The following is a 57,326-nucleotide window of genomic DNA, read 5'->3' as shown; positions in this document are numbered from 1 at the left end:
CGTTGGCCAGATCGACCTCGCCCTGCGTCGCCGGTCGCTCCAGCACGCGTTCGTACAGGACGTTGATCCGCTGCGGGCGGTCGCCGATCGAAGCGGTCGACTGCGCCACCGCCTGCGCCTGCTCGGCGAGGAAGGGGCTGTTCATCATGAACAGCGACTGCTGGGGGACGGTCGTTTCGAGTCGCTGGGGCGTCGTGGCGTCGGGGCTGGCGAAGTCGAAGGCGCGGAGCGTCATCGGCAGGTCCTGCCGGTCGATGAATCCGTAAATCGCGCGGCGGGTCGAGGCGTGATCGGCGAACAGATCGACGGGCCGGCCGAACATCGACCCGTCGAGCCGATGGGCGGTCGCCAGCAGGGCGTCGCGCAGCGGCTCGAACTCGAGGCGCTTGCGGTTCATGTGCGAAATGAGCCGGTTTTCAGGATCGCGCTGGAGGCGATCGGGGTTGACTTCGCTGGCCTGCCGGTAGGTCGCCGAGAGCGCGATGGAGCGGATGATGCGCTTCGTGGACCAGCCGTGATCCATCAGATCGCGGGCCAGATAGTCGAGCAGGGCGGGGTGCGTCGGCTGCTCGCCGCGGACGCCGAAGTCGGCGGGCGTCCGCACGATCGCTTCGCCGATCAGATGCATCCAGATGCGATTGACCCACACGCGCGCCGTCAACGGATTGTCCGCACTCGCGATGGCCTTGGCCAATTCGAGGCGCCCGCTGCCGTCGTTGAATTTCTGTCCGCCCAGCACGCTTAAAAACCGCCGATCGACATTCTCGCCGCGGTTGCCCCCGCTGCCGCGCACGAACACGTAGGGGTTGTACGGCGAGCCATCGGTGACCGCCATCGCCCGCGGCGGAGCGCCCGGCGAGTTGAGCTGAAGATCGATGATCGCGCCTTTGAGCCGCTGAAACTTCTCACTCTCGCCTTGATCGAGGAATAGTTCCGGGCTTTCCTCGCAGATCGACTGTACCTTGGCGACAATCTCCGCCTTCTTCTCCGGCGTGATCGGATTGGGCTTGCCCGCCTCGCGCCACGCCCGCTTGAAATGACTTTCGAGCCGGCGACGCACGCGCGGAATCTGCTCCACCTGATCCGTCGCCAGCGACAGATATTCATCCGCCCGGTCCGCCGCTTCCTTCATCACCCGATCGTGCACTTCCTTGAGGTGATCGTCGACCGCCTTCTGCCGCTTGGCCAGTTCCGCCTGATATTCCGCCTTCTGCTGATCCGTGCCGCTCGCCTCGCCGACGATCGGCATGTCCATCGGCTCGGGCACATCCAGCGATCGGAACACGCCGTACATCGCGTAATAGTCCGTCGTCGGAATCGGATCGTACTTGTGGTCATGACAGCGGGCGCACCCGATGGTCAGACCCATCAGTCCGCGGCCGACGACGTCGATCCGGTCGTCGGTGATGTTGTCGATGTTGCCCAGGAACTGTCGCCCGACGGTCAGAAAGCCCAGCGCCGCCAGCGCCGGATCATTCGGCGCGAGCCCGAGCCGGTCCGCGGCGATCTGTTCGATGACGAAGCGGTCGTAAGGTTTGTCATCGTTGAGGGCGCGGATGACGTAATCGCGATAGGTCCATGCGAAGGGAAACTTCCGCTGGCGGCCCCCGCCGTCGTACCCGATCGTGTCGGCGTAGCGGGCGATGTCCAGCCAGTGCCGCGCCCATCGCTCGCCGAACTGCGGGCGGGCCAGCAGCTCGTCCACGATCTTGTCGTACGCGTTGGGCGATGCGTCATGAACGAACGCCTCGACCTGTTCGTACGTCGGCGGCAGACCGACAAGATCGAAGTACACGCGGCGGATCAGCGACCGCTTGTCCGCTTCGGGCGATGGGGGAACATTCTCCGCTTCGAGGCGACCGAGGACGAACCGGTCGATGGGCGATTTGACCCACGTTTCGTTCTTGACCGCCGGGGGGGCCGGATGCCCGACCGGCTGAACCGACCAGAGCGTCTTCTTGCCCTCTTCGACGGGCATCATGTGCGGACCGGCAATCGCCGAACGCACGATCAGCGTCGTCAAAACGGCAAAAATGCCAATCGCAATGGGGCGGGTCACGCGTCTCATGAAGTCCGTGGCGGGTTGGTCGGCTTCTGGGAGGGCTCGATCAAATACGTTCACACATTATATCGGCCCCATCGGCAGGGTCGATCCAAAAGACACAAAAGTCAGAGATCAGAAATCAGTGGTCAGAAGACGATCCGACCACTGATTTCTGATCTCTGACCTCTGCCTTCTGCGCTCTGCTCAATAGCTGGACGCGCTGCGGGGGTCCATGCTGACTTCGACGTGCCAGTCGAAGAACATGTAATTGCGGATGGCGCGGTAGTTGTCGGGCGAGCCGTGCGCGGGTTCATAAAGCACCTGCGCGGGCAGGCCGGGCGAAGGGGCCCATCCGCCGGGGTTGGACCAGTGATCGATGCACTTGAGCGCGAGCGTCGTCGACGGCTCGCGAATGGCGGTGACCGGCTGCGACGGATATTCGGGATACCCGTTGAAATCCGGATAGCCCAGCACGCGCGCCTTGGCGGACGAGTCGCCCGGGCCAAGCTGGTTGAGCGTCATCTTGTTTTCGCCGTACGACCCGTACATCTTGGTGTTTTCGGGTTTGACGGTGCTGGGCTGCGCGTGCGCGGAGCCGGGGTCGATGAACATCTTGTTGATGTAATGCTTGGAGCTGGAGGCGGACACGGGCGTGTTGAGATAGCGCGCCAGGTGCTCGGCGAGCTGGCCCGAGCCCTTGTAATACTCGGCCTGCTGCCCGTTCCAGCACGGGCCGGGGAAGTACCACTTGTTGTCATTGACGTAAAGCGCGATGCCCGCGCCGATCTGCTTCATGTTCGACCCGCAGGCGATGCGGTTGGCCTCCCGTCGGGCATTGGTGAGCGAAGGCAGCAGAATCGCGATGAGCAGCGCAATGATCGCCACGACGACGAGCAGCTCGATCAAGGTGAACGCGCGTTTTTGCATGACGATGCTCCCGATGAAAGCTCAGGGATGGCCATCCCTGAGCTTTCGACTTTCGATCCATCACCGACGACGACGCAGGATCAGGCCTGCGAACAGCGCCAGACCCGCGGGCAGGGCGGCGGGGGCGGGCACCATGTAGTCGACGGAGACGTTGTCGATGATGAAATCGTTGCTGGTGCCGCCGCTGGAAATGCCGAAGGCGCCGAAGTGCGTCGTGGTCACGCTCGTATCGAGGGCGGAGCCGATGAACACGCCGTCGATGTACAGGGACAGACGCATCGTGGTGGCGCTGAGGTGCTCTAGCAGGAGCTGGGCGAAATGGGCGACGGATTCGTCGAGGTCATAGTTGGCGACGGTGCCGAGCGTGATCTGTCCGCCGCCGCCGAGGAAGTCGCCCTGGGTCGTGCTGCCATCTTCGATGAACGTGACGCCGGTGGCGGTGCCGGTGGCGATGCTCACGAAGTACCCGGTGTCGGCGGCGGTGTTGGAGCCGTCGTCGTAGAGACCGAATCGGAGCCCGGCTGCCACGTTTTCCGCATTGACGACGCGGAAGTCGAAACTGGCGCTGACCTTCGTGCCGACGATGTCGGGCGTGTCGGTGAACTGCGTGCGGATTTTCTGAAACGTACCGCTGGTGGTGAAGCTCATGGCCTTGTTGGACCCGATCTGACCGGCGGCGAGGTTGTCATCGGTGACCAGCGCGATGCTGCCGCCGATGGCCGTCCACGCGGCATCGTTGGGGTCATCGCCGTCGTTGCCGGTGGTGGGGCTGGCGCCGGTGTCGAAATTGTCGTCAAAGACGTTGTTCCAGATTTCGACGCGGTAGTTGTCGCCGCGGAACTGCGGGGTGATGCCGCCGATGTTGGCGCCGTTGTTGTTATTGCCGGTTTCGAAAGCGATGGAGTCGAAAGTTGTCTGGAGGGGTCCCGCGTCCTTGCCGGTGGTGTCGGCGCCGGAGATGACGCCGGTGCCGATGCGGGCGGAGAGGTCGATGCGATCCGCGGTGGTGCGCTGGACGATGAACTCGACGTGATGCGGGTTGTTGTCACTGGTCAGGACATTGTTGTCGGTGCCTTGGCTGTACTGCACGCTGCCGCCGAGGTAGCCCGTGGCGGTGCCGGAGTAGGTCTGGTTCAGCGTGGCGGTGTTGATGGTGCCGGTGCTGGTGGCGACGAAATAGGCGGAGTCGGCGGTGCCTACGGCGGAGGCTGAATCGAGGAGTCCGAATCGCAGGGCGGCGTCCTGATTGCCGAAGTCAGTCAGCCGGTAGTCGAAGATGAGTTTGATGCGTTGGCGATCTTCGGTGAGCGTGATAGGGGAGAAGAGGCCGGTGAATCCTTGGAAGGTTCCGGTCGTCGTGAGTTGGATTGCGTTTCCGCCATTGAGGCCGGGGGAGCCGTTGTCGTTGACGATGCTGAGGGGGCCGCCGCCGGTGGCCATGGTCCACGCGGCGTCGTTGGGGTCCGCGCCGTTGGTCAGTCCGCCGTCGTTGAATGCGTCATCGACGATGAGGCCGCCGCGGGCCTGCACGCCGGCGAGCGAAAGGGCGGCCAGCGCGGCCAGGACAAGCGGACGACGGGTTTGACGGTCATTGCGGCTGCGGATCATGGGACGTTCTCCTCAATAGAGTGGTTTGCGAATCAGACGCCTCGGCGGGGGCGGCGGCGCTGACGATCAGATCATCGATGAACAGCGAGCCGGTCAGATTCCCCAGGCCCAGGTACACGCGGTCAAAGTGAGCAAATACTTCGTCACTTGCATCAACGTGATCGAGAATGATGCGGTTGTCGAGCAGGCCGATCGTGCGTACGCCCGCCGGCACGCGCTCCAGCACGAGCGCCATCTGATGCGGCAGGCCGTCGACGATCGGCGTCGGGGCGTGACGATCGAGGACCACGCCGGAGATGCTGCCGCCGAGGGGCATGTCGCCGGCAGGTTCGTGATAGAGAACCGCAGTCGGGCCGCGCGAGCCGCCGTCAAACTGGAACGCGATGTGATAGCCGACATCGTCAGTGGGCACATCGGTGCCGGCGCTGTCGAAGAGGCCCATGCGAAGGCCGTTGGTGAACTCCTCGCGCAGTTCGTACGACCCGGGCTCGATGCGGAATCTCAGCGACGCCCGCAGGGTCGCGCCCACGGCGTTCAGGTCCACCGCATCGAACGCATCGCTCATGCGCGCGAAGGTCGAATGGGCGGTCCAGTTCACCGCCAGTCCCCGGGCATCGAGCTTCGGGTCCGCGACCTGCACGAGCGTGACGCCCTGCGAAATCGATCGCAGGCGATCGAGCATCTTCATGACTGTCGGGCCCGATGGGTCATCGAAGTGAGCGGCGAGGCGATCTTCGTAACGGATCGGAATCGGCGACGCCAGATCGAAAGCGATCGGTCCCAGCCGCGACGCACCCGGCTCGTAAGCGCCCGAGTACGCCGCGGCGAGATTCAGCGGCGGCTGATCCGCGCGCTCCATCCGCACATGCCCCTCGCGGGTATGCACGATGGTCCGACCGGCGGCGTCGATGAGCATGTTGAACTGCGTGCCGAGGTCGATGACGCGCACGCCATCGGGCCCGGTGACGGTAAAGCCCCGCGCCCGGGCGGGCACGAGGGCCGAGAGCGATCCGCTGAGCAGTCGCGCTTCGCCGGCGTTGATCATCTCCAGACTGCACGGCCCGGTCAGATCGACGACCGCGCCGCTGGTGAACATCAACTGCGCCTTGCCCTGCGACAGATTGAACACGCCCGTATAGAGCGAAGCGCCGAGATTCACCGCGTCGTCGGCGATGTGGGCGTCGGCGGAAAGATCCGTCAAAAGCGCGACGGAGGGCTTGGCGCCGGGCACGGATTTCTTCGGCTCGGTGTTCGAGTTGGCGACGAATATGACAAACAGACCCACGCCCAGAAGCATCAAGGCGGCGACGTACCAGACACGTCGGCCGGACCTGGGCATCGGCGCGGCTTGGGCCGGACGAGGCAGCAGTCGAGCCATCGGCGGCGTGATCTGCGGCGCGGCGAGGGGCTGACCGAATTGATGTTGAAGCAGGGCGTGCGTGCTCAGATATTCGAGGTAGAAGCGACGCGCCGCAGCGTCATCACGGACGACGTCGCGCAGGCGAACGGACTGCGACTCGGTCAGCGAGCCGGCCAGCAGGGCGGGCATCAATTCCGCGAGTTCGGCGGCGAGGGGTTCGGGGAGCGTCATGGGTGCGCTCCCCCGGCGAGCCGGCTGTTGATGCAGTTCATGAGCCGCACGCGGATGCGGTGCATCGCCTGCGTGACGGCGTTTGGCTTGAGCTGGACACGATCGGCGATCGCGCTGATGGTCAGGTTCGATTCGTAATGCAGCGAGAGCAGGTCACGCTGCCGCTCGGATAGCGATTCGAGACACGTGTGCAGCGCCTTCTGCCGATCGTCGAGGTCGATATAGACCGCCGCGGCGTCGTCGGCGAGGCCCTTGAGCATGGCGTCATCGAAAACGAGCCGCTCGCGCGAACGCTTCTGCCGGGCGGCGAGCGTCTGCAGGTACGCCACATGCAGCGCCCACGACGCGAAGCTCGTCCCTTCCGTAAACTCCTCAGACTTGTGCCAGAGCACCACGTTCGTCTCCTGCAGGACGTCGGCGGCGACATTCGGGTCGGCGGTCAGCGAAAGGATGTACGCGTAGAGCCGGCTTTGAAAGCCCGTCAGGTGGCGGATGAAGCTGTCGGTCCGCGGGTCACGTTGCATCCGGCTGGGCCTCTCGAAATGTCCCTCTCCATCCACGCTATAACACACCCGCCCAATCGCTTACGGGACGCGCTAAAAATATTTTCGCGTGAAAACCTCGTCAGGACCTAACCACCCGCTCTAGCGGCTCTTGCGCTTGCGGTCCTTTTTCTTACGCTTGGACCGCAGACGCGTCTTGAGCTTGGGGCCGCCGCTGGTCCCCATCGCCGCCAGATCCGTCCGCCCCAGTCCCCCCAGCGCCCGCATCTTCCCGATCGCGCTCATGCCCGCCATCTGCTTGGTCATGTTCTGCACCATCGAAAAACCCTTGACGAGCTGGCCCACATCCTCCGGCCGCGTCCCCGAACCCTTGCTCACGCGCCGCCGGCGGGAGTTGTCGAGCAGGTCCACATCCTTCCGCTCGTCCTTCGTCATCGAGTTGATCATCGCCTCCGTGCGATCAAGCTGACGATCGTCCATGTCCAGATTCTTAAGCTGCGACCCGATGCCCGGCAGCATGCCCAGCAGCGCCTTCATCGACCCCATCCGCCGGATCGTCTTGAGCTGGCCGAGGAAGTCGTCCATCGTCATCTTCCCCTGCTCCATCTTCTTCTGGAGCTTCAGTGCCTCTTCCTCGCTGACCTGCTCCTGCGCGCGTTCGACGAGACTGACGACGTCACCCATGCCCAGAATGCGGCTGGCCATGCGGTCGGGATGGAACTCGTCCAGCGCGTCGATCTTCTCGCCGGTGCCGATGAATTTGATGGGTTTGCCCGTGACGTGTTTGACGGAAAGAGCCGCCCCGCCGCGCGTGTCCGAGTCAGTCTTGGAGAGGATCACGCCGTCGAGCTCGAGCTGTTCGTTGAACGCCTTGGCGGAGTTGACGGCGTCCTGGCCGGTCATGGCGTCGATGACGAGATAAATCTGATGCGGGTTGAGCGCCTTGTTGACCTGGCGCAGTTCGTCCATCAGTTCGTCGTTGACGTGAAGCCGGCCCGCCGTGTCGAGCACGAGGACATCGACGCCCGCCTTCTGCGCTTCCTTGAACGCATTGCGGCAGACCTTGACGGCAACGCCGATCGCCTTGCCGTATTCGGCGCACTTGTCGGGTTCGCCGTAAAAGAGCACGCGGCCCCCGCCGGGCGAATCGGCCTGCACCTGCGTCGCCAGCGTGCGAAGCTGCTCCACCGCCGCCGGACGCTGAAGGTCCGCCGCGGCGAGCATGACGCTCTTGCCCTTCTTTTTCAGATAAGCCGCCAGCTTTCCGCACGTCGTCGTCTTGCCCGAGCCCTGAAGCCCGCACATCATCACGATCGTCGGCGCCGGCTGCACGTACATGATGTGCGTATCGACCGGCCCCATCAGCGAGACCAGTTCGTCGTATACGATCTTGATCATCTGTTCGCCGGGCTTGAGACTCTTGATGACCTCCGCGCCCAGCGCCTTCTCGACAATGTCATCGCAGAACTTTTTGACGACTTCGTAATGCACGTCCGCTTCGAGCAGCGCCGTCCGCACTTCCGCCATCGCTTCTTCGACGTTCGATTCGCTGATGCGCCCGCGCCCCGAAAGCTTGCGGAACACGTTCGAAAACTTGTCTGTGAGATTGTCGAGCATAGGTCAGGTCCATTCGCCTTTGAGTAAGTCGCACATCATAGCCGATGCCGCGTCCCCCGTGTACGTCAGCCGAATCGCCCCCGCCCCGTTTTCCGCCGGTACGCCGCATTGACGCGCTCGGTCAACTCCCGCAGCGACGCCCCCAGCGTTCGATCCGCCCGCATCGCCGCACGCAGGCATCGACATGCCTCCCGACGCGTCACATTGTCCGGCACCGTCTCCAACAGCAGCGCCAGCATCCGGTCGATCTGCGGCCCGTTGCGCCGCTTCCGCAACCCCGCCGGGTCGATCAGCACCGGCGTCGCCGACCCGCCCGCACACGCCGCATCAATCATGATGTTCCGCGCCTTGTGGTCCCGGTTGACCAGGCCTTCCTTGGTCATCTTGCCGATCTGTCGGCCGACCGCGTCCGCCACCCATCGCCGCGGCGCACGGCGGATTTCCTGCGTCAGATAGGTATGCAGATCGACGCCGTGGATGCGCGGCAGGAGCAGCGCATCGCTCGCCCCCGCATGCACCAATGCCAGCGGCTCGCACACCCGGATGCCGCGCTTGGCCAGTCGATGCGCCCCGTGCCATTCGCGCCACGCCGGCGAGCAGCGCAGATGATGATACAACCGGTGCAGCGCTTCCGAACCCGGCGGGGGCGTGTGCCACTTGATCACGAACGCCTGCCCGACCAGGTCGATTTCGACGACCCGCGTCCGCAGACTCGTCTTGAGCACGCGCTTCTCGCTGGCCCGGTTGAGCAGAATCGCCATCAGACTCGCCGTCCTTGCCGGTTTGACATTGAGGCGCTGCGTCAGGGCGTGCGAAACCCAGGCCGTCGCGCCGTTGATCGTGCAGCGGATCGGGCTTGCGTGATGGAGCGGCGCGGTGTCGGGCGCGGGTGCGTTCACCGTCATCCTCTTGTGAAGAGTCTGCTAGTATATGGCCGGTCGTCGGGGCCGCCAACGCCGCCGAACGATGCCCGATGCGATGCGCCCCATGAACGATGCACCTTTTTTCACCATCGGTTTGCCGACCTACAACCGCGCCGATTTCCTGCGCGAATGTCTTGCCCATCTGCTCCAGCAATCCTTCCCCGACTTCGAACTGGTCATCGCCGACAACTGCTCCACCGATCACACACCCGACGTCGTCGCCTCCTTCTCCGACCCGCGCATCCGGTACGTCCGCCACGATCAAAACGTCGGCGGATTCGAGAACTTCCGCTTCCTGACCCGCCGGATTCGCGGGCAGTACTTCGTCGTCAATCAGGACGATGACCTGCTTCATCATGACTTTCTGCGCCGTTGTCACGCCGCCGTTGCGCCGCATGATGACATCGTTCTCTACGCGACGCCCCTCTGGCGCGGCGACCTCGTCAACAACATGACCTCCGTCCTGCTCATGGACCCCGTCGCCTCGTCAACCGATCGCATCCTCAGCGACGAACCGTTCATCCTCGACGGCCGGCGCGTCGCCGTCGGCATGCTCCATTCTTTCATCTTCATGCACCCCGCGCTGGCGTTTAAGTCCTCCGACTTCCTCGCCATCGGCGGCTACTCCGACGCCGCGCCGGCCGTGTCCGACCTGATCACCACCGCCCGGCTTCTTCTGCGCGGGCGCATGGCCTATGACCCCCGCGTCGGCGCGATCTTCCGTCATCACGGCGGCAACTTCTCGCACAACATGAGCGTCGAAGATCGTCGCCTGCGCTATGCCGACCGTTACAACCCCGTCATTGCCGAACTCGAATCCGCCGGCGTCGACTGGCGCACCGACCTCGCCGCCGACCTCGCCCGCATGGCGCAGGCCGATCGCATGGAACTGATGCGCACCTGGCTCCGAACCGGCGCGCCCAAGTCGATGATCGATCTGCTCTGGTCCGCCCTGCGCACCGAGTGCGACTCATCCTTCAAACTCTACCGCATGCTCTCCCGCCGCCTCGGCCTCCGCCGCACGATTCGACTCGCCATCGGCGGATGAACCAATGGGTCATCTCGAAAGCCGACCAATTCGCGCTTCCGATATAACCAATAGCAAATGCCTAATGCCTAATGACCAATGCATTTGTCATTAGGCATTAGGCATTTGTCAATTCTCAACGGAAGACAGAATCCCCTTCAACACCTGACAAACCCGCTCCACCTGCTCGCGGGTCAGGCACATCGCCGACGGCAGATTCAGCCCGCGCGGGCACAGGTCGTACGACACGACATTCCGCTTTGCCGCCGAATCAACCTGCGGGTGATTCGCATACGCCGGCAGCGAAGTCAGCGGCGCGAAGAACGGCCGCGTATCGATCTGATGCTCATCAAACCGCGCCATCAGATCCCGGCTCGTCAATCCGTACTTCGCATCGACGATCGCGGTGACCATCCAGTAACTGTTCCGCACGCCGATCGGCTCGGCGTTGAGCGTCACGCCCGGCACATCCTTCAAATACTCCGCATACCACGCGAAAATTTCCCGTTTCCGCGCGACCAATTCTTCGATGCGCTCGATCTGCGCCAAGCCCACCGCCGCCTGAAGCGGGCTCATCTTGTATTTGAACGCCACTTCCGTATTGCGAAAGTACCGATCGCCCGGCGGGCGCCCGTGATCGCGCAGAAACAGGATGCGGTCGAACAGGGCCTTGTCGTTCGTCGTGAGCATGCCGCCTTCGCCGGTCGTCAGCGTTTTCGATCCATGAAAGCTGTACACGCCGACGTCGCCGAAGCTCCCGGCCTTGCGCCCGCCGAGCGTCGAACCGATCGCCTCCGCGGCGTCTTCGATGATCCGGACCTTGTGTCGATCCGCCACGCGACGAATCGCCGGCCAGTCGGGCATCGAACCGTACAGGTTGACGGGAATGACCGCCTTCGTCCGCGGCGTGATCGCATTCTCGAACGCCGCCGCATCCATGCACCACGTCCGCCGATCCACATCGACGAATACCGGCGTCGCGCCGACGTAGTTGATCGGCGCCGCCGACGCGATCCATGTCGCATCCGGCACGATCACCTCGTCGCCCGGCCCGACTTTCATGGCGACGAGCGCCAGATGAATCCCCGCCGTGCAGTGCGGCAGACTCACCGCATGCTCCACGCCGATGTACTGCGCCAGCGCCTGCTCGAATCGTTTGGGATAGTCCCCCGCACGGTGGTACCACCCGTGCTCCGCGGCGTCGGCGGCGTAGCGCACCTCGCGCTCGGTGATCCACGGCCCGGCGACGGGAATCCGCTCCATGGCCCTCAGTCCTTGATGCATTTGAGATACCCGTCCGGCGCGACCGTGATGAGCAGGCGATCCTGAATCGACTGATCGATCTCGAACCGGTCGCATTCCTTGAGATATTCCCACACCGCCGTCTTCGGGTTCGCCGTCTTGTTCCACGGCCGATTCGGATAAAACCCTTCGGGCATGTCCTCGATCCCGGTGTCCATCACGATGCAGTAACTGCCCGCGCGGACCAGCGGGGCGTACGCCCGCAGCTCCGCCATGACATGCTCATGCGTGTGATTGGAATCGAGGATGACCAAGGGGTTCTTCGCCCCCGCCGCCATCGCTTTGACCTTCGCCACGATGTCCGGGTCGATCGCCGACCCCTGCACCAGGTCGATGCGCTTGGCCAGCGGATGCGCTTCGATGACCGCGCGGTTGTGCGGGCGGATGTCGATGTCGACGCCGATCACCCGGCCTTCGCCGCCGAGCAGGGCGAGGATCGAAGCCGAGAGAATCAGCGAGCCCCCGTGCGCGACGCCGGTCTCGATGACGACATCGGGCTTGACGCTCCAGAGGATCTCCTGCACGCTGACGATGTCCTGCGGGCACTGGATGATCGGCACGCCGAGCCATTTGAAGTTGTACGTGTAGCGGATGCCCGCCGTGTCGCGCAGGAAGTTCATGCCCATCCGGCGCATCTGCGTCATGTCGGCGGCGGGGGGATTGTCGGAAGCGGGTGAGGTCATGTGGATTGAACCGTAGAGTCGATTTACTTGGCGGGGCGCTTGGCGACGATGTTGATCATGTTGCATTCTTCAGGGCGTTCCTTGCCGTACGCGTAGCACGCATCGCAGAACGCCTTGCGCCAGTCCTTGGCTTTCTCCGCCCCGACGCGGCCCCAGCCGAACACGCCTTCGTCCCACTGCTTCTGTTCCAGCAGCCAGTTCATCTGCGCCTGCGAGAGAATCTTGTAAAACACGCCGCCGGTCGTCACGATGTCGAGCCCGGCTTCGGTCACGTGCTGCTTGAGCAGGTCCATGTCGTAATACCGCCGATGACCGGCGACATCGAGATCGAAGGGCGAAAGCTCGTGCTCGTCCGTCAGCGATCCCATCATCTTCGAGATCCGCCGATTCGCCGCCATCGCGTTGGGCACATTGACGATCAAGACGCCCTCGTCCGCGAGGTTCCGGCTCACCGAGCGCAGCAGATCGACGGGGTTCATCACATGTTCGAGCAGATTGAGCATCGTGATCGTGGTGAACGCGCCGGGTTCGTCGATGTCCTCGGCCATGCCGTGCACGAACTCGAAATTCGGATACGCCGCCCGCGCCTCGGCGATGATCGGCTCCGACGCATCGACGGCGACGATCCGCTCGAAGGGGAACCGCTCGGCCATCATGCCCGTCAGCATCCCGTTGCCGCAGGCCAGATCCAGCAGCGTCGGCGGCTTGGCGTGCTCGAGCGCGCTGCGGACGATGTACTCGGCGACGAGCGTTTCGTAAGCCGCGTAAAACTTGCCGCGCTGCCACGGGATGGCCTTTTGCCTCGAGAGTTCAGCCGAGCGTTCATCCGACATGGGGGCGTCCGTTCCTTTCGTTCCACAGGGCGATGTACCGCCGCAGGCCCTCCCTGGGGTCGATTTGGGCCGTCCAGCCCAACTCGTGCTCCGCGCGGTCAAAGCCAAGGCGTATGTTACTGGCCCGGTCATCGAGATTCAATGTACGCCGCTCGCTCGCCGAACCGGTCGCGCCGATGATGAACTCGGCGATCTGTCGCGTGGTCATCGCCTCCGCCGTCCCCAGATGAATCACCCCGTCGGGCTGCCGCAGCAGCGTATGAATCATCGCGGCACGCAGGTCATCGATGTGCAGCAGCTCCAGCGCCGGCTCGCCGTTGAGATATTCATGCGTCACGATCGCTTCGTTCTCCGCCGCCCGCTGCACGAAGGTTCGCAAGAACATCGGCGGGCTTCCGGGGGCCGGGTCGCCGTACACCACGCCCGGCCGCAGCACCGCCGCGCGAAGCTGATGCACCGCGCGATGCATGTCGATGAGCTGCTCGGCCAGCGCATGCGTTTGTCCGATCGTCGAACGCGGACGCACCGGTGCGCGTTCATCAACGCGCTCGTGGTCCAGCCCGCTGAACACTTCCGCGCTGCTCAGGTAAACCAGATACAGATCATTGAGCACGCACACGTCCAGCACGTTTTTGAGCATCGAAAGCGTCTGACCCACCGCCTCATTGACATGCGGCACCGCCGGCGAAGCCAGATGCAGCACCGTCCCCGCATCGCATTCGATGGTGCGCAAATGGAGCAGCGCCGCATTCGACAGCGCGGCCCCTTCGATCATCGTCGTATCGAGCGACGCGGCCGTGAGCGCCGGCATGAGCGCATCATCCGGATGCAGCGCCGGGCCGGTAACGATGACATTCGTCGGCGACGTGCGTCGGCGGATCGGCAATAATCCTCCGGCGCGCCCGACGATTTCGATCATCTGCGGTTTGATCTGCGTTTCACCGGTGGCGGTCAACACACGCTCGACGGCCGCACTGAACGTATCGCTGCCGGTCATCGCCAATACGCCCGCCGCAATCGCATTGGAGCGCGACATGCCCCGGTCGCAGCAGACAACCACCTTCCGCCCCGACTTCATCGCCGCGGCGCCCTGATGAAGTAGGTCGGCAACCGCGCCCGCCGTGTTGCCCCCGCGATCCACCAGGTCGCGCACATCCAGAATGTGGCAATCGCTCAGCGAGTCAACCTGCTCGTAGGGCGCGGTGCCGAGTTGGTCGGTGATCCAGCGCGTCATGGGGCGTGCCCGTCGGCGGTGAATGTTTCGGTCAGACTGCGGAGATAATAACCGGGTGTGATCGCCGGGGGGGTCGGCGATGCGCCATCGAGAATATGCCGCAAATACAGGTCGATTTCGTTCACGCCCGCGCACGCCCGAAGATACGTCGAAGCGGAGAAACGAGGATTGATTTCAAAAGCGATCAATCGCCCGCCGCGCACGCGGGCTTGAATATTCATCGGCCCCGTCGAGCCCAGCGACTCGGCAAGGCGGCGCGCATCCGCCTCAAGCTGCGGAAAATGATCGATGAGTCCTTGCGAATATCCGCTGGAGATGAGGCCGAAATCGGTGGCGACGCTGACGGAGAGCTTGGTGTGGAACAGTCGCTTCATGCTCACCACGCTCACCACTTGTCCACTCGGCAGACTCAGCACGCCGATCGTGAACTCGCCTTCGTCAAGCGGAATGTACTCCTGCGCGAGGGCCCGGCCGGCGTGACGGATGATGTACTGAAGATAAAGCTCCGCCTCGGCGCGGTCGGCGGCGAGGAAGACGAAGCGGCTTCCCCCGGACCCGGTCGCGGGCTTGACGACGCAGGGCATGGGCACATCCGCCAATTTCGACAGGTCGGCGGCGTCATCGAACGAAACCGTGCGCGGCATGGCGATGTTCAGCCGCGCCAGCTCATCAAAGCAGCGGCTCTTGTCGGAGCAGACAGCGACGACGCGCGGGTCGTTGACGGCGATGGGCACGCCGATCGCGCCGAACGCATCGGACGCTTCGCTGAGCAGCGACATGGGCTGCTCGCCGCCGGGCACGATCGCGCGGATGCGATGTTGTTTGCACAGTGCGAGCACATCCTCGATGTAATGCTCGCGCCGCACGAGCGCCGCTTCGACGCCCGGCTCAAAAAGCCCGAACGCCAGCGGCGAAATGTCGCAACCCACGATGTCGTACCGGCCGGCCAGACGCAGACATTTGATGACCTCGGTGCCGAGCGAGGCCCCGCCGACGCCGGCGACCAGAATGCGCGGCTTGTCAGAGGCCATGACTCACCTCGAAATCCGGGTAATTCGCATCCCGCTCGCTGAGACACTCCGGTGCGAGCGGCCAGTCGATCTTGAACGCCGCATCGTTGTATCGCGCTCCGCGGGCTGAACCGGCGTGCTGCGGTTTGTCCATCATGTAGAGCACTTCCGTGTCGGGCGCGAGCGTGATGAACCCATGCGCGAACCCGGGTCCGATGCACAGCGACTTGCGATTGCTTGATGTCAACTCGACGCCGAACCATAGGCGAAACGTCGGCGAATCGATGCGCAGATCGACCGCGACGTCGAAGATCGCGCCGCTGGTGACGCGGACGATTTTCGTTTCACCGTGCGGGGCCGCCTGCCAGTGCAGGCCGCGCAGCGTCGCGCGCTTCGGATTGACGGACACGCTGCACTGGGCGAGCGATGCCGGCAATCCTTGCGATGCGAACGTCTGGCCGCACCAGGTGCGGGCGAAGAAGCCGCGGGCGTCGGCGATCGGTTCGATCTCGACGACGAAGAGGCCCGAGAGTGGCGTGGGGTTCAATCGCATGGCGGTATCAGACGATATGCACGTGCGGGATCGGAACGATGAACTTCCCGCCCCGGCTGCGGTACTCGGCCTGCTGGGCGAGAATCTCGTCCTTGAAGTTCCATGTCAGCAGCAGCACCGCATCCGGCTGACGATCCAGCAGCGCCTGCGGCGAGAGAATCGGCAGATGCGTCCCGGGCGTGTACCGGCCCTGCTTGACCGTCGAGCGATCCGCCACGAAATCCAGCACATCCGCGCCCAGATCGAAATAGTTGAGCAGCGTGCTGCCCTTGGCCGACGCGCCGTACACCGCCAGATGCTTGCTCTGCTTCTTGAAATCGAGCAGCACCTTGCGAAGCTCCTCGCGCAGCGACCGCACGCGGTCGGCGAAGCGGCTGTAATAATCAAACCGCGTCATGCCCAGCTTCGCTTCCTCGGCCAGCAACTGCGTCACGGAAGCGTCAGCTTCGTGCCTCGCGGCGTGTTGGGCGTAGATGCGCAGCGATCCGCCGTGAATCGGCAGGCGCTCCACATGCGTGATGCGCAGCCCGTGCCGCGCAAACAGCCGATCCAGCGCGCTCAGCGAGAAGTAGCACAGGTGTTCGTGATAGATCGTGTCGAACTCGACATGGTCGATCATGTCGCGGACATACGGCGCTTCGATCACCGCGATGCCGTCGGGTTTGAGCATGGCGGCGAAACCGGCGACGACGCCGTTGAGGTCGGCGACGTGAGCGAGCACGTTGTTGGCGTGAATCACGTCCGCCCGCTTGCCTTCATCGGCGAGCCGCCGGGCGACCGCCTTGCCGAAAAAGTCGCAGACTGTCGCAATGCCGCGCTCTTTCTCCGCCGCCGCGGCGATGTTCTTCGCCGGCTCAATGCCCAGCACCGGCACGCCGCGCTTTTGGTAGTACTGAAGGAGATATCCATCGTTCGATGCGACTTCCGCGACGAGACTGTTCGCGCCCAGATGGCGTTCGTCGACCAGTCGATCAGCGATCGTCTGAGCATGGCGCAGCATCGTGTCGGAAAACGACGAGAAATACAGGTATTCGCTGAACAAGACCTCCGGCGGCACCGTCTCGGTGATCTGCACCAGCGTGCAGTCGGGGCAGAATACGGTATCAAGCGGATACGTCGCCTCCGGCTCGCCCAACTGCTCGACCGTCAACAGCGCATTGGCCAGCGGCGTCCTGCCCATCTCGAGCACCATGCGGCAATTTCTCCCGCCGCAGCTTCGACAGGCGTAGCGATCAAGCGCACTCATGGGCCGCCCTCGAAAAACGCCCGGTACCAGCCGATCGTCCGCCGCAGTCCTTCATCGAGGTCGTACGCCGGCTTCCAGTTCAAATCCTTCGACGCGCGACGCGCATCAAGGCACTGCACGCGGATTTCGTTCGCCGCCTCGTTGAGAATCTCCGGCTCCAGCTTCGAGTCCATCCCCTTGAGAATGCGCTCGACGATGTCGATGACGCTCAGCTTCAGCCCGTTGGAGAAGTTGTACGCCCGGCCGCGCAGTTCCGGCTGTTCCGCCAGCCGGCGGGCCAGCAGAAGATACGCCAGCGCGCCGTCTTCGACGTAGAAATAGTCACGGACGAACTGGCCGTCGGAGCGGATGACCGGGCGCTGCCCGCGGAGGATCGAGCGGATCGTCCCGGGGACGACGCGGTTCCAGTTCAGGTCGCCCCCGCCGTAGAAATTCCCGCAGCGCGTGATGGCGACGGGCAAATGGTATGTTTTGGCATACGCCTGTCCGATCAGATCGGCGCAGCTTTTGGAGACGTCATAAGGATGACGCCCTTGCAAAGGCATGTCTTCATTGTACGGCTGCTCTTCCTGATCGCCGTAGGCCTTGTCCGACGAAGCGAGGACGATCGACTTGATCGTCGGCGTCCGCCGCGCCGCCTCCAGCAGCGACCACGTCCCGGCGATGTTCGACTCGAACGTCGAGACGGGATTGCGATTGGCGACGCCGACGATCGTCTGCGCCGCCAGATGAATCACCGTATGAATCTCGTACTCGCCCAGCACGCGTTCCAAAAGCGCCTGATCATTGATGTCGCCGGTGACGGTGACGACGCGGTTGATGAGTCCGGTGCGGACCAGTTCGCACTGCGGGACGTGATCGCGGACGAGGCAGATGATCTGCGCGCCCATGTCGTAAAGCGCCTTGACGGTCCACGCGCCCACGAGCCCGGTCGCGCCGGTGACGAAGACGGGGCGGTCGCGCCAGTAGGGTTGGAAATCAGTCATGCCAGAGCTTCCACGGCGCCTTGTCGCGCTCCCAGAGGTCCTCGAGCACGCGCAGATCGCGCATCGTATCCATGCACTGCCAGAAGCGGTCATGCCGATACGCCGCAAGCTGGCCGCGCTGAGCCAGGCGTTCGAGCATATGCGCTTCCAAGCTGGCGGTCGGACCTTCCAGGTACTCGAAGATGCCCGGCTCGAAGACCATGAACCCCCCGTTGATCCAGCCCTCGCCGATCTGCGGCTTCTCGGCGAAGACCTTGACCATGTCGCCCTCGAAGCTGATCCCGCCGAACCGGGCGGGGGGACGGACGGCCGTGACCGTGGCGAGTTTGCCGTGGGCGCGATGGAACGCAAGCAGGGCGTCCAGATCGACATCGCCCACCCCGTCCCCGTACGTCAGCATGAACGTCTCATTGCCCAGATGCGGCTGAAGCGCCTTGAGCCGCCCGCCCGTGTTGACGTTCTGTCCCGTGTCGATGAGATGCACGCTCCAATCCTCGCGCGGCCGATCGTGCAGATCGACGCGCCCATTGGTCATGTGCACCGTCATCGACCCGCCCAGATTGATGTAGTCGATGAAGTAACGCTTGATGACGTCGCCCTTGTAGCCCAGGGCGATGTAGAAGTCGTTGAACTGGTAGTGGTCGTAGTGCTTGATGATGTGCCAGAGGATGGGCCGGCCCCCGATTTCGACCATGGGCTTGGGGCGGACTTCCGTTTGCTCGGCCAGTCGCGTGCCCAGTCCGCCCGCCAGTATCACTACCTTCATCGATGACACCTGATCCGCTTTTCCGGTTCCGATCGCCCTGTGGAGGGCCATGATATGGACCGGGAGCACCAGGGGCAAACCGCACGGAATCGCAAATCCCCAAACGCCAAATCCGAACAAGCCCCCGGCCGGGCACGCGTATCACGGGCCCTGCAAATCATTTGAAACCTCCGAACAACCTCCCGCCCGCCTCCCCAACCGCTTGCAGCTTACGACGAAACCGCCCACGACCCGATTCAACTGCCTCATCTGCCACGCACCGTTGAGTCAAGAGCAGCGGACCTGCCACGCGAGACGTAGAATGATTCGGTGTCCGAGGACCGTCGTTGGAGACAATGACGTCGTCTCGTGATCCATCGCGGGCCGTCGTGCATGGCAGCGAACCCGGGGCACGAGCGGTATCGAGATGAAGTTGGAGGTCGAACGATGCAAGAACCCCAGCATGCCGGCCGCCATTCAACCATTGAACCCGAGCAAGCAAAGCGTGGTGGGTCCGCTGCGCTTGACCCACCCTACATCGCTGGCAAGAGGATCATGAGGTTGTGGGTGATCGCGCGGAGGTTCATTTCGCGGCGGCGGGTTTGATACTTCCGGGCGGTGAGGGCGGCGCCCAGATGACGCTTGAGCATGAACATCACGGTCTCGACCTGCCAGCGCTGGCCGTAGGTTTCGTCGTCGAAGTCGGTGGCCATCAGCCAGCGCCACTTGCCGGCGGGAAGCTTCAAAGTCGGGCGACCGATGGCGGCGGGGATCAGCGAGGTGATGTTCAGGTATTCGCGAAGAAGCTCGTGGTTGGAGGATGGCGAACAACTGCGGCAGCGTGAAGTCGTGACGCGAGAACCGATGCCCGTAACGCGGCAGCACCCGCATGCCCACGGCCATCGCCGTCACCCTCCGTGGCGACTTGGATGTGATGCTCATCCTTCATCATCTACACCCACGCCCCCCGTCGCGCAACCGAACATGCGCCGAACATCGGAGGTTTTCTACAGGGCATTCCTGACACCTTTTATCCTCCCGCGTGAGATGGGAGTCGGTCGAAGTTGTTTCGACCGTCGAAGTAGGCCAGCGGGATGCGGTGAAAGCGACCACGAAATATCCCCGCGAGGTGGCCGAAATTCTACCACGAAGCCCCGAGGGGCGGGGGAACGATTCACTTGTCTAAGAGCGGTCGGCTAGGGTTTGAGCGGCAGAGAGCGAACTCGGACGCCGCGCTCGTTGATGGAGACGGCCGCACCTTGCTCAAGTTCATCCGCCGTCAGATCAATCGCCCGCCGGATGTATTCAGCGGACGGACGTAGTTAAGTCCTTCAATGCGCAGCAGGATGACGGAGGGGCGAGCCGCACCGGATATGGCGAGCATCTGGTGGAAGTCGGTATCGCGTGTGGCGATGACAGCGGAACGGCGCAGGGCTTCGGCCATGATTTGATCGTCCGATGCGCCACCGAGGCCCACATGGAACACATGAACAGCGTCATGGCCGAACTCCCGAAGCAATTCCGCAGAGGCCATCGCCAGCCCCTCATCCAGCAACAGATTCATGACGCGGGCCTCATGAGGATCAGGCGATCTTCGATGGCATCAGATGCATAAGCGAGCACCTGTCGAATGTCCTCGTCTTCGAGTTGCGGATATTGCCGCCGCAACTCGTCACGATCAGGATATAGAGCGAGAGCTTCAAGCACGCGCCGTACGGTTAGACGCGTCCCTTTGACGCAGGGTTGGCCGTTGACGATCTTCGGGTCCGATGTGATGCGGTCGAATTCCATGTCGGTGCTCCGCGTGAGACTGGGTCTGTCACATTGTATCGGGCTTTGCGGGGTGTTCACGGGATGGCCTCCTGATGCAGGTTGAGGATGGATTGGATCGCGCGGTCATAGGCGGATTTGATGTCGGTTTTGCCCAGGGAAGAAAAAGGGGTCGGGAATTCGTAGTCCCAAAAATGGCAATTAGCCGGCCCCATGATCGCCAACTACGTTATGTGATGTAGTGCGGATCAATTGACGTGCATGTCTTTCGGATGGGCCGGCGGCGAGGAGGGTGGGTCAAGGGTCGGGGCGGCGCTGCTGGTCGCGTCTTTGGAGGATGGCGCGGCGGGTGTGGCCATGATCGTGGTAGAGGCGGGCGATGCGGGGGCGGATGAAGCGGAGGACCCATTGCTGTTCGTATCGGCGGCGGGGGCGGGGGAGGTTCATCGCCTCGAAGTACCCGGCGAAGAATGCCTCGGCCTCGGCCCATGGCAGGATCGACAGACAGCGGAACATCATCTGCGAGAGATTGCGGCGGCGGAGCCAGAAGGGGAGGACGGGCAGGCGGCGCGTGCGGTCGTTGTCGAGGAAGACGAAGACGCCGTCGGGGCGGCGGATGAGGTTGCCGGGCAGGAGGTCGCCGTGGAGGAATCGGGCGCGGTGGAGGCGGGCGACTTCACGGCCGATGTCGATGAGCAGGCGGCGGGTCGCTTCGATGTTCGGCGATTGGAGGAGGCGTGATTCGACGCTTTGGCCGTCGACGGCTTCGGTGATGAGCAGATGCTCGGTGCGGCCGCGTGCGGTGAGGTCGGCGGCGAGGACGACGTGCGGGGCTTCGAAGCCGGCGGCGAGCAGGCGGCGAGTCACGGCGAGTGTGTTTTGTACGGGGGAGCGGCGCAAGAGGCGAGCGCGGTCGGGGGGAGCGATGTGCTTGACGAAGAGCGCGGGGTGATCGGCGGCGGGCGGGACGCGGACGGTGCGCGACGCTTGGCGCTGCCAGACGGTTTCGTGCGGTCCGTCGAGCCAGCGGAGCCAGGGGTCGGCCTCGGACAGGGCGGCGCGCCAGTCGTCGCGGACGAGGCCGCGGTATCCGGCGGCGGCGAATCGGTGGTAGACGGCGTGGAGCATGGGTCACTTTCGCTGGGGTGCACGAACGGGCAATGATACCCGGCCCGGAGCGAGGATGAAGTGGGGCATTTGGCGCAGGGCGGCGCAAGGGGGTGACGCGGATGGCGCATGGGCGAAACGAGAGTGCGCATGGGGGAGGTCGATTGGCGCGGGGGGCGGGGTTTTGAGGGCGTGAGCGCGCACGGGCGCGACGGGGCGAGCCCGCGGCGCGCGCAAGTGCGCGCCCACGGCGGGAAAGTCGCGTCGTAAGGTGGTGATTCTGAGGCAGTCAGAAGTTCGGCGGAGGCGTGCGAGGCCGGGGGGAATTTGCAGGATGGGTGCGCGCGGGGGATTTGGCACAGGGTCGGACGACGGGGCGGGGTTTCGCGGGGTGGGGCATGCGTGCTATTCTGGTTTGCGCATGAGCCAGCCCCTGCGCCTATTTGCCGTGACGCGCAAGCCCGACTCGGCTTCGTATCAGCAGCGCGTGCTCGAGTACATCGAGCCGTTGAAGCGGCGCGGCATTGCGGTGACGCCCATGACGCTGCCGACGGGCTTCGGGGAGCAGCGGCGGTTCATCGCGTCGCTCAATGAGGCGAATATCGTCTGGTGGCACCGGCATCTTCTGCCGCCGCTGCTGGTCGGGTCGCTCAAGGGCGTCAAGGCGCCGGTGGTATTCGACTTCGATGATCCGCTCACGTTTGCATCGGGCGGGGGCTATCGGCCGAGTCTTACGCGGCGGATTCGCTTCGCTTCGATGCTCCGCCGCTGCGCCGCCGCGCTGGCGGGCAGCACGTACCTGCAGGAACTGGCCCGGCCTTACTGCGCGGATGTGCATATTGTGCCGATGGCGTTGACGCTCGACGGCGATGCGCCGCCGTCCGACGGGCCGGTCGAACTGCTCTGGCTCGGGTCGGCGTCGACGCAGCCGTACCTCGATCTGATTCGTCAGCCGCTCGATGAACTGGGCGCGGAGCGGCCGCAGGTGAAACTCCGACTCGTGGCGCACGAGCCGATGTCGTTCGGCCGGCTTGCGGTGGATTTTCGGCGATGGTCGCAGGCGGAGCAGGCGGCGGCGCTGGCGGCGTGTCACGTGGGCCTGTGCCCCATGCCCGACACGCCCTGGACGCGCGGCAAGTGTCCGTTCAAGGTGCTCCAATACATGGGCCATCGGATGGCGTGGATCGGGTCGGCGGTGGGGGAGAACATCGTGTACGCCGGCGGGGGAAGCCGCGGCGTCTGCGCCGCTTCGAGCGAGCAGTGGCTCGCCGCGATGAAGGACATGGTCGATCAACCGTTGCTGCGCCGGCGGCTCGGCGAACAGGGCCGCCAATACGTGCAGGCGCATCACGAGCGTGAAGCGCTGGCCGATCGTCTCGCTGAGATTTTCACGTCGCTGCGCCGGCGGTCGACGCGGTGAACCGTTCGATCGTCTCGGCGAAAAGCTTCAGATACCCGTCGACGACCATCTGCCAGTCGTAGTCCTGCGCGATACCCATCGAATTGAGCGCCATCGATTCGATCTCGAAACGCTGGAGCCGGGCGATCGCGTCGGCGAGTGCGACCGGTGACGCGGCCGGCACGAGCAGCCCGTTGACGCCGGGCCGGCAAACTTCATCAAACGCGCTCTCGCCCGTGCAAACAATCGGTCGACCGCAGGCCATGACCTGCAGCGCCGTCATCGCGTTGCCCTCCTCGTGCGGCACGATCATGGCGAATTTCGCCTTCTGCATGAACCATCGCCGCTCGGTTCCCCGCCGCTCGCCGACGAACGTGACGCGGTCATCGAGATTCAGTTGACTGATTCGCTTGCTCAGAGCCGCGCGCTGCGACCCGTCGCCCATGACGATCAGCGTGGTGTCGCCCAAGCGTCCGTGCGCCCGTGCGTACGCTTCGATCGCGTCGCCGACGCCCGATCCGTCCTCCAGCGCGCCGATCGTAAGACAGAACCCTCGCGGGTCATCGAAATCGCCGGGTTGCGGGGCCGGTTGCGAGAACGTCGCCGTGTCGACGCCACTGTGGATCGCCACGACATTCGCCGGCCCGCCGTCAAGTTCCGCCAGCAATCGCATCATGTACGGACTCGTCGCCACCGCCGCATCCGCATCCCGATACGTCGCCGCGATCCGCTTCCACACATGCCCCTTCCGCCGCATTGGCGATCCGTGATACAGATCGCCGCCCATCGACACGATCACCAGCGGGACATTCGCATCATGCGCCACGCGCATCGCCCCGTATCCCGTCGGGTGTGCATCGAAGACGCAGATCAACTCGAACGCATTGGCTTCGTGAAACGCAGCCAGCGCCCGGGCGCTCCGCTCGGGGAACCAGTCCGGCGACATCGGCGGCGGCGCATAATGCACCGCATACGGCGGATTGAACGCGGGTCGGGTGCACTGGGCGAGCACCGACACCAGATGCCCGCGCGCCATCATCTGCCGGGCCAGTGCGTCAACAATGATGTGGGTCGGCGTGGCGTTGGGGCCGAGACTGGGCGTGTAGAGACAGATACGCATGATTTTCCTACGATATTGCGGACACAGATCGTCGGAACTACCGCTTCATGGCACACGCCGCCTCGCGCATCCGTCCGCCCGCCGTCGCCGGTCGCTTCTACGCGGCCGACGAGCGCCGCTGCGCCGCCGATGCCGCGCGATACTGTGTGCCGGTGGCCTCGCTCCAGCAGCTTCCGCCGACATTATATGGCGCGCTCGTGCCGCATGCCGGATGGATATGCTCCGGCCGGGTCGCCGGTATGACCTGGGCCACGCTCGCACGACGCACCGCCGCCAAAACCATCGTGCTCACCGGCTCCGTGCACACCATGGCCGTGTTCAACCCGACGCTCGACTCCGCCGACGCATGGGCCACGCCGCTGGGTCCGCTCGCCGTTGATACGGACCTGCGCGACGCGCTGGCTCAGCTTCCGGGAGCTGCCGTGCAGACGCTCGACATGGCCCACGAATACGAACACAGTCTCGAAGTGCAGGCCCCGATGATCCGCGCGGCCTTCGGCGACGAGACGCGGATCGTGCCCTGCCTGATTCCCCCGGCGGCGGATGCAGTCCAATGGGGCGAGGCGATCGGCAAACTGCTCGTCAACTGGCACGCGCCCGTCGTCATGGTCGTCTCCAGCGATCTGACACACTATGGCCCCAACTACCGATTCACACCGCACGGCGTCGGCGAAGCCGGCGTCACATGGGCGCATGACACCAACGATCGCCGCGTTCTGGATATGATGCTCGCCATGAATGAAGCCGACATCGTCCATGAAACGCATCAGCATCAGAACGCCTGCGGCGGCGGCGCGATCGCCGCGACCCTCGCCGCCTGTCGCGCCCTCGGCGCTTCGCATGGCTACCTTCTCGAACATACTCATTCCGTCCGTGAACTCGCTCCGCTCGGGCACTCCGACGGCCTCAACAGCGTCGGCTACGCCGGCATCGTCTTCGGCTGACCCCCGGCCCAAGGAAGCCCCGGAAGTTGATCATCCAAAAGGGTGAACCGCCCGCCCCATCCGTGCGTCTGAACGCAAAGTCCGTCATCCCTCAACACCCGACCCGACCCTCATGTCGCACCCGCGTCCTCGAAAAAACCTCCGCCGCATCCTTCGAAGCTCGATCATCACCGTGCTGCTCGTCGCCGGCCTGACCGTGCTGCTGGCGATCCGTCACGCGGATGACCTGGTGCGGTACTCGATGATGAATCGCCTCTGCTCCAGCGATCCGGCCAAGCGCGATTCGGCCGTGATGTACGTGATCGCGCACATCAACGAGCCCGCCACGCTCGATCGCGCCAAGTCGATGCTCGACGGGGCGGACGATGCGTGTTTCGACAACATTGTCCGCGCCCTGGCGGCGGCGGGGGCGTGGGGCCCGGGCGTCGGGCGGCCGTGGCTGCGCTATCTGTCGCACCGCGTCGATTCGGGCATCGCCATTCAGCGCAGCGCCATCGCCGTCGAACTGGGCAAGACGCTCTGGCAGCGCCGGCCGTATCACGACGATCCGTCAATTCCGCCGCTCATTGAGAAGCTCATGATCGACAAGGAGCCCGATGTGCGCTTCAATGCCTTGAGCGCCGCCGCATGTCTTCCCGAGCCGCAGCGGTCGAAGCTGCTCGAGCAGGCGGCGTCCGATCCCGAAGCCGTTATCGCCGATCACGCGAATATCATGCTCAAACTCCTCGCCGGCGAGCCGCCTGTCGCGCCGGGGCCCGACGCGCCGGCGGCGACGGCGAACGAGATGGTCAAGCGCCTCGCGGCCCTCGAATCGATGCCGACGAATTCGACGCGCATCGAAATCACGCCCGACATGCCCGATCTGATTCGGCTTCAGGCCGTCCGCGTTTCGCAGACGGCGATGCCCGATGACCTGCGCCGCGTGTTCAACGCCGATCAGCCGACGACGCGCGATCTGGCAGTGTTGACGGCGATCGATCGCTTTACGCCCGATCAGTGCCGCGAACTGGCCAAGGAACTGATCATGTCCTTCGAGGACAATTCGCGCATGGCCGGTGCGATGCTCGGCGGCATGGTCGAGCCGGACGACGACCTGATGAAGTTCCTCAAACTCCGGGCGGAGAAATCCGAATCGTGGATTGTGCAGCAGCACTACAACCTCGCGCTCTTGATGCAGGGACAGACCGTCGACAAGTTCGATCCGGTCTCGCTGCTCGCGCAGCCGAAAGTGCCGCGCACGACGATCACGATGGCGCTGCTTTACTTGGGCAATCTCGAAGGGGCGGACTGGATGTTCAACCCCTTCGGCGATCCGCCGGTGGCGCTGGAGCTGCTATTCGATCAGTTGCGCTACTGGCCGGTCGTGCATCATTTCCTGCCCGGGGCGCCGAAGTTCAATTGCTACGCCGCCCCGGAACTGGAGCGCCAGCAGGTGGACGTTCTTCGCGACTGGTATCTTTTGATGCGTCCGGGCCTGCGATTTGATACAAAGACGCACACATTTGCCGCGCCGATCGCCGGCGCCGCCCCGGTCCCGGAGAATCGCCCATGAAAGTCGTGCTCACCGAACATCTCGATGACGCGGCCGCCCAATGGCTCGCCGAGCGTGTCAACTTCGTGCGGGTCCCCCTCGAGGACGAAGCCGCCCTGTGTCGCGAGCTGGCCGATGCGGACGGGCTAATCGTGCGGACCTACACGCAGGTCAACGATGCGTTGCTGGACCGGGCGCCGAGCGTCCGGGTCGTCGGGCGCGCCGGCGTCGGGCTCGACAACATCGACCTGGAAGCGTGCAGGCGCCGGTTCGTCCGCGTCGTCTACACGCCCGACGCCAACACGCAGGCGGTGATCGAATATGTCTGGGCCCTGATCTTCGATGTGCTGCGTCCGCGCAAGCCGCTGCCGTCCGACGCCAGCGCCGCCGTCTTCCATCATGCGCGGACCGAGCAGGTGGGCCGGCAGGCCGACGAGTTGACGCTGGGCATCCTCGGCATGGGCCGCATCGGCAAACGCATGGCCAAAGTCGCCGACGCCTTCGGCGTCAAAGTCATCTGTAACGACCTGTTATCACGCGAACAACTGGGTCTCCCCGCCGATCATCCCGGTACGTTCGTCGACAAGGAAACCCTCTGGCGCGAGTCGGACATTCTGACGATTCACACCGACGGCCGGGCCGCGAACCGCAACCTGATCGACGCGGCCGTGCTCAAACAGATCAAGCCCGCCTGCCTGCTCATCAACGCCGCGCGCGGCATGCTCGTCGACGCCGTGGCGATGGCCAAGTGGTCCAATCGCGTGGCGGGCGCCGGCGGGCGCGCCATTCTCGATGTGCACGACCCCGAGCCACCGCCGCCGACCTATCCGCTGTGGGGTCATTCCAACGTGCAGCTCATGGCGCACCTCGCCTCGCGCACGCACACCGCGATGGCCAACATGAGCTGGGTCGTACGCGACGTGCTGGCTGTCCTCGAAGGACGAGAACCGAAATTCCCCGCTCCGTAATCTGTGAAGAAAGGATCATCATGCAACAAATCGTCACACGTCGCGGGTTTCTCGCCGGTTTGAGCGCCGCGGCGGCGCTGTCGTCGACCCGGCTGGTTTGCGGGGCCGACGAAGCGCCGAAGGATGACGGGCTGGTGTGGCATGATGTGAGCACATGGGGCGTGGAGGGCAAGGGGTTCGCCGATACGGAGCGCTATTACGATCGTCTGCCGGGGCGGGCGAAGGGGAAGGTGCGCGATGTCGTCTGGAATCTGAGCCGGCACAGCACGGGGATGAGCGCCCGATTCGAGAGCGATGCGACGACGCTGCATGTGCGCTATGACCTGATGGGCTCGGCATTGGATATGCCGCACATGCCGGCGACGGCGATGAGCGGGATCGACTTTTATGCGAGCGATGACAAGGGCGACATGCGCTGGCTCTCGGTCGTCAAGCCGACGAATCAGAGGATGAACGTCAAGGTCGTCGACGGCGTCGCCCCCGGGAAGCGCACTTTCATGATCTACCTGCCGCTTTTCAACAGCCCCGAAAAGGTCGAGATCGGCATGCCGAAAAACGCGATGTTCACGCCGATCGCGCCGCGCAGCGAAAAGCCCATCGTGTTTTACGGCACGTCGATTCTGCACGGCGCCTGCGCCTCGCGGCCGGGCATGGGCATCATCAACATCCTCCAGCGCCGACTCAATCACCCGACGATCAACCTCGCCTTCTCCGGCAACGGCACCATGGAAAAATCCGTCGGCGACTTCCTCGTCGAACTCGACCCGCTCGTCTACGTCATCGACTGCTGTCCGAACATGGGCGCCAAGACAATCACCGAGCGGTGCATCCCTCTCGTCAAACAACTTCGCGACGCCAGGCCGGACGTGCCCATCGTGCTCGTCGAAGACCGCATCAACTCGAACGCCGAGTTCCTGCCGGCCCGGTACGAATACCACATGGCCAACCACAAAGCCCTGCGCGAATCGTACGACACGCTCGTCAACGACGGCTACAAGAAGCTGCTCTACCTGCCCGGCGACCACCTGCTCGGCGACGACGGCGAGGGCTCGACCGACGGCTCGCACGCCAGCGACCTGGGCGCGATGCGCTACGCCGACGCCTACGAGCCGGTGCTGCGCGAGGCGATGAAATTGGCGTAATCTCACTCCCTCTCCCACCGGGAGAGGGCCGGGGTGAGGGGGCGCGGCAGTCGAGCGCGATTCGATGGACAGCGTGTTTACAGATGTGAGGCGCTCGGGTGCGTGACGCGCCCGCATTTGCGGCCACCCTCACCCTAACCCTCTCCCGGAGGGAGAGGGGACCGGGTCACTTCGTCGCGGTAAGTAGTTCGTCGAGCGTGAAGTTGAGCAGGTCGCCGATGCGGTCGATGGCGACGTCGGCGGGGGGGAACTTGGCGATGGCCTTTTCATCAAGGGCGTAGTGGCCTTGTTTCGGGAAGACGGTCGTGATGCGCTTGCCCCAGATTTGTTTGACGGCGGTGAGGATGCGGAGTTTGTCGTCGATGAGCACGTAATGCTCAGCCGGGTAGCGGGCTTCGACGTCTTCGAGTTCGAATTCCTTGTGCACGTAGATGAGCACGTTCTGATCGACGGCGTCGTAGATGCCGGAGCGCTCGACCTTGCGGGGCTGGAACACGACGTCGCCGTCGGACAGCACGCACGCCGGGCCCCACTGCTTGACGTGGTCAATGACGTCCAGCGAATTGGGGAACAGCCGATTGGCGAACGGGTAGTTTACGAGGAAGTTCGACACGGCCAGCAGATTCGTATCGCGCGGATGCTGAATGCGATAGCGCTGCAGGGCCCCCAGGTAATCGGCGTAACCAAGCTCCGTGCGAATCTGCTCGAAGATGCGCCAGTAATCCTGCGAGCGGGCCTCGCCGAAGTTTTTGGCGGTGTAACGCTTCAGGTCCGCGGTGACGCGGTCGTTGTCGAGCAGCGTATTGTCCACGTCGAAGAGGAAGACGGTTTTGAGATGAGCCATGCGGCGATTATCCCACGTTGCACGGCGGCGGCAACTGCCCGTTCATGGAAGCGGCCGGTTACGACTGCCGCGGCGGACCGGAGGAGCCGATGCCTTCGGCGAGGTCTTCAATGGCGGTATCGATCGCGGCCAGTTCGTCCTCGCTGAGCTTCACATCCGCGGCGGCGGCGTTTTCCTGCGACTGCTTGATCGTGCGGGCGCCGATGAGGGCGTGCGTCAGGCCCGGCTGGGCGAGGGTCCATGCGATGACAAGCTGCGCGAGCGTGAGGCCGTGCGACTTTGCGATCGGGGCGATCCGCCCGAGGCGATCGTTGATCTTCGTGCGGCTTTCGACGGTGAAACGTGGGCGCTGGGCGCGCAAATCATCGGCGGCGAATTTGCGGTCGGCGGTGACTTTGCCGGTGAGCAGGCCGTTGGAAAGGGGCGAATACACCAGCACCGCCACGTTGTGCTCGCGGCAGTAGGGCAGGCGCTCGGCTTCGGGATCGCGGTCGAGCATGGAATACTTTTCCTGATCGGTCGAAGCGCCGGCAAGCGTGTACTGATGAAGCTGAACCATGTCGGCGTTGCACGGACCGAAGGCGCGAATCTTGCCTTCATCGCGCAGCTTCACAAGCTCGGCGAGCGTCTGATCGAGCGGCGTCGTGGGGTCCTGCCAATGGGTCTGGTACAGGTCGATATAGTCGGTGTTGAGCCGCTTGAGCGAACGTTCGACTTCCTCGCGGATGGACTCGGGGCCGTTGTAGATATGCACGGCATAATCGCCGGATTCGTTGTTGACGGAGTCCTCATCGGTGCGGAAGAACATCTTGCCTTTGGCCAGGTCCCAACGCATGCCGCACTTGGTGGCGATGACAACTTTGTCGCGCCGGCCGGCGAGGGCCTTGCCGACGATCTGTTCGCTGCGGCCCATGCCGTACATCGGGGCGGTGTCGATCGTGTTGATGCCGGCGTCGAGGGCGGCGTGAATCGACGCGATGGCCTGGGCTTCGTCCTGTCCGCCCCACATCCATCCGCCGATGGCCCAGGCGCCGAAGATGACGCGCGAGGCGGAGATGTTCGAGACGCCGAGGGGAAGGTGTTGCATGGGTGAACTCCGGGGGCGAATTGACGTGAAAAGAAGAAGCGCGGAGCGTTGCCCCGCCGCTAAACGGGGGGCGAACTTTCGGGGGTCAGACGCGGAAGATGGAGCCGAGTTTTTTGCCGATCATGACGGAGGCGCCGACGAGTGTGACGGTCAATAGCGCCATGCCCCAGACGCCCATGGCGCTGGCGATGTACGGGCCGTCGCCGAGGCGTTCAAAGAGCGAGTAGATCGCCTTGGTGATCGGGAAATTCTCTTCGGTCTGCGCGAGGATGAGCGAGTCGGAGACTTCGAGCATGGCGAAGCTGAAGGCGAGGAGTCCGCCGGCGATGAGGTTGGCGAGAATGAGCGGGATGATCACGCGACGGGCGGCATACAGCGGCGACGCCCCGAGGTTCACCGCCGCTTCCTCCAGTTCACCCGACGTCTGCTGCAACCCGGCGACGGCAGCGCGGACGACGTAAGGGAGTCGGCGGATGGCGTAGGCGATGACGAGGAACACGATCGGATTGGGCGTCTCGCCGACGATCTGGAGCCACGACGGCGAATCGCCGCCCATCGCGCGGAACACGCTGCGGATCTGAAGCGACAGCGCCACATATCCGAAGGCCAGGACCAGCCCCGGCACCGCCAGCGGCAGCATCGCCAGACTGTCCAGCAGCCACCGCCCGCGCACCTTGCTCCGCACGATCAGCCACGCGATCATCAGCCCCAGCACGATGTCGACGACGACCGCCATGCATGAATACAGCAGACTGTTGTGAATCGACCCGTTGGCCAATGGATGCGTCATCGCGCCGGCGTAATGCGCCGTGGTCCATTGCGTCGGCAGCACGCTCTGATACCACTGGCCGGGGACGCAGAAGCTCGCGAGGATCACGCCGATGTGCGGCATGACGGCCAGGAGCGTGACGATCACGAAGGGCACGGCAGCGAGATAGCCCATGAGGCCCGTCAGCTTGCGCGTCGTCGCCTGCGTGCCGGCGCGGGTGGCCATCGCGTAGGCCTTGCCGCCGAAGGCGAGTTTGCCGGAGGCGTACAGAAGCACAGCCGCGCCGAGCATCACGGCGACGAGCGCGTAGGGGCGGGCATTGTCGGCCATTTCCTGAATGCCCCAGAAGACCTGCACCGCCGTCGTCTCGTAATAGTCGAACATCAGCGGCGTGCCCAGCTCGGTAAACGACCAGATGAACACGATGATCCCGCCGGCGAAAAGACCGGGCAGGATGAGCGGAAGCGTGACGCGCGTGAAACGTGTCCAGCGCGAGGCGCCGAGGTTTTCGGCGGCCTGCGCGAGCGCGGGGTCGAGATTGGCGAGCGAAGCCGTCGCGTTCAGGTAGATGATCGGATACAAGTGCAGGGCTTCCATGATAATCACGCCGGCGAGCCGCGCAGTGCCCAGCAGGTCGGTCGGGTGCGCCGGGTCGATCATGTGCAGGTCGATGAGCAGGGCGTTGAACGCGCCGAAGCGGCCCATGAGCTGCCGCAGTCCGATGACGCCGACGAACGGCGGGAGGATCATCGGCACCAGCAGCAGGGCGGAGAACATCGCTTTGCCGCGGAAGTCGAAGCCCGTGGCGATCACCGACAGTGGGATCGAGATGAGCAGGCACAGGAGCGTGACGCATACGGCGATGATCAGACTGTTGATGAGGCCCTGCCGCTGCACGGGGTCGGAGAAAACGCCGGCGATGTAACGGAGCGTGAAATGGCTTGATCCGTCGGAGGCGGTTTCGTAGAACCCGCCGCTGACGGTGAGGATGATGGGCCAGACCATGAACAGCGCGAAGATCGCCACGCACCCGCCGAGCAGTCCGTACTGCACAACGAGCCGGGAGTTGACGGGTGAGCGATTCATGGAGCTTAGTTTAAGCGGCGAGGGGACAAATCGAAAGTCAGCCGCGATGCGAAGACGAAGCGACGGCGGGCGATGCGGCGTGTGCGAGTTCGACGAGGGCGCGGGCGGCGGCGGTGACGTCGTCGATGCTCGTCATCGGGCCGAAGGACAGGCGCGTGGTTCCCCCGCATGATGCGGTGCCGAGCGTCTGATGCGCTCCGGGGGCGCAGTGCAGACCCGAGCGCGTCAGCACGCCGTATTCGTTTTCGAGCGCGGCGGAGAGATCGACGGGGTTGTCGTAGCCGTCGACCCGAACGGAGAACACGCCGCAGCGATGCGCCGCGGTCGGAGGGCCATACAGATGCAGCGCGGGCAGGTCGGCGTCGCGAAGGATGCCCAGAAACGTCTCGATGAGCGCCGACTCATGGGCCGCCACATGATCGATCCCGCGGTCGATGAGCCATTGCACGCCTTCCCCGAGGCCGAGTATTCCGGGCGTGTTGTGAGAACCGGGCTCGAAGCGGTCGGGGAGGAAGTCGGGTTGGATATCGCTTTCGGAGACGGAGCCGGTGCCGCCTTCGCGCGTGGTGGTCATTTCGTGTTCGACGCCGGGGCGGATGTAGAGGAAGCCGGTGCCGAGCGGGCCGAGCAGACCCTTGTGGCCGGGTGCGGCCAGCAGGTCGATGTGCATTGATTCGACGTCGACCGGCAGATGCCCCAACGACTGGGCGGCATCGACGCAGAAGAGCACGCCATGCTCGCGCGCGATCGCGCCGATGTCGCCGATCGGCTGCACCGTGCCCGTGACATTCGACGCATGCAGCAGGGCGATCAGACACGTATCGGCGGTGATCGCGCGGCGAACGTCATCGGGATCGACGAGCCCCGTCGCCGGATCGACCGGCACGCGCGTCTGCGTGATGTGCTCATGCCGACACAGCGCGTTGAATGGGCGGAGGATCGAGTTGTGATCGAGGTCGGTCGTGATGAGGTGTCGGGGTCGCGAGGCATCCGCCCAGACGACGCCGCGAATCGCCATGTTCAGGGCGTCGGAGCAGTTGAGCGAGAAAATCACATGGCGCGGATCGGCCCCGTTAATGAGCCGGCAGAGGCGCGAGCGGGTCTGGTCCAACAGTCGCCCGGCTTGGAGGGATTCGGCATACGACCCGCGGCCGGGCGAGGCGCCCAGTTGGGTGGCGAAGTGGTTGATCGCCTCGAGCACCGCCGGGGGTTTGGGGAAGCTGGTGGCGGCATTGTCCAGATAAATTCGGGTCTGGGCGGTCATAAGGGGCATTGTAGCGATCAAATGAGCCGTCACCACCCCCAAACGCGTGGTAGAATAGCGGTAGAACATGACTCACCGCGCGGATGCGAGCAAGAGAGGCGACGCACCGGTGACCAAGAGCTTGATCCTGCTGCCGCGGGGCTGCGAAGCCCCGGCGGAGTTGCTGGAGGGCTTGCGTCGTCGGCAGGTGTCGGTGCGCGAAGTACATGACGCGCCCGCGGCGATGACGGCATTGGCGCGGGGCCGATATCTGGCGCTCGTCATCGTGGACCCGGCGGCGATGAGCGAATCGGAAAATCTCGCGCGGACGGTTAAGTCGTACCATCCCGAACTGGTCGTCTGGCAGTATCGCTTCGACGCTCAGCCGGCACTTTCTCACTATGGGAAGACCAATGGCGCGAGCCATGGGTCGGGGAAGCCCATGCCCAAATCGCCGACGCCCCCCGCAGCATTCAACCCCGCGGCGGCCGCGCCGCGTATGGACAGACAGGAATCGGAGCACGAGACGCCCCCGCGCCCGCCGGTCCAATCCCTCGAGCCCGTGACGCTCAGCGATGAGGAACTGGCGATGCTTCTGGCGGACGACGAGCCGAGCGGCTCGGATGAAGGATGAAGGAAACGCACTTGATTCAGGATCGCGAAGCGGTGACGGTGGTTGTGGGCGATGAGGCGCTGGCCCATTCGCTGCGCCATGCGCCCGAATCGCCCGTCGAGTCAATCGTCACGGTGGAGCATTATCTGGCGGCGCTGGGCGAGATGGGGCGGTCGAAGGTCGGCGCGGTGGTGGGTCGGGTCGGACCGCTCGTCGGTTCGATGGAGCCGACCGTGCGGGCGCTGCGGGAGCTTGCGCCGGCGGCGAAGCTGCTGCTCATCGCCGATGCATCGGAAGAGCCGGCGGCGATGAAAGCAGTGCGGCTCGGATTCGACGACTATTTCATTCAACCGCTTGATCATGACGCGCTGGTCAAAGCACTGGCGCGCCCCGTGACGAAGACGACGGCGGCGGCCGAGGCGATTCACGAAGCCGTCAGACCCATAGAAGCTCCCGCTGCCGACTCGCCCGCCGTTCGCCCGCTGGGCGACGTCGATCTGGTGGAGCAGATGCTGCGCGACCGCAAGGGACTGTTGCCGTTGGCGATGAAGGTCATCGAACAGCGCGCCGGCGAGGGAGCCGTGCAACATGTCAGCGAAGCGGACCCGACCGCGGCGGCATGCGTCCCGGTCATGTTCAATGGTCACGATCTGGGCTATCTCGCATCCAACGCAATGGCGATGCCCACGCTCAAGGCCTACGCCAACTGGCTCGCCCGCTGGCTCAGTCTCGAACGGCACATCGAACGGCTCAGCGACATGGCGCTGCACGATGACCTGACGGGCGTGTGGAACCGCCGGTATTTCGACCGGTTTCTCGCATCGATCGTCGAGCGGGCGAAAGTCGAGCGCTTCCGCGTCACGCTCATGGTCTACGATATCGACAACTTCAAGATGTACAACGACCGCTACGGACATCAGGCCGGCGATGAGATTCTGCAGGAGACGGCGAAGCTGATGATGTCGGTGGTGCGTAAGCACGATGTGGTGGCGCGCGTCGGGGGCGACGAGTTCGGCGTGATCTTCTGGGATGCAGATCCGCCGCGGCGCAAACGCTCCGAACACCCTGACACCGTTCGCACGGCGGCGGAGCGCTTCCAGCGGGCGGTCTGCGAGCATCGCTTCCCGAAACTCGCCCAATCCGTGCACGGCACGCTGACGATCTCCGGCGGGCTGGCCAGCTATCCGTGGGACGGCCAGACGCCCGAGGAGCTTTACCAGCTTGCCGACGAGATGCTGCTTGAATCCAAAAAGCAGGGCAAGAACGCGCTGACGTTCGGCGAAGGCGCGATGCGCGCCTGCGGCCTCATCGAAAGCGATGACGACACCCAGGAAAACGCCGCCGATTCACCCAGCGAATAACGCGCCGCATTACGCGGCGCGCCCTTCGAATTTCGAGTTTCGGATGTCGGGCTCTCCCGCTCAGCTTGCCAACGGCAGATCGAGCGCGGCCGGCCAGGGATAGTGTTCCATCAGGAACTCTTCGAGCTGGGGCCGACGAGCGATCAGGAAATACACCGGGTCATCGAAGCGGCGCCACGCGAAGTTGACCGCCCGCTTCAGATGCTCGCGGCTCGTGGCGGCGACCAACTGCCGGCTCTCGCGGCGGATGGGCAGCAGGCGGAACTGCCACGCCTGCCGGCGATTGAGCATGCGGAGCACCTGAAGATCGACGCGCTGCTTGTCCAGGTCGATCTCCGTCCCATATGAAATGTACTGATCGATCCACGCCTTCTCGACTGCGTCGGCGCTGATCCCGAACATATCTTCGGCGATCAGGCCGAAGGGGCGGGCGTGGGCGGATTGCTCTCGAAGAATCTGTTCGACCTGCGCCTCGGTGAGCACGCCATGATCCATGAGGATGCGGCCGATCTGAACGGGCTTGGCTTTGTCATTCATCTTTGGACTCCACTGCCCCGACTCCACCGGGGCGTACCTTCCCCATCGGCGAAGCGTCCGGGCGGATTTACTTAAGAGCATCACGCCCGAAAAAATCCGGTCCGTCTGTACCGCCTGTATGGTCACGCTTGCGCGGCGAATCGACATCGAAGAAGATGTTTTGATGGTTCCTATGGACGTCTCCGCGACGAAATTATCGCGATTGTCCGGCAAATACGTATGAAGCGGCGCCGCGGCGCGGAACCGCAATTGGCGCGACCGGCGGAGCGTTCTATGATGTGACACCCGCCGCATGATTCCTCTCCTGCATTGTGGAGCACATCGGATGTCCTATCGCTCGACGCGTCGATCGTTTCTCAAACACGTGGCGGTCGCCGGTGCGGCGCTGCCGTGGGCGATGCCCCGGCTGGTCCGCGCCGCTTCGCCCAACACCATGCTCAACCACATCGCCTTCGGCGCCAACGGCATGGCCAAGAGCGACATCTCCAGTCTCTCCCGGCACCCGAGCTTCAAGCTCATCGCCGCGTGCGATGTCGACTCGACGCGCCTCGATTACGTCAAGGGCGCTTTCAAGGACGTGCAGTTTTTCAGTGACTGGCGCGAAGTCTTCGACAAACTCGGCGACAAGTTCGATTCGTGCAACGTCACCGTGCCGGATCATTCGCATGCACCGATCGCCATGACGGCGATTCATCACGGCAAACACGTCTATTGCCAGAAGCCGCTCTGCCATGAGATTTACGAAGTCCGTAAGGTCACCGAGGCCGCCGCGAAGGCGGGCGTCGTCACGCAGATGGGCATCCAGATTCATTCGTCGATCTATTACCGCATGGCGGTCGCCATCGTCCAATCCGGCGGCATCGGCAAGGTCAAGGAAATCCACAGTTGGTCCGGCAAGAAGTGGGGCGACAACGGCGCCAGACCCAACCGTTCCGACCCCGTCCCCGATACGCTCAACTGGGATGTCTGGCTCGGCGTGGGCCCGCAAACCGATTTCATCGGCGGCGGATACTTCCACCCCGGTCAATGGCGCAAACGACTCGACTTCGGCACCGGAACCTTCGGCGACATGGGCTGCCACATCTACGACCCGATCTACAACGCCGCCGCGTTGACCGCCCCCGTCTCGCTCACCTCGCTTGGACCCAAGCCCAGCGAATACAACTGGGGCATCAACGCACACATCAAGTACGTCTTCCCCGGCACGCAATACACCGAAAGCAAAACCGTCAACGTGACCTGGTACGACGGCGACATGCGCCCGCCCAAGGAAGTCACCGACCTCGTCACCGGCCGCGGCATTCCCGGGCAGGGCTCCATCATCGTCGGCACCGAAGGCACGATGCTCCTGCCGCACATCGAGCGCCCTTTCCTCTACCCCGTCGACAAGTACAAGGACTACGCCTATCCGAAGCTCGAAGGACAGGACCACTGGCTCCAGTTCGTCGATGCATGCACCGGCACGGGTAAGACGAGCGCGGGCTTCGACTACGCCGGTCCGCTCACCGAGTCGGTGCTGCTCGGCGGCGTGGCGACGCGCTTCCCCAATGAAACGATCGAATGGGATGCCCCAAGCTTGAGCTTCAAGAACAAACCCGAAGCCACCGCGCTCATCCGCCGCACCTATCGCAAAGGTTGGAACATCCCCGGCCTGAGCGACTGAACGTCACGACAACTTGTTCACTCCGAAGGTCCGGCCGAATCGGCTGGGCCTTTTCCTTTACCCTTCTTGTCCCAGGGCGACGGCTCGGCATGCACCCGAATCGCCCATGCCTCCCACGCCTTGGCCAGCTCAGCCGTGCGCTTCGGATCTTCGCTGCTCAGATTGCGCGTCTCCGTCCGATCGACCGCGAGATTGTAAAGCTGCCACGCCGCCCCCTTCGGCGACACGGCCTTCCAATCCCCCATGCGGATCGCCCGATTCCCCTCATGCTCCCAGCAAATTTCGTCACGCTCGACCGACCCGCCCGACAGGGCCGGCATCAGCGACCGACCCTCCAGCGGCGTGTACTTGCCGAGGTCCGCTTCCGGCGCATACTTCGCGCCCGCCGCCGCCAGACATGTCGGCATCAGGTCGATGACGTGCCCCGGCGAATCATTGAGCGACCCGCGCTGGCCCGCCGCGATCTTCGCCGGCCAGTGCACGATCAGCGGCGTCGATATCCCGCCTTCCTCCGTCCGCGTCTTGTACTTGCGGAACGGCGTGTTGCTCGCATTGGCCCACTCCAGCCCGACGCTCGCATACGAAGTCCCCTCGCCGATCGGCACGCCCTTGAACCCCCGGCTGAACCCGCCCGGTCCGCCCTCGGCGCTGCACCCATTGTCCGACAGAAACATGACCAGCGTGCTATCCATGAGGCGAAGCGCTTCGAGCTTCGCCATCAGCTTCCCGACGTTCTGATCCAGACAATCGACCTGAGCCGCGTAGACGGACATGCGATGCGACAGGTCTTTGCGATGTTCTTCGCTGAGACTGTCCCATGCCTTGGATTGATCATCGCGCTTGCTCAGTTCCCAATCCCGTTTGACGATGCCCATCTCGACCTGCCGCTTGTAGCGCGCTGCGCGCACGGCATCCCAGCCCATGTCGTACTTGCCTTCATACTTGGCGATGTCCGCCGGCTTGGCCTGAAGCGGCCAGTGCGGTGCGATGTGAGCCAGATACAAAAAGAACGGTTTGTCGCCCTTCGCGGCGTCGTCAATGAACCGCATCGCGTGATCCGTCAGCGAATCCGTCACGTAAAAATCATCCGGCAGTTCGATCTTCTGATCGCCGTCGACGAAGAACACCGTATCGCGGATATTGAGCGTGTCTTTGAAGTAGACGCCGCCGCCGGTGGGCGTGCCGAAGTAACGGTCGAACCCGCGATCAGTGGGCCAGTGCCCGCGCTGCGAACCGACGTGCCACTTGCCGCACATGAGCGTCGTGTATCCGCTGTCGCGCAGCGATTCGGCGATGGTGCGGCATTGATCGTTGAGCACGCCGCGGTAGCCGGGCAGATGTTGGTCGTCGACCATGTGTCCGACGCCCGCTTCGTGCGAGTAAAGCCCCGTGAGCAGGGCGGCTCGCGTCGGACAGCAACGGCAGGTGTTGTAGAACTGCGTGAAGCGCACCCCCTCCGCCGCGAGCTTGTCGAGATTCGGCGTGTCGATCTCGCCCCCGTAGCACCCGATGTCGGAGTAGCCCATGTCGTCGGCGAGAATGATGATGATGTTGGGGCGATCCGCCGCGAAGGCGGGGGCGGCGAGAGCGAAGAGAAAGATGATGAATACGGTGAAACGGCGGCGGGTGGGTTGCTTTTGCATCATGGCGTACGATACGCATCGCAATCGCGTTTAGCGAGGCCGCTTGCGGCCTGCTCTCTTTCCACTACCATGACGCGCTTCGCTTTGGGAACCATTCCATGATCCAACTGCCTCACGATGAAGTCATCCCCGTCCTCGATTTCGGCTCGCAGTACGCGCAGCTCATCGCCCGCCGCGTCCGCGAAGCCGGGGCGTTCAGCGTGCTCGTCGCGCCCGATACCTCCTACGAAACCCTCGCCTCGCTCAAACCCAAAGGGATCATCCTCTCCGGCGGGCCGTCCAGCGTCTACGAAGACGGCGCCCCGCGCTGCGATGAACGCCTCTTCGACCTCGGCGTCCCCGTGCTGGGCATCTGCTACGGCATGCAGATCGGATGCCAGCTTCTGGGCGCCCGCGTCGATCCCGCCAAAGCGCGCGAGTACGGCCGGGCGCAAATCGAAATCACCGACGCCGCTGATTTGTTCCGATCCGTGCCGGCGCACACATCGGTATGGATGAGCCACGGCGATCAGCTCTCGCAGCTCGGCAACGACTTCATCGCCCTGGCCACGACGGACACCTGTCCCTACGCCGCTGTGCGCCATCGCAATCGCCCGTTCTACGGCGTGCAGTTCCACCCCGAAGTGACGCACACCCCGCACGGCGTCGAAATCCTCCATAACTTCCTCTACAACATCTGCCATTGCAAAAACACGTGGCGCATGAGCGACTTCATGGAAGCGCAGATCACGCAGATCCGCGCCCGCGTCGGCTCCGATCGTGTCATCTGCGGACTCTCCGGCGGCGTCGACTCGTCCGTCGTGGCGGCGCTGCTCGCCAAAGCCATCGGCAAACAGCTCACCTGCATCTTCGTCGACAACGGCCTCCTCCGTAAGAACGAACGCCAACTCGTCGAAACCACTTTCCGCGATCACTTCGACGTCGATCTCCGCGTCATCGATGCCGAAAAGGAATTCCTCACCGACCTCGCCGGCATCACCGATCCGCAGGAAAAACGCCGCCGCATCGGGCACCGTTTCATCGACGTGTTCAAGTCGGCGTCCTCCGACATCGCTGATGCGAAATATCTCGCTCAAGGGACGCTCTATCCCGACGTCATTGAATCCGGCCAGTCCCTTGCCGGCACCGCGGCGAACATCAAACTGCATCACAACGTCGGCGGCCTCCCCGCTGAACTGGGCTTCGAACTCATCGAACCTCTCCGCGATCTGTTCAAGGATGAAGTGCGCCGCCTCGGCGAAGTCGCCGGCCTGCCCGAGTCGATGGTCTGGCGTCATCCTTTCCCCGGCCCCGGCCTCGCCGTCCGAGTCATGGGCGACATCACCAAGCCCAAGCTCGATCTTCTGCGCGACTGCGACGAAATCCTGCTCGAAGAGATCGTGGCGAACAATCTGTATCGCTCGACCAGTCAGGTCTTCGCCGTACTGACCAACACCCAATCCGTCGGCGTCATGGGCGACGGCCGCACGTATGACAGCGTCGTCGCCATCCGGGCCGTTGAAACCCAGGACTTCATGACCGCCGACTGGGCCCGCCTGCCCTACGACGTGCTGGCCACCATCTCCAACCGCATCATCAACGAAGTCCGTGGCGTCAACCGCGTCGTCTATGACATCTCAAGCAAGCCCCCCGCGACGATCGAATGGGAGTAAGTTTACGCGCGACACGTTGTGCCGCGGCTATTTCAATTCCACCGCGTGGATGTTTCGGAATTCGACTTTCATGTTCTTGACGCCGGGGTGGATTTGGAGGCCGATGGGGCCGGGGGTGTTGTAGCCGGGGAGGTCGGTGTCGAGGACGGTTTGGCCGTTGAGCATGATGGTGTAGTGGTCATCGCGGGCTTCAATGCGGATTTTGTTCCAGTCGCCGGGCTTGAGAAGCTTTTCGACGTCGTGGGCCTTGGCGACGTAGCCGCCTTTGGGGACATAGATGGAGCAGGTCATGTCGCGCTTGAGGGAGCGGGAGACGCCGATCTGGCACTGCCATTTCTGTTTGGCACGGATGAAGACGCCGGAGTCGAGGTCGGAGCCCTCGGGCCAGCGGACTTCGAGTTCGACGATGCAGTTGCGGTATTCCTGTTCGGTTTCGAGGACGGAGCCCTTGGCCTTTTCGTCCTGCTGGCCGAGGAGCGTGCCGTCGGCGGTGACGGACCACCAGGGATTGGGATTCGGGGCTTTCCAGCCGGAGAGATCTTTGCCGTTGAAGATAGAAGGTAAGGATTCGTCGGCGGCGAAGAGCGGAGAGCAAAGCGAGAAGGCGACGAGCAGGGCGGCGGCGCGTTGGAACATGGCGGGCTCCTGTAGGGGTGAAGTGACAGGATAGCACGCCGAGGGGGAAGAAACACACCGCGAGCGGCTTCGCTAAACGGGGGGATCAATGGCGGCGGTAGTGACGATAGGGGATCCACGGATCGTAGAACGGATCGCCCCAGTAATACGGATACGGGCGATAGAGCGTCTCATCGGGTTTGCGAAGGAAGGTCGCGCTGTGGGAAAGACTCTGCGAGCCGACGGTCACGGTCCATCGCAGGTTGAGCCCGTCCAGATCGAATCCGCGGTTCGTGTACAGTCCGCTGCCCGGCAGGGGAAACGCCGCTTCGATCGTGGCACTCTGACCCGGCGCGATGGTTTGCACGCCGGCGGGAGCGACGGTCGGCGGATCGAACTGCTTGATGGCGGCATCGAAGAGCGCCAGCGCGGCGGGGTCGAACCGTGCCGGTTGATCGGTGACATTATCGAGGCGCAGACGCACATCGATCGCAGCGGGCGCGGCATCGGTTTCATTGCGCAGGCCGACGATGGTGGCGAGCGCACGCACCTGCGTCTGATCGCCGACCGCCATGGGCACTTCGAGCGGGCGGGGTCGATACGTGTAGTCGGTGTTGTATACGGCGGTGCTGCACCCGGCGAGCGAGACGCCGGTCAGCAGGGCGATGAGCAGAATGCATGGAGCGCACCGCATGACTGATCATAGGCGGCGTCTGGGCGGCGATTCGATAGGGTAAATCGGTATGATGTCCTCATGCATCAGGATGAGGCCTCGCGCCAACTCAAGTCCGCCCTGCTCAAGTGGTACGCCAAGGCGCACCGCGCGATGCCCTGGCGTGCGCGGCCGGGCGCATTTCCCGATGCGTATCACACGCTCGTGAGCGAAGCGATGCTCCAGCAGACGCAGGTCGCCACGGTGATCGGGTATTTCGAGCGGTTTGTCGCGCGGTGGCCGACAGTCGCGGCGCTGGCGGCGGCGGATGAGCAGGAGGTGCTGCACGCATGGCAGGGCCTCGGGTACTACCGGCGGGCGCGCCATCTGCATCGTGCGGCGAAAATGATCGCAAGCGATTTCGACGGGCGCGTGCCTCAGACGGTCGACGAGCTTCTCAAACTTCCGGGGGTCGGACGATACACAGCGGGCGCGATCGCGTCGATCGCCTACGGGCAACCGGCGGCGCTCGTCGACGGCAATGTGCTGCGCGTGCTGGGTCGGATCGACGCCATCGACGGCGACGATGCGGAGGCGATGACCTGGCGGCGGGCCGAAGCACTGATGCAAGTGCGCCTGCGTGGTGCATGCACGGCGGGGGACTGGAATCAGGCGCTGATGGAACTTGGCGCGCTGATTTGCACGCCGGTCAATCCCCGGTGTGATGCGTGCCCGGTGCGGTCGATGTGCAAGGCGCTGGCGACGGATCGCGTAGCGGAACTGCCTGCGGTGCGCAAGCGTGCGAACGTGCGGGCGGTGACGCATCGAGTCGTGGCGATCGAGCGGAACGGACAATGGCTCGTGCGGCAGCGGGGTGATGCGGGGCTGTGGGCGGGGATGTGGGAGTTGCCGACGCTCGAAGGCGAGGGCGAACTGAAGGAATGGGTCCATGCCGCGACGGGCCTTCGCATCGGCGCGGTTCGCAAAAACGGTGGCTTTGCGCATCTGACGACCCATCGCCGCATTGCCTTCGAAGTCTGGCTTGCCCGGCCGAGCGGCGGACGGCTTCGTCGGGGGGCGGGCGTCTGGCGGCGGATCGAGGCGATGTCGGACCTGGCCATGTCCAACCCGCAGCGACGAGCACTGGCCCTGCTGCGCCAAAAGGCCGCATCACTGGCGGAACATGCGTAAGTTGTTGCGAATATGTTTCAAAATAATTGACCGGCCAAGGTTTTCGGACGATACTTAGGGGGACTGCTCGTGGTCGGGTCCATTCGGGACAAGCTGTAACTGTGTACACACACGCGGATCAACTCGATACTCAGGCCCTTTGGCGCGTTCTGGATGTGACGCGCCAACTGGGAGCGCCTGTCGATCTGGAGACCACGCTGCACACGGTCATCGAAGCCGCGCGCGAAGTCCTCGGCGCCGATCGCGGCACCGTGTTCCTCTACGACAAGAAGACCAACGAACTGTTCGCCAAGGTCGCCACGGGCCTCAAGGAAATCCGCTTCCCCGCCAAGGTCGGCATCGCCGGCGAATGTGCCCAGACCCGCAAGGTCCTGAATATCCCCGATGTCTACGCCGACGCCCGGTTCAATCAGGAAGTCGACCGCAAGACCGGCTACCGCACGCGCTGTCTGCTGACGATCCCGCTTGTCGGCATCGACAATGAGCTGGTCGGCGTGATGCAGCTTCTGAACAAAACCGACGGCGTGTTTGAGGAAGACGACGAACGACTGGGCACGGCGCTGGCGGCCCAGTGCGCCGTGGCGCTGCAGCGCGCCAAGCTGCTCGAAGATTTCATGGTCAAACAGAAACTGGAGCGCGATCTGGCGCTGGCCCATGACATTCAGCAGCGCGTGCTGCCCACGAGCATGCCTGTGCTGAGCGGTTACGATCTGGCCGGCTGGTCGCGCCCCGCCGACGAAACGGGGGGCGACATCTACGACGTCGTCGGCGTCGACGATTCGGGGGCGCTGCTCCTGCTTTGCGACGCGACGGGGCACGGCATCGGGCCGGCCCTGTCGGTGACGCAGGTGCGGTCGATGTTCCGCATGGCGATGCGCCTCAAAGCCCCGCTCGACGACATGTTCGTCAACGTCAACGATCAGCTCTGCGATGACCTGGCCGAGAACCGGTTCGTCACGGCGTTCGCGGGACTGCTCGACACGAACGCGCACAAGGTCGAATATCACGCCGGCGGTCAGGGCCCGATCATTCACCTGCACGCCGCCACGGGCGACGCCGATCTGCTCGAAGCGTCGACCATCCCGATGGGCATCATGCCCGGACTGATCGCCGGTCGCCCCGATCCGATCCGCCTCGCGCCCGGCGACATCCTCGCGCTGATCTCCGACGGTATTTTCGAGTACATCGGGCCCGGCAACGAACAGTTCGGCGAGCAGCGCGTGCTTGAAGTGCTTCGGGCCCATCAGGACAAGCCGATGCACGAACTGATCCGCCTGCTTGTCGAGGCGGTGATGGTGTTCGCGTGCGGGATGAAACAGAATGACGACATGACCGTCGTGCTGGTCAAGCGTCATGCGTAAAGCGCCGTCGGTGCGGCGTGTCATGATGTGACGCTGCTTTGCCGATAGGCGGATAGTCCCAAGCTCCATACACTCTGATGCATGTCGCAGACGCCTCAGGAAATCCTCGCTGAACTTCGCAAACGCGAGCTGCTGTCCGAAGAGGCGCTGGCGGGCGTGGCCGATTTGACGGACGGCAAGGTGATCCTGCAGCGGCTGGTGCGCGACGGGCATCTGAGCGAGTTTCAGGCCAAGGCCGTCTGGCAGGGCGCCGCCGCGTCGCTGCTTATCGGCGGGGCGTACGTCATCGTCGATCGCCTCGGGTCCGGCGGCATGGGCGTCGTCTACAAGGCGCGGCACCGCATGATGAACCGCATCGTGGCGGTCAAGGTGCTCTCGGCGGCCCTGTCGCACAACGAGGCGATGAAAAAGCGGTTCTTCCGCGAAGTGCAGGCGGCGGCCCGGCTCAATCACCCCAATATCGTCACCGCCTACGACGCCGGCGAACACGCCCACCGGCTTTTCCTCGTCATGGAATTCGTCGACGGCGTGGACCTTTCGACGCTCATCGACAAGCGCGGCCCGATCGGGATCGATCAGGCGGTCAACATCGTGCTTCAGTCCGCCGCGGCGCTCGATTACGCGCATGCGCAGGGCGTGATTCACCGGGATGTGAAGCCGGCGAATCTGCTGCTGCGGCGCGACGGCGTGGTGAAGGTGCTGGACATGGGACTGGCGGTGCTCATCGATGCCGAGTCGCAGGCGGAGCATTCGCTGACGATGTCCGGGCGCATGATGGGCACGGTCGAGTACATGCCCCCCGAGCAGGCCGAAAACCCCAAGCTCGCCGATCATCGCGCGGATATTTACGCGCTGGGCTGCACGCTCTACCGCATCGTCACCGGCCAGCTTCCCTACACCGGCGAGACTGCCTTCTCGCTCGCCCTGGCGCATCGCGATCGACCGATTCCCAACATCGGCGACACGCTCCCGGGCGCCGCAGAGGCGCTTCAGCATGTATTCGCACGCATGGTCGCCAAGCAACGCGACGATCGTTATCCGTCGATGCGCCATGTCATCGAGGCCCTGCAGCAGGCGCTGCCCTCGGCGGCGCGGACGCCGCTGCATCTGGACTCGCGCACGATCGGCGGTTCGCGCAGCGATCCGGAAGGCATGACCCTGCCCGGCGCCGAACGCACCCCGCCGTCGTTCGAATCGACCATGCCGACGATGCCCGCCCCGGCGAGCAGCGCCAGGCAGCGCTCCTCGCCTTCGCTGCCGCAGCTTCCGGAATTGCCCGGCCGCCGATCGAAGAAAAAGCCGTGGGCCGCCATCGTCGGCGTCGGCATGGCGATCGTCATCGGCATGCTCGTCATGGTGCTCATCAGCTCCATGTTCAAATCAAGCGACGCGACGCCCGATGCCAATGCGACCGTCGCACAGATCACGAGTCCGATCAAGCCCGAGCCGGCCGCGACGCCGATCGTATCCGAATCGCCCGCTTCGCAGCTCGTCGCGGATCTGACGCCCGCCGGCGGCGATCCGCCCGGCGGCGAGACGGTCGTCACCGCACCGCCCGCGCCCTCGGCCGAATCGCCGAAGCTCGTCAAACTCGATCCGCCGACGGAACCGACGCGGATTCAACCGGCCGAGCCCGCCCCGACCGCGCCGCTGACACCGACGCCTCCCGCCGCGCCCGCGCCGCCGCCGCATCCTGAACTGGTGATCCCCGACGGCGCGGTTGTGCTGACGCCGGCCAGCGGGCTCGTCGATCTGATGCCCTTCATCGACCCGCGCGCCGATGCGATCGACGCACGTTGGGTCATCACGCCGCGCGGTCTGGTCGCGCAGGCCGGTCCCGGTGGCGACAATCGACGCCCGCGCCTGGTGCTGCCCGTGCGCGTGCTTGATGACTACGAACTGCAGGCCGAATTCCATCAGGTCTTCGGCCATACGACCGGCCTGATCCTGCCGCTCGCGCCGTCCGCGGCCGTTCATCTGGTGATCGACACCGCCGCGGCGAATCTGCGGCTCGAACTGAAGGATCAAGATGCGGTCGATCAGTCCATCCCCGCCGACATCAAGCTCGACGGTCCGCTGAGCATGTTCGTTCAGGTGTCGCACGAAGCGGACAAGGTCAGCGTGAACGTCGCACTCAACGATCACGCGGTCTTGCACTGGTCCGGCCCGCCGATGGGCCTGCGCCTTGAGCCGAACCTGATGCTCACTGCGCCCGATGCGCCGGGGTTGACGTCGATGGCGACCGACACATCGTTCGAGCATGTCCGATTCCGCGTCATCCATGGCACAGCCGCGCAGCTTCGCGCCGAGCCGGTCGATCGCACGGCCAACAAGGACGGCGCCAATGACGCTCCGCCGCCGCGGCCCAATGACAATGGTCCGCCCGGCGAAGGCCCGCCTAATCGCCCCCAGCGCCCGGGGCTCGGCGAGCGAGAAGGTAGGTTCGATCGTCCTCGGCTGCTCGAGCGCCCTGGATCGCGTCCAAACGATCGCTGAGCGCTTCGCTGACTTTCGTGAGGTTTTCTCGGGCCATTTTGGCGTAAATTTTCGCCAGCTCTCCGCCCAGTCCCTCCACGTTGAGCATCGAAGCATTCTCCCGCCGCATCTCCGTGAGCCCGTCGGTGTACATCGCAAGCAGCGCCCCTGCCGGAAGCGATTCGCGCGAGGTGATCATCGGTTCGGCCGCGATCCCCAGCGGCAGATTCTCCGCCTGCTGCATTGACCGCACCTCGCCGCGCGCATCGATCACCAGCGCCGGCGGATGCCCCGCATTGATGCACTCCAGTTCGCCGCTGGCGCTGTCGAGCCGCAGCGCGATCGCCGTCACGAATGTTCCGTCATCAAGGTACTCGCACAGATGACTGTTGAGCCCGTCCATCATCGCGCCCAATCCCGCGCCCGCACGCACGAACGCATGCACCATCGCATGCATCTCGCTCGCCACCAGCGCCGCCGGCAATCCCTTGCCCGTCACGTCCGCGATGACCAAGAGCGTCGCCCCCGACTGATCGCGCACCACGTCGACGTAATCGCCCCCGACCCAGCGGCACGGCTCGAACCCCAGCGCGATTTCCAATCCATGCGCCGAGGGCTCGCGCGGCACGAGACGGAACTGAATCACGCGCGCCGCCGCCAGCTCCCGCTCCAAAGCCGCATGACGCTGCGCCTGCTCCTGCGCCCTGATCGCCGCCTCCGCCTGCTGATACTGCTGCGCCGCCAGCGCGACGAGCGTCAACCACTCCGCCGTCCCGAACTGCGGGGGAAACGCCACGTACAGCACCTCCAGCGTGTCATCGTCAAAGTTGAGCGGGACGGCCGCCGCCGCCTGCTCGCCGACCGCTTCGGGCGCCATCGACATTTCAACCCCGCCGCTCGATCCGCCCGTGTTGGACGCGAACGTCGGGGCGGGTTTGTCATTGATCGCCGCCAGCAGCCCGCGCGACAGATGCGGCGGCGCTTCGCCGCGCTGTTGCGCCCGGGCCGACTGAACCGCATCGCATAACGCCTGCGGCTCCGGCTCCAGATCGCTGCGCCGCATCGAAAGCGCCGCCGCGAATCGACCGTGAAACGCACCGTCGACCATCAGCCGGCACAATCGCTCCAGCCGCTCGCGCCGTGTCGCCAGACCGAGCAGTTCATGCCCGAAGTCCGTCAGCGTGTGCAGATGATGCGTGTCGATGCGGGCGGCGTTGGCGCCGAACGTGCTGTAATGCGTCAGCGGCGAATCGACGATCGTCGTCGGCCTCGCCCTCTGCGGCCGCTCGCTCGCCGTCTCGACGGGCATGATCCGGAAGGTGTAATCGCCGATCGTAAATGCCCGGCCCAGGTCGATCGTCATCTCGCTGACCGGCAGGCCGTCGATGAGCGTCCCGTTGCGACTGCCCAGATCGCGCAGCACCCAACGGCCGATCTTGTCCCGCGCGATCTCCGCATGCCGGCGCGACACGCGGTCGTCATCGATGCGCAGCTCCGCCGACTTGGACCGCCCGATTGTCAGCGGCGTCTTGTCGATGTTGACCTTCGCGATGACCGTCCCGTCGCGCGCGACCTGCACGACAAACCGCTCGCCCGCGGCTTGTTTGGATTCGCTCGATGAGTCATTCGATGGCGTCATCGTCATCTCGTAAGCAGACCCGACCACATGCACGCACCCGCCAATAGCCCCGCCTGGATTTGAACCAGGGACCAAGCGATTATGAGTCGCGTGCTCTGACCGCTGAGCTACGGGGCCGGTCGCGATGATTATACCGATGCCCGTCCCGCCCGCGCGTCCCGAACATCACGTTTCACGATTCGGCACGCAATGGTAAATTACGCACCATGGGTCACGATGTCTTCGTCAGTCATTCCTCGCTGGACAAGCCCACGGCCGATGCGGTCGTGGCGACGCTCGAAGCGCGGAAAATCCGCTGCTGGATCGCCCCGCGCGACATCCTGCCCGGCGCCGACTGGAGCGAATCCATCGTCGATGCGATCCACGGTTCGCGCGTTATGGTGCTCGTCTTCTCCGATCACGCCAACGCCTCGCCGCAGATCAAACGCGAGGTCGAGCGGGCGGTCAATCGAAGCATCCCCATCATCCCGATGCGGATCGAGAATGTGATGCCGACCAAGTCGCTGGAGTATTTCATCTCGACGCCGCACTGGCTCGACGCTTTCAATCCGCCGCTTCAGCAGCATCTGAATGTGCTGGGCGATACGGTCGAACGGCTTTTGAGCGGGAAGACGCCCAAAGCGCCGCCGATGGTGATCCCCACGCCGACGCCGTGGTACGTTCAGCACATCAAATCGCTCGCCATCACCGCCGCCGTCATCATCGCGCTGATTCTCCTGCTGATCATCGCTCTGCGCGGCCCCGGCAAGAACGACGGCGGCAGCGCGCCTGTCGCAACCGGCAACGGTTCGACCAGCACCGCCGGCACGACCGCGCACAACACTTCCGGAGGGTCTGTCGAGCAGCAGGGCATCAAGGCATTCGCCGGTCAGTGGCGGATGCTCAGCTCGAAGATGGACCCGGAGATGATCATTCCGGGCATACCGACGATGCCGCTGGCGATGGGCAACACGCTGCTTGCGGCATGGACCGGTCCCGAGGCGCACGCCACGCTCGACATTCAGCCCGGCGGGCTCTACACGTTGAGCATCGACGTGCAGGGTCAGGGCACGTACACGCCGAGCATCACACCCGATCGCTTCAGCAAGAATACCGCCGCGAAGGGGTTCATCACCTTCGCCTCGCCGCGCACCGGCGCTTCGGATCGTGTGGAGGCGATCTTCTGGTACGTGCATGAGGATCAGCCGCACCTGGCCTCCAAGAAGGGCGATACGCAGATGTCCCTCATGCCTCCGGGCAACGGAGCGGCGGTGACCTCATGGGTCCGCCGCGCCGACACGGGCCTGCCCGAGTCCTCGCCCGTCGGCACATGGCAGGCGCATCAGTTGTTCATTGATTCGTATCTGCCCTACGACGCGACGCTCGTACTGAGCACCGACGGCAAATACACGATCCGTTTCACCCGTGTCGAAAAAGGTCTGCTTGACGCGACGGACGGCAAGTACCAGTTCAAGCGCGCCATCGCCGCCGGTCCGCCCGTGCAGGGGGCGTACAACTTCGACGGCCCGGACCGCGTCACTTTCACCGAACCGCGCGGCACGGCGACATGGGTCCGCGTCAAAAATTGATCATCGGGGGATCCATGACCGATACGCCAGCCGCCGACACGCCGATTCCGACACTCACCGCCGTGCCCTATCAACTTCGGCTCGGCGTTGTGGGGCATCGTAAGCTGGCGGACCCGGCGGGGGCGGGCGCGGCTTCGGATCAACTCATGCGCTCGCTCAAGTCCATCATGACCGGCACGCCGCGCGTGCAGGTCGAATGGGTCGTCATCAGCCCGGCGGCGCTGGGGGCCGATCGCGTGCTGGCGCAATCGGCGATGGAGCAATTGTCGGCCCGGCTTGAAGTGGTGACGCCGATGCCGCTCGACGAGTATCGCAAGGATTTCGACAGCGCCGAGGACCGCGCCGAGTTCGAATCGCTCATCAAGAAGGCCGATCGCCTCGTCGAACTGCATCATCATGAACCGGACCCCGGCGATGTGGCGGCCCGGCGGCGGGCGTATACGGATGTCGGGCGCGCGGTCGTCGATTCGTGCGAAGTGCTCGTGGCGATCTGGGACGGCAAGCCGTCGGCCACTGCTGGCGGAACCGGCGATGCGGTGCGCTACGCCCTGGAAGCGGGGCGTACGGTCATCGTCATCGACGCCAATGACCCCGCAGCACCGCCGCGCCTGCTCGGTCGCTCCCGAGACGCGGACCGGTCGATGCCCGTCGAAGGACCGGCGATTTCCGCGGGCTTGTTCGAGCTGCGCGACTTTCTCGGCACCGGTTCCCTTTCACCCGACGCCTTCGCGCATGGCTATCGACACGCCGTCGAAAAACTGCGCCAATTCGCACAGACCGTCGCATATCCGACGAATCGTCTCGAAGTGGTGATGCGGACGCTGCTGCCCTTCGGCATTCACGCCGGAGAACTATCGGCGAATTATCAGCGGGCGTATGTCGCGGCGTGCAAGAGCGTGTTCTACCTGTCCGCGTTCGCCGTCTCGATGGCCGTCGCACAGGCCCTGTTCTTTTCATCAAGCGTCTGGCCGACCATTGTCGAGCTGCTCGCCATGCTGGCGGCGATCGGGATTTACCTGGCGAATCGGCGCGGGGCGTGGCACGAAAAATGGCTGCACAGCCGCTTCGTCTCCGAGCAGCTTCGCATGGCCCTGTTCACGTTGATCGTCGGCGAAGACCCGACGGAGCCGTTGACCAATACGCACCGTGCGCTGCCGTTCTATGCCGGACCTCAGCAATGGGTGCCCGCCACGGTCCGCGCCATCGTCGCTCGCACGCGCGCTGCCTTGCCCCCCGAGCCCGATGTCTCGCCCGCCGCGCAAAAGTTCATCATCGATGGCTGGCTCAAGCATCAGCAGGCCTGGCACGCCCGCAATGCCCACCGCAAGGAGAAGCTCGCCGAGCATGCGCGCTACAAGATCCTCGGCGCCTTCTTCGCCACGTTCATCGCCGCCGCCGTCCATCTCACCGGCACGATGACGCACGGAGCGCATCACAAGCCCTCAGCCGATCGCGGCGCGACGGAGTCCGTCGAGGTGGTCGCCGAGGCCGTTCCGGCCGAGCATCCGCTCTGGTTGAATCTCTTCACCTTCGCCGCCATGGTGCTGCCCGCCTGGGGCGCCGCCGCACACGGCATCTCCAAGCAGCTCGAGTACGAGCGCGTCGCCGCCCGGTCGCATCAGATGTCCATGGTCCTGGCCCGCCTCGTCGACCGCGCCGCCGCCGCGAATCCCGCTGACTTCCGCGCCCTGGTCCACGAAGCCGGCCGGCTCATCGCGCTGGAAAACTACGAATGGTGGGTGGTGTTGAGCTTCGATCCGCCCGAATTGGTGGCGTGAAGCGGGAAGGGGATCGGGGTGTCGAAAAATATGATGCGGGGCTTGACGTGGGGGAATTTGAACGATACAGTTATTTCAGTCGATACAGAAATCTCAGGAAAGCGTCATGGAACTCTCCGCGGTACAGCACAAGTTCATTCTTCACTGGGGCGAGATGGGCACCAAGTGGGGGATCAACCGCACGGTGGCGCAGATTCACGCGCTGCTGTACGTCAGCGGGCGGTCGATGCACGCGGAGGAGATCGCCGAGACGCTCAGCGTGGCGCGGTCGAATGTCTCGACGAGTCTGCGCGAGCTTCAGTCATGGGGCATCATCAAGGTGGTGCAGCAACTGGGCGATCGGCGGGACTACTACGAGGCGATCGCCGACGTCTGGCAGATCTACGCCATCATCATGGACGAGCGCAAGCGCCGCGAGATTGATCCGACGATCGAGTTCCTGCGGACGTGCGTCGCCGACTCCGACAAGTACAAGCCACACGATTCGCAGACGCACGACCGACTTGCGGAGCTTCTGGGTTTCGTCGAGACGATGAGCGCCTGGTACGAGCAGGTCCGCCGCCTGCCCCCGGGGGCGTTTAAGCGCATGGCCAAACTCGGCGGCAAAATCGCCGACCTCCTCGGGCCGGGCAAGAAGAACGCATAACCTTCTCTTTTTTGTCAGGATATTTCAGTCATGACAGAAACTACCGAACAATATGATCAGATGGCGAAGCGTCGTCACGATCCGATTGCGGAATTCCCTTGCATGGAAGCGAAGCGCGGGATGGGCGACGCAAATTTCTAAAGGGGGCTTGTCATGGGGCTGCGCGTGTTGATCGTCAATCCGCCGTATCAGACGCTGACCAGCAATCTCGGCGTCGGGCACCAGATTCCGCTGGGGCTGCTCATGGTCGGCGGGGCGCTTCTGGATGCGGGTCACGAAGTGAAGCTGCACGATGCGGAAGCGCGGCGGGATTCGATCGCGTCGGTGGCGGAGCAGGTCCGCCGATGGCGGGCGGACGTGGTGATGACGGGTCACGCCGGTTCGACGCCGGCGCATCCGGTGTGCATGGCCATGCTAAGGGCGATTCGCGCGGCGTATCCGCAGGCGGTGAACATCTACGGCGGCGTGTATCCGTCGTATCACGCGCAGGCGATTCTGCGTGACGAGCCGGCGGTTGATGTGATCGTGCGCGGCGAAGGCGAAGCGACGAGTGCGGAGCTTCTTGATGCATTGGAACATGGCAAGTCGCTTGACGCCGTCGAAGGCATCGCGTTTCGCCGGACGGGCGACGAGATTGTTCAGACGCCCGAGCGCGAGCCGATGGGCGAGCTGGATCGATGGCGGGTCGGATGGGAGCTGATCGACGACTGGGACCGCTACCGGTGTTTCGGGCTTGGGCGCGCGGCGATCATGCAATGGTCGCGCGGCTGCCCGCATCGCTGCACGTACTGCGGCCAGCACGGATTCTGGGTCAAATGGCGGCGGCGGAGCATCGTGCCCTTCGTCGACGAGATCGAAATGCTCAGCCGGGTGCACGGCGTGCGATTCATCACATTCGCTGATGAAAACCCGACGACGATTCAGGACGAGTGGAGAGCCCTGTTGACGGAGATCGCGCGGCGAAAGCTGCCGGTGAAGTTCTTCGCGACGATCCGTGCGACCGACATCGTGCGCGACGCTCAGTTCATCGACCTGTACCGCGAGGCCGGGATGCTATATGTGCTCATGGGCATCGAGTCGACCGACGACGCGGTGCTCGAAGCGGTCCACAAACGCTCGAACACGCTCATCGACTTTCACGCATGTCGGCTTCTCCGCGCTCATCACATTTATTCCATCATCGGCCACATCGTCGGCCTCGGCGACGAGACGCCGGCGGACTTCCGGCGGGCGCGCCGCGTGCTGGCGCGATACGACGGCGACTATCTCAACGCCATGTACGTCACGCCGCACAGTTGGACGCGCTTTGCCGCCGATCAGGCCGGGCGCGGCGTCGTGCAGATGGATCAGCGCAAATGGGACTACCGTCACCAGGTGCTCGCGCAGTCGAAAATGCGGCCGTGGGAGCTGTTTCTGTGGGTCAAGTGGCTGGAGCTGTGCTTTCATCTCCGCCCCGCGCGGCTGCGGCGGATGTTGACGGGCGATGCGGCGCGGCGGCGGCAGATGCTCTGGTGCCAGTGGCACACCTTCATGGTCTGGCTCGGCGAAATCGTCGAGTTCATCGCGGCGACGCGCCATGAAAAATCGCCCCGGCCCCTGCAAACCGTCTGCGACCTGCGCGATGAGCGCGTCCCGCTTCGCATTCGACGCCGCGTGATGGCGATAACCGAACACAAAGAAAGGACGACGCCATGCATTCCTACCTAGTCATCGGCTACCTGCTCTACCTGCTCATCAGCATCGTGCTGACCCTCTGGGTCGGGCGCACGCTCCATCACAACGGGCGGCTCTTTCTCGTCGAAGCATTCGAAGGCAACGCCGCGCTGGCCGACTCGGTGAATCATCTGCTGCTGGTGGGCTTCTACCTCGTGAACATCGGCTACGTGACGCTCGCGCTGCGATACGGCGAGAAGCCGGACGACTTGGCGACGATGATCGAATTTCTGAGCACGAAGGTCGGCCTCGTGCTCGTCGTGCTCGGCGTCATGCACTTCGGGAATCTCTACGTGTTCAATCGCCTGCGCCGCGGGGCGGTCGAACGGCGTGAGGCGCCGCCGGTGGAGCCCGACGGTCATTTCGCGGTGGAAGGTGGTGCGTGATGAAAGCGATCTATGTGCTGTATGACGAAGACTGCGGGTTCTGTCGGCGATGTGCGTGGTGGCTGGCCCGGCAGAAGCAGCAAGTGCGGTTGATACTCTGGCCGCGCGGTTGTGCGGCGGCGCAGCGCACGTTCGGCGGACTGTTGGCGACGGCCGAGCCGGACGAGATGCTTGTCATCACGGACGACGGGGCCGTGTATCGCGGCACGAAGGGGTATGTCATGTGTCTGTGGGCCCTGCGGGGGTATCGGCGGTGGGCGAAGCGCCTGGCGCGGCCGGCGCTTCGCCCGATGGTGCGCGGGGCGTTTGAGTGGGTCGCACGGCACCGCGGGCTGTTGTCGACGTTGCTGGGCTGCACCGGCGACGCCGAGGCGGCGGCAAGATTGCGCGACCTGGAGCCGATGCGCTGTGCGACCGTTGCGCCCGACGCCTCCGGCGAACTGCTGCCGTTGAACGAACGTCCCCAAAGCCCGTACGATTCGGAGCATCACCCATGACCGCGCTCACGACGATCGGCACGCCTCCGCCCCCGTCCCCGGAACCGACGGGCGAGCCGGTGATGTTCATGAACTGGCACGACCTCTTGTTCGCACATTGGCCGGTGCGACCGGAGGCGCTTCGCCCGCATGTGCCGCCGCAGCTTGCGATCGAAACATTCGACGGCCGGGCCTACCTCGGCGTCGTGCCGTTTCATATGACCGGCGTGCGGCGGCGCGGCCTGCCGCGCGTGCCGACGACGCATGCGTTTTGCGAACTGAACGTGCGGACCTATGTGACCGACGGACGCAAGCGCGGCGTGTGGTTCTTCTCGCTCGATGCACCGCACCGGCTGCCGATCTTCATCGCCCGACGCTGGTACGGACTCAACTATGTGCACGCCGCCATGCGTCGAAGCGTCACGGCGACCGGCGCGATCCGATATGCATCGAAGCGGCGGCGCGATCCGACGATCGGCTTTGAAGCCGAGTATGCGCCGACGGGTTCACCGTTCATCGCGGCGCCCGGCTCGCTCGATCATTTTCTGGTGGAGCGATATTGTCTGTATTCGGTCGATCGAAGCGGCCGCCTGCGGCGGGGCGACATTGTGCATGAACCCTGGCGATTGCAGCGGGCGACGGCACGGATCGCGATGAACACGATGACGCGCCCGCTGGATGTTGAATTGGCGGGGGAGCCGCATCTGATGTTTGCGAAGTTGATTGAAGCGCGGGCGTGGGCGCCGAGAGGATGCGATCTTGAAAAAACAGACGCATCACCCCATCAAGCCGTCTGACCCTGCTCGGCGAGGCGCTGGTAGTGCGCATCTTGAATCGGGATGACGATGTCGAGGATTTCGCGGAGGACCTGCGCAGGGGACTGCATGGCGTCGACGTCGGCGACCATTTCGTCGCTGTAGTAGTCGAGCACGGGCTTCGTCTCCGCGTGGTAAACCTCCCAGCGATGACGGATCACCGACTCCTTCGCATCGTCGGCGCGGTTTTCCCTCAGGGCCCGTCGGCGAAGGCGCTCGATCATCTTCTCCTCATCGCGGCATACGAGGTTGATGCACTTGAGCACATCGAGCTGCGCCCCGAGCAACCGGGCCTGATTCACATTGCGCGGAATGCCGTCGAGAATCAAAAGGTCGCTCGCCGGCTTGTACGCGCCGAGGGCTTCGTTCTTGCGAAGGTGGGCGTGCCAGATTTTGAACGTCACTTCGTCGGGGACCAGTTCGCCGCGTGAGGAATAGTCCAGGAACACGCGGCCCAGTTCGCTGTTGGGATCGAGCCGGCGGAACACGTCACCGCAGGCCGAGTGGTAGAACCCGGGAATGTTGCCGAGAATGCGACCCTGCGTGCCCTTGCCGGCTCCGGGCGGTCCGAACAATAAGACGGTCTGCTGTCGGTACAAGCGGTCGCTCCGTGCGGTTGAAAAGACGGGGATGGCCTCAGCGGCATATGGTAGGCCCGCCGCCGCTGTCTCACAAGTTCGGCATTTCTCAGATGCGACGT

52 protein-coding genes and 1 tRNA gene (2 of these 53 running past the window's edge) are annotated in these 57,326 nt (G+C 64.3%); 20 read left to right on the top strand and 33 right to left on the bottom strand.

The window, feature by feature from the left end:
• From GC162_18770 to GC162_18740, 7 genes are all read right to left on the bottom strand, one after another.
• Positions 1-2,068: the 5' portion of a DUF1553 domain-containing protein gene (locus GC162_18770; GenBank protein MBI1370686.1), read on the bottom strand. It extends 89 nt beyond the left edge of the window; 2,068 of the gene's 2,157 nt are visible here — the first part of the coding sequence; the start codon lies at positions 2,066-2,068; its stop codon lies beyond the left edge, outside the window.
• Positions 2,069-2,248: 180 nt separating this feature from the next.
• The gene (locus tag GC162_18765; GenBank protein ID MBI1370685.1) at positions 2,249-2,971 is read right to left on the bottom strand and encodes a prepilin-type N-terminal cleavage/methylation domain-containing protein; all 723 of its coding nucleotides are present in this window, start codon (positions 2,969-2,971) and stop codon (positions 2,249-2,251) included.
• Between the two features lie 60 nt (positions 2,972-3,031).
• A complete protein-coding gene (locus GC162_18760; GenBank protein ID MBI1370684.1) occupies positions 3,032-4,579 on the bottom strand; it encodes a hypothetical protein in 1,548 nt (515 codons plus the stop codon).
• Positions 4,560-6,170, bottom strand: coding sequence for a hypothetical protein (locus tag GC162_18755; protein MBI1370683.1), 1,611 nt, complete (start codon positions 6,168-6,170; stop codon positions 4,560-4,562). Before GC162_18755 ends, GC162_18760 begins: the two co-directional genes overlap by 20 nt.
• Positions 6,167-6,694, bottom strand: coding sequence for a sigma-70 family RNA polymerase sigma factor (locus GC162_18750; GenBank protein MBI1370682.1), 528 nt, complete (start codon positions 6,692-6,694; stop codon positions 6,167-6,169). Before GC162_18750 ends, GC162_18755 begins: the two co-directional genes overlap by 4 nt.
• A 120-nt stretch (positions 6,695-6,814) precedes the next feature.
• Complete coding sequence (locus GC162_18745) at positions 6,815-8,290, bottom strand: signal recognition particle protein (GenBank protein ID MBI1370681.1); 1,476 nt, start codon at positions 8,288-8,290, stop codon at positions 6,815-6,817.
• A 65-nt stretch (positions 8,291-8,355) separates the two neighbouring features.
• Positions 8,356-9,195, bottom strand: a complete 840-nt coding sequence (locus GC162_18740) for a hypothetical protein (GenBank protein ID MBI1370680.1) — start codon at positions 9,193-9,195, stop codon at positions 8,356-8,358.
• 25 nt (positions 9,196-9,220) lie between these two features.
• Here GC162_18740 and GC162_18735 point away from each other — a divergent pair, with 25 nt between their 5' ends.
• Positions 9,221-10,261, top strand: coding sequence for a glycosyltransferase (locus GC162_18735; GenBank protein MBI1370679.1), 1,041 nt, complete (start codon positions 9,221-9,223; stop codon positions 10,259-10,261).
• Positions 10,262-10,369: 108 nt separating this feature from the next.
• Here GC162_18735 and GC162_18730 read toward each other — a convergent pair whose 3' ends face one another.
• From GC162_18730 to GC162_18670, 13 genes are all read right to left on the bottom strand, one after another.
• Complete coding sequence (locus tag GC162_18730) at positions 10,370-11,503, bottom strand: aminotransferase class I/II-fold pyridoxal phosphate-dependent enzyme (protein ID MBI1370678.1); 1,134 nt, start codon at positions 11,501-11,503, stop codon at positions 10,370-10,372.
• 5 nt (positions 11,504-11,508) lie between these two features.
• Positions 11,509-12,225 carry a cephalosporin hydroxylase gene (locus tag GC162_18725; protein ID MBI1370677.1) on the bottom strand — a complete coding sequence of 239 codons (717 nt, stop codon included), beginning with the start codon at positions 12,223-12,225 and terminating at the stop codon, positions 11,509-11,511.
• Positions 12,226-12,248: 23 nt separating this feature from the next.
• Positions 12,249-13,190, bottom strand: a complete 942-nt coding sequence (locus GC162_18720) for a methyltransferase domain-containing protein (GenBank protein MBI1370676.1) — start codon at positions 13,188-13,190, stop codon at positions 12,249-12,251.
• Complete coding sequence (locus tag GC162_18715; GenBank protein ID MBI1370675.1) at positions 13,048-14,292, bottom strand: NAD-dependent epimerase/dehydratase family protein; 1,245 nt, start codon at positions 14,290-14,292, stop codon at positions 13,048-13,050. Before GC162_18715 ends, GC162_18720 begins: the two co-directional genes overlap by 143 nt.
• Positions 14,289-15,323 carry an ATP-grasp domain-containing protein gene (locus GC162_18710; protein MBI1370674.1) on the bottom strand — a complete coding sequence of 345 codons (1,035 nt, stop codon included), beginning with the start codon at positions 15,321-15,323 and terminating at the stop codon, positions 14,289-14,291. Before GC162_18710 ends, GC162_18715 begins: the two co-directional genes overlap by 4 nt.
• Positions 15,313-15,855, bottom strand: coding sequence for a dTDP-4-dehydrorhamnose 3,5-epimerase (locus GC162_18705; protein MBI1370673.1), 543 nt, complete (start codon positions 15,853-15,855; stop codon positions 15,313-15,315). The genes GC162_18710 and GC162_18705 overlap by 11 nt, the downstream gene beginning before the upstream one ends.
• Before the next feature lie 7 nt (positions 15,856-15,862).
• Positions 15,863-17,101: a methyltransferase domain-containing protein gene (locus GC162_18700; protein MBI1370672.1), complete on the bottom strand. Its 1,239-nt coding sequence runs from the start codon at positions 17,099-17,101 to the stop codon at positions 15,863-15,865.
• Positions 17,098-18,087: an NAD-dependent epimerase/dehydratase family protein gene (locus GC162_18695; GenBank protein MBI1370671.1), complete on the bottom strand. Its 990-nt coding sequence runs from the start codon at positions 18,085-18,087 to the stop codon at positions 17,098-17,100. The genes GC162_18700 and GC162_18695 overlap by 4 nt, the downstream gene beginning before the upstream one ends.
• A complete protein-coding gene (gene rfbF, locus GC162_18690) occupies positions 18,080-18,853 on the bottom strand; it encodes a glucose-1-phosphate cytidylyltransferase (GenBank protein MBI1370670.1) in 774 nt (257 codons plus the stop codon). The genes GC162_18695 and rfbF overlap by 8 nt, the downstream gene beginning before the upstream one ends.
• Before the next feature lie 512 nt (positions 18,854-19,365).
• Positions 19,366-19,578 (bottom strand): transposase, encoded by a 213-nt coding sequence (locus GC162_18685; GenBank protein ID MBI1370669.1) that lies wholly within the window; start codon positions 19,576-19,578, stop codon positions 19,366-19,368.
• A gap of 533 nt (positions 19,579-20,111) precedes the next feature.
• Positions 20,112-20,396: a hypothetical protein gene (locus tag GC162_18680; protein MBI1370668.1), complete on the bottom strand. Its 285-nt coding sequence runs from the start codon at positions 20,394-20,396 to the stop codon at positions 20,112-20,114.
• Positions 20,393-20,623 carry a DUF433 domain-containing protein gene (locus tag GC162_18675; protein ID MBI1370667.1) on the bottom strand — a complete coding sequence of 77 codons (231 nt, stop codon included), beginning with the start codon at positions 20,621-20,623 and terminating at the stop codon, positions 20,393-20,395. Before GC162_18675 ends, GC162_18680 begins: the two co-directional genes overlap by 4 nt.
• Before the next feature lie 276 nt (positions 20,624-20,899).
• On the bottom strand, positions 20,900-21,730 hold the full coding sequence (locus tag GC162_18670) for a hypothetical protein (GenBank protein ID MBI1370666.1): 831 nt from the start codon (positions 21,728-21,730) through the stop codon (positions 20,900-20,902).
• A 400-nt stretch (positions 21,731-22,130) separates the two neighbouring features.
• On the opposite strand from GC162_18670, the gene GC162_18665 reads away from it, so the two are divergent.
• Complete coding sequence (locus GC162_18665) at positions 22,131-23,129, top strand: hypothetical protein (GenBank protein MBI1370665.1); 999 nt, start codon at positions 22,131-22,133, stop codon at positions 23,127-23,129.
• Here GC162_18665 and GC162_18660 read toward each other — a convergent pair.
• On the bottom strand, positions 23,098-24,228 hold the full coding sequence (locus GC162_18660) for a glycosyltransferase (protein ID MBI1370664.1): 1,131 nt from the start codon (positions 24,226-24,228) through the stop codon (positions 23,098-23,100). The two genes, GC162_18665 and GC162_18660, sit on opposite strands and share 32 nt — an antisense overlap.
• A 47-nt stretch (positions 24,229-24,275) precedes the next feature.
• On the opposite strand from GC162_18660, the gene amrB reads away from it, so the two are divergent.
• The 4 genes from amrB (at position 24,276) to GC162_18640 (ending at position 28,813) form a co-directional block, all read left to right on the top strand.
• Complete coding sequence (gene amrB / locus GC162_18655; protein MBI1370663.1) at positions 24,276-25,172, top strand: AmmeMemoRadiSam system protein B; 897 nt, start codon at positions 24,276-24,278, stop codon at positions 25,170-25,172.
• Positions 25,173-25,284: 112 nt separating this feature from the next.
• The gene (locus tag GC162_18650) at positions 25,285-26,724 is read left to right on the top strand and encodes a hypothetical protein (GenBank protein MBI1370662.1); all 1,440 of its coding nucleotides are present in this window, start codon (positions 25,285-25,287) and stop codon (positions 26,722-26,724) included.
• Positions 26,721-27,671, top strand: coding sequence for a phosphoglycerate dehydrogenase (locus tag GC162_18645; protein ID MBI1370661.1), 951 nt, complete (start codon positions 26,721-26,723; stop codon positions 27,669-27,671). The genes GC162_18650 and GC162_18645 overlap by 4 nt, the downstream gene beginning before the upstream one ends.
• Before the next feature lie 20 nt (positions 27,672-27,691).
• The gene (locus GC162_18640; GenBank protein MBI1370660.1) at positions 27,692-28,813 is read left to right on the top strand and encodes a hypothetical protein; all 1,122 of its coding nucleotides are present in this window, start codon (positions 27,692-27,694) and stop codon (positions 28,811-28,813) included.
• A gap of 166 nt (positions 28,814-28,979) precedes the next feature.
• Here the strand turns inward: GC162_18640 and GC162_18635 are convergent, their stop codons facing one another.
• The 4 genes from GC162_18635 to GC162_18620 form a co-directional block, all read right to left on the bottom strand.
• On the bottom strand, positions 28,980-29,657 hold the full coding sequence (locus tag GC162_18635; protein MBI1370659.1) for an HAD family hydrolase: 678 nt from the start codon (positions 29,655-29,657) through the stop codon (positions 28,980-28,982).
• Positions 29,658-29,715: 58 nt separating this feature from the next.
• Positions 29,716-30,744, bottom strand: a complete 1,029-nt coding sequence (locus GC162_18630; GenBank protein MBI1370658.1) for an aldo/keto reductase — start codon at positions 30,742-30,744, stop codon at positions 29,716-29,718.
• 85 nt (positions 30,745-30,829) lie between these two features.
• Entirely contained in the window at positions 30,830-32,599 is a 1,770-nt protein-coding gene (locus GC162_18625) for an ABC transporter permease subunit (GenBank protein MBI1370657.1), read from the bottom strand.
• Between the two features lie 37 nt (positions 32,600-32,636).
• Positions 32,637-33,932 (bottom strand): aminotransferase class V-fold PLP-dependent enzyme, encoded by a 1,296-nt coding sequence (locus GC162_18620; protein ID MBI1370656.1) that lies wholly within the window; start codon positions 33,930-33,932, stop codon positions 32,637-32,639.
• Between GC162_18620 and GC162_18615 the strand changes: the two genes are divergently transcribed.
• Together GC162_18615 and GC162_18610 are read left to right on the top strand one after the other, a co-directional pair.
• Positions 33,931-34,476 carry a hypothetical protein gene (locus tag GC162_18615; GenBank protein MBI1370655.1) on the top strand — a complete coding sequence of 182 codons (546 nt, stop codon included), beginning with the start codon at positions 33,931-33,933 and terminating at the stop codon, positions 34,474-34,476. The two genes, GC162_18620 and GC162_18615, sit on opposite strands and share 2 nt — an antisense overlap.
• Positions 34,477-34,487: 11 nt before the next feature.
• On the top strand, positions 34,488-35,816 hold the full coding sequence (locus tag GC162_18610) for a diguanylate cyclase (GenBank protein MBI1370654.1): 1,329 nt from the start codon (positions 34,488-34,490) through the stop codon (positions 35,814-35,816).
• Positions 35,817-35,876: 60 nt separating this feature from the next.
• On the opposite strand, the gene GC162_18605 is transcribed toward GC162_18610, so the two are convergent.
• A complete protein-coding gene (locus GC162_18605) occupies positions 35,877-36,647 on the bottom strand; it encodes a hypothetical protein (GenBank protein MBI1370653.1) in 771 nt (256 codons plus the stop codon).
• Between the two features lie 31 nt (positions 36,648-36,678).
• Between GC162_18605 and GC162_18600 the strand changes: the two genes are divergently transcribed.
• Complete coding sequence (locus GC162_18600) at positions 36,679-38,016, top strand: twin-arginine translocation signal domain-containing protein (protein ID MBI1370652.1); 1,338 nt, start codon at positions 36,679-36,681, stop codon at positions 38,014-38,016.
• Between the two features lie 17 nt (positions 38,017-38,033).
• On the opposite strand, the gene GC162_18595 is transcribed toward GC162_18600, so the two are convergent.
• The gene (locus GC162_18595) at positions 38,034-39,659 is read right to left on the bottom strand and encodes a sulfatase-like hydrolase/transferase (protein MBI1370651.1); all 1,626 of its coding nucleotides are present in this window, start codon (positions 39,657-39,659) and stop codon (positions 38,034-38,036) included.
• A 98-nt stretch (positions 39,660-39,757) separates the two neighbouring features.
• Here GC162_18595 and guaA point away from each other — a divergent pair, with 98 nt between their 5' ends.
• Positions 39,758-41,311, top strand: a complete 1,554-nt coding sequence (gene guaA, locus GC162_18590) for a glutamine-hydrolyzing GMP synthase (GenBank protein ID MBI1370650.1) — start codon at positions 39,758-39,760, stop codon at positions 41,309-41,311.
• A 27-nt stretch (positions 41,312-41,338) separates the two neighbouring features.
• On the opposite strand, the gene GC162_18585 is transcribed toward guaA, so the two are convergent.
• Together GC162_18585 and GC162_18580 are read right to left on the bottom strand one after the other, a co-directional pair.
• Positions 41,339-41,947, bottom strand: a complete 609-nt coding sequence (locus GC162_18585; protein ID MBI1370649.1) for a DUF1080 domain-containing protein — start codon at positions 41,945-41,947, stop codon at positions 41,339-41,341.
• A gap of 85 nt (positions 41,948-42,032) precedes the next feature.
• Complete coding sequence (locus tag GC162_18580) at positions 42,033-42,620, bottom strand: hypothetical protein (protein MBI1370648.1); 588 nt, start codon at positions 42,618-42,620, stop codon at positions 42,033-42,035.
• Positions 42,621-42,680: 60 nt separating this feature from the next.
• Between GC162_18580 and mutY the strand changes: the two genes are divergently transcribed.
• The 3 genes from mutY (at position 42,681) to GC162_18565 (ending at position 47,626) form a co-directional block, all read left to right on the top strand.
• Positions 42,681-43,769 (top strand): A/G-specific adenine glycosylase, encoded by a 1,089-nt coding sequence (gene mutY / locus GC162_18575; protein MBI1370647.1) that lies wholly within the window; start codon positions 42,681-42,683, stop codon positions 43,767-43,769.
• Positions 43,770-43,795: 26 nt separating this feature from the next.
• Positions 43,796-45,130 carry a SpoIIE family protein phosphatase gene (locus GC162_18570; GenBank protein MBI1370646.1) on the top strand — a complete coding sequence of 445 codons (1,335 nt, stop codon included), beginning with the start codon at positions 43,796-43,798 and terminating at the stop codon, positions 45,128-45,130.
• Positions 45,131-45,211: 81 nt separating this feature from the next.
• Entirely contained in the window at positions 45,212-47,626 is a 2,415-nt protein-coding gene (locus GC162_18565) for a protein kinase (protein ID MBI1370645.1), read from the top strand.
• On the opposite strand, the gene GC162_18560 is transcribed toward GC162_18565, so the two are convergent.
• Together GC162_18560 and GC162_18555 are read right to left on the bottom strand one after the other, a co-directional pair.
• Complete coding sequence (locus GC162_18560) at positions 47,529-49,250, bottom strand: SpoIIE family protein phosphatase (GenBank protein ID MBI1370644.1); 1,722 nt, start codon at positions 49,248-49,250, stop codon at positions 47,529-47,531. The genes GC162_18565 and GC162_18560 overlap by 98 nt on opposite strands.
• Before the next feature lie 38 nt (positions 49,251-49,288).
• Positions 49,289-49,361 (bottom strand) — tRNA-Ile (locus GC162_18555).
• 89 nt (positions 49,362-49,450) lie between these two features.
• Between GC162_18555 and GC162_18550 the strand changes: the two genes are divergently transcribed.
• From GC162_18550 to GC162_18520, 7 genes are all read left to right on the top strand, one after another.
• Complete coding sequence (locus GC162_18550) at positions 49,451-50,812, top strand: TIR domain-containing protein (protein MBI1370643.1); 1,362 nt, start codon at positions 49,451-49,453, stop codon at positions 50,810-50,812.
• 14 nt (positions 50,813-50,826) lie between these two features.
• Complete coding sequence (locus GC162_18545; protein MBI1370642.1) at positions 50,827-52,590, top strand: hypothetical protein; 1,764 nt, start codon at positions 50,827-50,829, stop codon at positions 52,588-52,590.
• Positions 52,591-52,696: 106 nt separating this feature from the next.
• Positions 52,697-53,236, top strand: coding sequence for a MarR family transcriptional regulator (locus GC162_18540; GenBank protein MBI1370641.1), 540 nt, complete (start codon positions 52,697-52,699; stop codon positions 53,234-53,236).
• A 153-nt stretch (positions 53,237-53,389) separates the two neighbouring features.
• Entirely contained in the window at positions 53,390-54,943 is a 1,554-nt protein-coding gene (locus GC162_18535; protein ID MBI1370640.1) for a radical SAM protein, read from the top strand.
• Complete coding sequence (locus GC162_18530; protein MBI1370639.1) at positions 54,928-55,335, top strand: hypothetical protein; 408 nt, start codon at positions 54,928-54,930, stop codon at positions 55,333-55,335. The genes GC162_18535 and GC162_18530 overlap by 16 nt, the downstream gene beginning before the upstream one ends.
• Positions 55,335-55,832, top strand: coding sequence for a DUF393 domain-containing protein (locus tag GC162_18525; GenBank protein ID MBI1370638.1), 498 nt, complete (start codon positions 55,335-55,337; stop codon positions 55,830-55,832). Before GC162_18530 ends, GC162_18525 begins: the two co-directional genes overlap by 1 nt.
• Positions 55,833-55,894: 62 nt before the next feature.
• Entirely contained in the window at positions 55,895-56,608 is a 714-nt protein-coding gene (locus GC162_18520; protein ID MBI1370637.1) for a DUF2071 domain-containing protein, read from the top strand.
• On the opposite strand, the gene GC162_18515 is transcribed toward GC162_18520, so the two are convergent.
• Together GC162_18515 and GC162_18510 are read right to left on the bottom strand one after the other, a co-directional pair.
• Positions 56,596-57,225 carry an AAA family ATPase gene (locus GC162_18515; GenBank protein MBI1370636.1) on the bottom strand — a complete coding sequence of 210 codons (630 nt, stop codon included), beginning with the start codon at positions 57,223-57,225 and terminating at the stop codon, positions 56,596-56,598. The genes GC162_18520 and GC162_18515 overlap by 13 nt on opposite strands.
• Positions 57,226-57,325: 100 nt before the next feature.
• Position 57,326: a 1-nt sliver of a hypothetical protein gene (locus GC162_18510; protein MBI1370635.1), read on the bottom strand. 458 nt of this gene lie beyond the right edge of the window; a 1-nt sliver of its 459-nt coding sequence is all that appears in the window; its start codon lies off the right edge, out of view; its stop codon straddles the right edge of the window (only 1 of its three bases is visible, at position 57,326).

Source organism: Planctomycetota bacterium, assembly GCA_016125255.1.
Lineage (GTDB): Bacteria > Planctomycetota > Phycisphaerae > Phycisphaerales > Zrk34 > RI-421.
This window is presented reverse-complemented; position numbering and strand designations above follow the sequence as displayed.

Excerpts from the sequence above, each read along its gene's own strand:
- GC162_18620 (MBI1370656.1), bottom strand. The coding sequence starts at position 33,932 with ATGTTCTACCGCTATTCTACCACGCGTTTGGGGGTGGTGACGGCTCAT.
- GC162_18545 (MBI1370642.1), top strand. The coding sequence starts at position 50,827 with ATGACCGATACGCCAGCCGCCGACACGCCGATTCCGACACTCACCGCC.
- GC162_18680 (MBI1370668.1), bottom strand. The coding sequence starts at position 20,396 with ATGAATCTGTTGCTGGATGAGGGGCTGGCGATGGCCTCTGCGGAATTG.
- GC162_18640 (MBI1370660.1), top strand. The coding sequence starts at position 27,692 with ATGCAACAAATCGTCACACGTCGCGGGTTTCTCGCCGGTTTGAGCGCC.
- GC162_18725 (MBI1370677.1), bottom strand. The coding sequence starts at position 12,225 with ATGACCTCACCCGCTTCCGACAATCCCCCCGCCGCCGACATGACGCAG.
- amrB (MBI1370663.1), top strand. The coding sequence starts at position 24,276 with ATGGCACACGCCGCCTCGCGCATCCGTCCGCCCGCCGTCGCCGGTCGC.
- GC162_18750 (MBI1370682.1), bottom strand. The coding sequence starts at position 6,694 with ATGCAACGTGACCCGCGGACCGACAGCTTCATCCGCCACCTGACGGGC.
- GC162_18700 (MBI1370672.1), bottom strand. The coding sequence starts at position 17,101 with ATGAGTGCGCTTGATCGCTACGCCTGTCGAAGCTGCGGCGGGAGAAAT.
- GC162_18660 (MBI1370664.1), bottom strand. The coding sequence starts at position 24,228 with ATGCGTATCTGTCTCTACACGCCCAGTCTCGGCCCCAACGCCACGCCG.
- GC162_18650 (MBI1370662.1), top strand. The coding sequence starts at position 25,285 with ATGTCGCACCCGCGTCCTCGAAAAAACCTCCGCCGCATCCTTCGAAGC.
- GC162_18755 (MBI1370683.1), bottom strand. The coding sequence starts at position 6,170 with ATGACGCTCCCCGAACCCCTCGCCGCCGAACTCGCGGAATTGATGCCC.
- GC162_18540 (MBI1370641.1), top strand. The coding sequence starts at position 52,697 with ATGGAACTCTCCGCGGTACAGCACAAGTTCATTCTTCACTGGGGCGAG.
- GC162_18535 (MBI1370640.1), top strand. The coding sequence starts at position 53,390 with ATGGGGCTGCGCGTGTTGATCGTCAATCCGCCGTATCAGACGCTGACC.
- GC162_18600 (MBI1370652.1), top strand. The coding sequence starts at position 36,679 with ATGTCCTATCGCTCGACGCGTCGATCGTTTCTCAAACACGTGGCGGTC.
- GC162_18630 (MBI1370658.1), bottom strand. The coding sequence starts at position 30,744 with ATGCAACACCTTCCCCTCGGCGTCTCGAACATCTCCGCCTCGCGCGTC.
- GC162_18720 (MBI1370676.1), bottom strand. The coding sequence starts at position 13,190 with ATGACCGGGCCAGTAACATACGCCTTGGCTTTGACCGCGCGGAGCACG.
- GC162_18705 (MBI1370673.1), bottom strand. The coding sequence starts at position 15,855 with ATGCGATTGAACCCCACGCCACTCTCGGGCCTCTTCGTCGTCGAGATC.
- GC162_18635 (MBI1370659.1), bottom strand. The coding sequence starts at position 29,657 with ATGGCTCATCTCAAAACCGTCTTCCTCTTCGACGTGGACAATACGCTG.
- GC162_18565 (MBI1370645.1), top strand. The coding sequence starts at position 45,212 with ATGTCGCAGACGCCTCAGGAAATCCTCGCTGAACTTCGCAAACGCGAG.
- GC162_18520 (MBI1370637.1), top strand. The coding sequence starts at position 55,895 with ATGTTCATGAACTGGCACGACCTCTTGTTCGCACATTGGCCGGTGCGA.
- GC162_18560 (MBI1370644.1), bottom strand. The coding sequence starts at position 49,250 with ATGACGATGACGCCATCGAATGACTCATCGAGCGAATCCAAACAAGCC.
- GC162_18695 (MBI1370671.1), bottom strand. The coding sequence starts at position 18,087 with ATGACTGATTTCCAACCCTACTGGCGCGACCGCCCCGTCTTCGTCACC.
- GC162_18730 (MBI1370678.1), bottom strand. The coding sequence starts at position 11,503 with ATGGAGCGGATTCCCGTCGCCGGGCCGTGGATCACCGAGCGCGAGGTG.
- GC162_18765 (MBI1370685.1), bottom strand. The coding sequence starts at position 2,971 with ATGCAAAAACGCGCGTTCACCTTGATCGAGCTGCTCGTCGTCGTGGCG.
- GC162_18760 (MBI1370684.1), bottom strand. The coding sequence starts at position 4,579 with ATGATCCGCAGCCGCAATGACCGTCAAACCCGTCGTCCGCTTGTCCTG.
- GC162_18665 (MBI1370665.1), top strand. The coding sequence starts at position 22,131 with ATGAGCCAGCCCCTGCGCCTATTTGCCGTGACGCGCAAGCCCGACTCG.
- GC162_18580 (MBI1370648.1), bottom strand. The coding sequence starts at position 42,620 with ATGCGGTGCGCTCCATGCATTCTGCTCATCGCCCTGCTGACCGGCGTC.
- GC162_18530 (MBI1370639.1), top strand. The coding sequence starts at position 54,928 with ATGCATTCCTACCTAGTCATCGGCTACCTGCTCTACCTGCTCATCAGC.
- GC162_18645 (MBI1370661.1), top strand. The coding sequence starts at position 26,721 with ATGAAAGTCGTGCTCACCGAACATCTCGATGACGCGGCCGCCCAATGG.
- GC162_18525 (MBI1370638.1), top strand. The coding sequence starts at position 55,335 with ATGAAAGCGATCTATGTGCTGTATGACGAAGACTGCGGGTTCTGTCGG.
- GC162_18740 (MBI1370680.1), bottom strand. The coding sequence starts at position 9,195 with ATGACGGTGAACGCACCCGCGCCCGACACCGCGCCGCTCCATCACGCA.
- GC162_18625 (MBI1370657.1), bottom strand. The coding sequence starts at position 32,599 with ATGAATCGCTCACCCGTCAACTCCCGGCTCGTTGTGCAGTACGGACTG.
- GC162_18735 (MBI1370679.1), top strand. The coding sequence starts at position 9,221 with ATGGCCGGTCGTCGGGGCCGCCAACGCCGCCGAACGATGCCCGATGCG.
- GC162_18595 (MBI1370651.1), bottom strand. The coding sequence starts at position 39,659 with ATGCAAAAGCAACCCACCCGCCGCCGTTTCACCGTATTCATCATCTTT.
- GC162_18550 (MBI1370643.1), top strand. The coding sequence starts at position 49,451 with ATGGGTCACGATGTCTTCGTCAGTCATTCCTCGCTGGACAAGCCCACG.
- GC162_18615 (MBI1370655.1), top strand. The coding sequence starts at position 33,931 with ATGACTCACCGCGCGGATGCGAGCAAGAGAGGCGACGCACCGGTGACC.
- GC162_18745 (MBI1370681.1), bottom strand. The coding sequence starts at position 8,290 with ATGCTCGACAATCTCACAGACAAGTTTTCGAACGTGTTCCGCAAGCTT.
- GC162_18670 (MBI1370666.1), bottom strand. The coding sequence starts at position 21,730 with ATGCTCCACGCCGTCTACCACCGATTCGCCGCCGCCGGATACCGCGGC.
- guaA (MBI1370650.1), top strand. The coding sequence starts at position 39,758 with ATGATCCAACTGCCTCACGATGAAGTCATCCCCGTCCTCGATTTCGGC.
- GC162_18710 (MBI1370674.1), bottom strand. The coding sequence starts at position 15,323 with ATGGCCTCTGACAAGCCGCGCATTCTGGTCGCCGGCGTCGGCGGGGCC.
- GC162_18675 (MBI1370667.1), bottom strand. The coding sequence starts at position 20,623 with ATGGAATTCGACCGCATCACATCGGACCCGAAGATCGTCAACGGCCAA.
- GC162_18585 (MBI1370649.1), bottom strand. The coding sequence starts at position 41,947 with ATGTTCCAACGCGCCGCCGCCCTGCTCGTCGCCTTCTCGCTTTGCTCT.
- GC162_18605 (MBI1370653.1), bottom strand. The coding sequence starts at position 36,647 with ATGCGGCGGGTGTCACATCATAGAACGCTCCGCCGGTCGCGCCAATTG.
- rfbF (MBI1370670.1), bottom strand. The coding sequence starts at position 18,853 with ATGAAGGTAGTGATACTGGCGGGCGGACTGGGCACGCGACTGGCCGAG.
- mutY (MBI1370647.1), top strand. The coding sequence starts at position 42,681 with ATGCATCAGGATGAGGCCTCGCGCCAACTCAAGTCCGCCCTGCTCAAG.
- GC162_18715 (MBI1370675.1), bottom strand. The coding sequence starts at position 14,292 with ATGACGCGCTGGATCACCGACCAACTCGGCACCGCGCCCTACGAGCAG.